This window comes from Rhodococcus sp. 06-235-1A, from assembly GCF_002258785.1.
In the GTDB taxonomy this organism is placed as follows: Bacteria; Actinomycetota; Actinomycetes; order Mycobacteriales; family Mycobacteriaceae; genus Rhodococcoides.
This window is the reverse complement of record NZ_NOYI01000021.1, coordinates 341,440-399,110: the sequence shown is the minus strand read 5'-3', so window position 1 is coordinate 399,110 and position 57,671 is coordinate 341,440. Positions and strand designations below refer to the sequence as shown.

Annotated in this window: 47 protein-coding genes, 2 pseudogenes and 1 riboswitch (2 of these 50 only partly in view); of the genes and pseudogenes, 27 read left to right on the top strand and 22 right to left on the bottom strand. The window is 62.5% G+C overall.

From position 1 onward, the window contains the following. Both CH275_RS20985 and CH275_RS20980 read left to right on the top strand, forming a co-directional pair. Nucleotides 1-820, top strand: the 3' portion of a protein-coding gene (locus tag CH275_RS20985) for a hypothetical protein (protein ID WP_094680146.1). Its footprint begins 185 nt before the window's first position; only the last 820 of its 1,005 coding nucleotides appear in the window; its start codon lies off the left edge, out of view; the stop codon is at nucleotides 818-820. Then, nucleotides 805-4,314 (top strand): DEAD/DEAH box helicase, encoded by a 3,510-nt coding sequence (locus CH275_RS20980; RefSeq protein ID WP_094680145.1) that lies wholly within the window; start codon nucleotides 805-807, stop codon nucleotides 4,312-4,314. Before CH275_RS20985 ends, CH275_RS20980 begins: the two co-directional genes overlap by 16 nt. Nucleotides 4,315-4,894: 580 nt before the next feature. Here the strand turns inward: CH275_RS20980 and CH275_RS20975 are convergent. From CH275_RS20975 to CH275_RS20965, 3 genes are read right to left on the bottom strand one after another with little or no spacing between them, the layout of a single operon-like run. Next, nucleotides 4,895-5,341: an HIT family protein gene (locus tag CH275_RS20975; protein WP_094680330.1), complete on the bottom strand. Its 447-nt coding sequence runs from the start codon at nucleotides 5,339-5,341 to the stop codon at nucleotides 4,895-4,897. Next, nucleotides 5,341-6,192 (bottom strand): macro domain-containing protein, encoded by an 852-nt coding sequence (locus CH275_RS20970; protein ID WP_094680144.1) that lies wholly within the window; start codon nucleotides 6,190-6,192, stop codon nucleotides 5,341-5,343. Before CH275_RS20970 ends, CH275_RS20975 begins: the two co-directional genes overlap by 1 nt. Nucleotides 6,193-6,195: 3 nt before the next feature. Continuing rightward, nucleotides 6,196-6,675: a TIR domain-containing protein gene (locus tag CH275_RS20965; RefSeq protein ID WP_256991141.1), complete on the bottom strand. Its 480-nt coding sequence runs from the start codon at nucleotides 6,673-6,675 to the stop codon at nucleotides 6,196-6,198. 303 nt (nucleotides 6,676-6,978) lie between these two features. Here CH275_RS20965 and CH275_RS20955 point away from each other — a divergent pair, with 303 nt between their 5' ends. Both CH275_RS20955 and CH275_RS20950 read left to right on the top strand, forming a co-directional pair. Then, nucleotides 6,979-7,992, top strand: coding sequence for a hypothetical protein (locus CH275_RS20955; RefSeq protein WP_143546839.1), 1,014 nt, complete (start codon nucleotides 6,979-6,981; stop codon nucleotides 7,990-7,992). 318 nt (nucleotides 7,993-8,310) lie between these two features. Continuing rightward, complete coding sequence (locus CH275_RS20950) at nucleotides 8,311-9,120, top strand: hypothetical protein (protein ID WP_094680141.1); 810 nt, start codon at nucleotides 8,311-8,313, stop codon at nucleotides 9,118-9,120. A gap of 276 nt (nucleotides 9,121-9,396) precedes the next feature. Here CH275_RS20950 and CH275_RS30140 read toward each other — a convergent pair. The 7 genes and pseudogenes from CH275_RS30140 to prpD all read right to left on the bottom strand — a co-directional run bounded on the left by CH275_RS30140 (nucleotide 9,397) and on the right by prpD (nucleotide 18,033). Beyond that, nucleotides 9,397-10,501, bottom strand: a pseudogene (locus tag CH275_RS30140) (integrase). 736 nt (nucleotides 10,502-11,237) lie between these two features. Next, nucleotides 11,238-12,266: a methionine synthase gene (locus tag CH275_RS20935; RefSeq protein ID WP_094680139.1), complete on the bottom strand. Its 1,029-nt coding sequence runs from the start codon at nucleotides 12,264-12,266 to the stop codon at nucleotides 11,238-11,240. Continuing rightward, nucleotides 12,263-13,264: a putative oxygenase MesX gene (locus tag CH275_RS20930; RefSeq protein ID WP_094680138.1), complete on the bottom strand. Its 1,002-nt coding sequence runs from the start codon at nucleotides 13,262-13,264 to the stop codon at nucleotides 12,263-12,265. Before CH275_RS20930 ends, CH275_RS20935 begins: the two co-directional genes overlap by 4 nt. A 230-nt stretch (nucleotides 13,265-13,494) precedes the next feature. After that, nucleotides 13,495-14,448 carry a LysR family transcriptional regulator gene (locus CH275_RS20925; RefSeq protein WP_094680137.1) on the bottom strand — a complete coding sequence of 318 codons (954 nt, stop codon included), beginning with the start codon at nucleotides 14,446-14,448 and terminating at the stop codon, nucleotides 13,495-13,497. Between the two features lie 8 nt (nucleotides 14,449-14,456). Then, nucleotides 14,457-15,620: a bifunctional 2-methylcitrate synthase/citrate synthase gene (locus CH275_RS20920; protein WP_094680328.1), complete on the bottom strand. Its 1,164-nt coding sequence runs from the start codon at nucleotides 15,618-15,620 to the stop codon at nucleotides 14,457-14,459. Continuing rightward, entirely contained in the window at nucleotides 15,620-16,531 is a 912-nt protein-coding gene (prpB, locus tag CH275_RS20915) for a methylisocitrate lyase (protein ID WP_094680136.1), read from the bottom strand. Before prpB ends, CH275_RS20920 begins: the two co-directional genes overlap by 1 nt. Further along, nucleotides 16,531-18,033 (bottom strand): 2-methylcitrate dehydratase PrpD, encoded by a 1,503-nt coding sequence (gene prpD, locus CH275_RS20910; RefSeq protein WP_094680135.1) that lies wholly within the window; start codon nucleotides 18,031-18,033, stop codon nucleotides 16,531-16,533. The genes prpB and prpD overlap by 1 nt, the downstream gene beginning before the upstream one ends. 180 nt (nucleotides 18,034-18,213) lie before the next feature. On the opposite strand from prpD, the gene CH275_RS20905 reads away from it, so the two are divergent. Next, the gene (locus tag CH275_RS20905) at nucleotides 18,214-19,641 is read left to right on the top strand and encodes a short-chain fatty acyl-CoA regulator family protein (protein WP_179276255.1); all 1,428 of its coding nucleotides are present in this window, start codon (nucleotides 18,214-18,216) and stop codon (nucleotides 19,639-19,641) included. Between the two features lie 532 nt (nucleotides 19,642-20,173). On the opposite strand, the gene CH275_RS20895 is transcribed toward CH275_RS20905, so the two are convergent. The 4 genes from CH275_RS20895 to CH275_RS20880 form a co-directional block, all read right to left on the bottom strand. Continuing rightward, nucleotides 20,174-21,181: an ABC transporter substrate-binding protein gene (locus CH275_RS20895; protein ID WP_094680133.1), complete on the bottom strand. Its 1,008-nt coding sequence runs from the start codon at nucleotides 21,179-21,181 to the stop codon at nucleotides 20,174-20,176. Next, nucleotides 21,178-21,951, bottom strand: a complete 774-nt coding sequence (locus CH275_RS20890; protein WP_094680132.1) for an ABC transporter ATP-binding protein — start codon at nucleotides 21,949-21,951, stop codon at nucleotides 21,178-21,180. Before CH275_RS20890 ends, CH275_RS20895 begins: the two co-directional genes overlap by 4 nt. Then, a complete protein-coding gene (locus tag CH275_RS20885; RefSeq protein ID WP_256991159.1) occupies nucleotides 21,951-22,979 on the bottom strand; it encodes a FecCD family ABC transporter permease in 1,029 nt (342 codons plus the stop codon). The genes CH275_RS20890 and CH275_RS20885 overlap by 1 nt, the downstream gene beginning before the upstream one ends. Before the next feature lie 151 nt (nucleotides 22,980-23,130). Then, nucleotides 23,131-23,359, bottom strand: a riboswitch (cobalamin riboswitch). A 78-nt stretch (nucleotides 23,360-23,437) separates the two neighbouring features. Then, nucleotides 23,438-23,734, bottom strand: a complete 297-nt coding sequence (locus tag CH275_RS20880) for an ArsR/SmtB family transcription factor (RefSeq protein ID WP_032403715.1) — start codon at nucleotides 23,732-23,734, stop codon at nucleotides 23,438-23,440. A 106-nt stretch (nucleotides 23,735-23,840) separates the two neighbouring features. Between CH275_RS20880 and CH275_RS20875 the strand changes: the two genes are divergently transcribed. The 14 genes from CH275_RS20875 to CH275_RS20810 all read left to right on the top strand — a co-directional run bounded on the left by CH275_RS20875 (nucleotide 23,841) and on the right by CH275_RS20810 (nucleotide 38,453). Next, on the top strand, nucleotides 23,841-25,433 hold the full coding sequence (locus CH275_RS20875) for an ABC transporter substrate-binding protein (RefSeq protein WP_256991140.1): 1,593 nt from the start codon (nucleotides 23,841-23,843) through the stop codon (nucleotides 25,431-25,433). Continuing rightward, the gene (locus tag CH275_RS20870) at nucleotides 25,423-26,412 is read left to right on the top strand and encodes an ABC transporter permease (RefSeq protein ID WP_256991139.1); all 990 of its coding nucleotides are present in this window, start codon (nucleotides 25,423-25,425) and stop codon (nucleotides 26,410-26,412) included. Before CH275_RS20875 ends, CH275_RS20870 begins: the two co-directional genes overlap by 11 nt. Further along, on the top strand, nucleotides 26,409-27,248 hold the full coding sequence (locus CH275_RS20865) for an ABC transporter permease (protein WP_094680130.1): 840 nt from the start codon (nucleotides 26,409-26,411) through the stop codon (nucleotides 27,246-27,248). The genes CH275_RS20870 and CH275_RS20865 overlap by 4 nt, the downstream gene beginning before the upstream one ends. Next, complete coding sequence (locus tag CH275_RS20860; RefSeq protein WP_373453727.1) at nucleotides 27,245-28,000, top strand: ATP-binding cassette domain-containing protein; 756 nt, start codon at nucleotides 27,245-27,247, stop codon at nucleotides 27,998-28,000. Before CH275_RS20865 ends, CH275_RS20860 begins: the two co-directional genes overlap by 4 nt. Beyond that, a complete protein-coding gene (locus CH275_RS20855; protein ID WP_094680128.1) occupies nucleotides 27,997-28,599 on the top strand; it encodes an ABC transporter ATP-binding protein in 603 nt (200 codons plus the stop codon). The genes CH275_RS20860 and CH275_RS20855 overlap by 4 nt, the downstream gene beginning before the upstream one ends. A gap of 623 nt (nucleotides 28,600-29,222) precedes the next feature. Next, nucleotides 29,223-29,966 (top strand): ATP-binding cassette domain-containing protein, encoded by a 744-nt coding sequence (locus CH275_RS20850; protein WP_094680127.1) that lies wholly within the window; start codon nucleotides 29,223-29,225, stop codon nucleotides 29,964-29,966. Then, complete coding sequence (locus CH275_RS20845; RefSeq protein ID WP_179276254.1) at nucleotides 29,963-30,613, top strand: ABC transporter permease; 651 nt, start codon at nucleotides 29,963-29,965, stop codon at nucleotides 30,611-30,613. Before CH275_RS20850 ends, CH275_RS20845 begins: the two co-directional genes overlap by 4 nt. After that, entirely contained in the window at nucleotides 30,610-31,323 is a 714-nt protein-coding gene (locus tag CH275_RS20840) for an ABC transporter permease (RefSeq protein WP_094680125.1), read from the top strand. Before CH275_RS20845 ends, CH275_RS20840 begins: the two co-directional genes overlap by 4 nt. Before the next feature lie 77 nt (nucleotides 31,324-31,400). Next, entirely contained in the window at nucleotides 31,401-32,318 is a 918-nt protein-coding gene (locus CH275_RS20835) for an ABC transporter substrate-binding protein (RefSeq protein WP_094680124.1), read from the top strand. Between the two features lie 56 nt (nucleotides 32,319-32,374). Continuing rightward, nucleotides 32,375-34,039, top strand: a complete 1,665-nt coding sequence (gene hutU / locus CH275_RS20830; protein WP_094680123.1) for a urocanate hydratase — start codon at nucleotides 32,375-32,377, stop codon at nucleotides 34,037-34,039. Further along, complete coding sequence (locus CH275_RS20825; protein WP_094680122.1) at nucleotides 34,039-35,262, top strand: allantoate amidohydrolase; 1,224 nt, start codon at nucleotides 34,039-34,041, stop codon at nucleotides 35,260-35,262. Before hutU ends, CH275_RS20825 begins: the two co-directional genes overlap by 1 nt. Continuing rightward, nucleotides 35,250-36,656 (top strand): formimidoylglutamate deiminase, encoded by a 1,407-nt coding sequence (locus tag CH275_RS20820; protein ID WP_256991138.1) that lies wholly within the window; start codon nucleotides 35,250-35,252, stop codon nucleotides 36,654-36,656. Before CH275_RS20825 ends, CH275_RS20820 begins: the two co-directional genes overlap by 13 nt. Further along, the gene (gene hutI / locus CH275_RS20815; RefSeq protein ID WP_094680121.1) at nucleotides 36,653-37,789 is read left to right on the top strand and encodes an imidazolonepropionase; all 1,137 of its coding nucleotides are present in this window, start codon (nucleotides 36,653-36,655) and stop codon (nucleotides 37,787-37,789) included. The genes CH275_RS20820 and hutI overlap by 4 nt, the downstream gene beginning before the upstream one ends. A gap of 85 nt (nucleotides 37,790-37,874) precedes the next feature. Beyond that, nucleotides 37,875-38,453: a HutD family protein gene (locus tag CH275_RS20810; protein ID WP_094680120.1), complete on the top strand. Its 579-nt coding sequence runs from the start codon at nucleotides 37,875-37,877 to the stop codon at nucleotides 38,451-38,453. 429 nt (nucleotides 38,454-38,882) lie between these two features. Here the strand turns inward: CH275_RS20810 and CH275_RS20800 are convergent, their stop codons facing one another. Together CH275_RS20800 and CH275_RS20795 are read right to left on the bottom strand one after the other, a co-directional pair. Next, the gene (locus CH275_RS20800; protein ID WP_094680119.1) at nucleotides 38,883-40,187 is read right to left on the bottom strand and encodes a metal-dependent hydrolase family protein; all 1,305 of its coding nucleotides are present in this window, start codon (nucleotides 40,185-40,187) and stop codon (nucleotides 38,883-38,885) included. A 25-nt stretch (nucleotides 40,188-40,212) separates the two neighbouring features. After that, complete coding sequence (locus CH275_RS20795) at nucleotides 40,213-41,874, bottom strand: bifunctional fumarylacetoacetate hydrolase/alpha/beta hydrolase family protein (RefSeq protein ID WP_094680118.1); 1,662 nt, start codon at nucleotides 41,872-41,874, stop codon at nucleotides 40,213-40,215. Nucleotides 41,875-42,044: 170 nt separating this feature from the next. On the opposite strand from CH275_RS20795, the gene CH275_RS20790 reads away from it, so the two are divergent. The 5 genes and pseudogenes from CH275_RS20790 to CH275_RS20765 all read left to right on the top strand — a co-directional run bounded on the left by CH275_RS20790 (nucleotide 42,045) and on the right by CH275_RS20765 (nucleotide 48,424). Continuing rightward, on the top strand, nucleotides 42,045-42,722 hold the full coding sequence (locus CH275_RS20790) for a FadR/GntR family transcriptional regulator (RefSeq protein ID WP_094680117.1): 678 nt from the start codon (nucleotides 42,045-42,047) through the stop codon (nucleotides 42,720-42,722). A 735-nt stretch (nucleotides 42,723-43,457) separates the two neighbouring features. Next, nucleotides 43,458-43,586, top strand: a pseudogene (locus CH275_RS30305) (decaprenyl-phosphate phosphoribosyltransferase); the annotation flags it as partial. Further along, nucleotides 43,564-45,429 (top strand): flagellar motor control protein ZomB, encoded by a 1,866-nt coding sequence (gene zomB / locus CH275_RS20775; RefSeq protein WP_306436960.1) that lies wholly within the window; start codon nucleotides 43,564-43,566, stop codon nucleotides 45,427-45,429. The pseudogene CH275_RS30305 and the gene zomB, both read left to right, overlap by 23 nt. Nucleotides 45,430-46,238: 809 nt before the next feature. Beyond that, complete coding sequence (locus CH275_RS20770) at nucleotides 46,239-46,886, top strand: TetR/AcrR family transcriptional regulator (RefSeq protein WP_094680116.1); 648 nt, start codon at nucleotides 46,239-46,241, stop codon at nucleotides 46,884-46,886. Then, complete coding sequence (locus tag CH275_RS20765) at nucleotides 46,883-48,424, top strand: MDR family MFS transporter (RefSeq protein WP_094680115.1); 1,542 nt, start codon at nucleotides 46,883-46,885, stop codon at nucleotides 48,422-48,424. The genes CH275_RS20770 and CH275_RS20765 overlap by 4 nt, the downstream gene beginning before the upstream one ends. A 115-nt stretch (nucleotides 48,425-48,539) precedes the next feature. Here CH275_RS20765 and CH275_RS20760 read toward each other — a convergent pair whose 3' ends face one another. Genes CH275_RS20760 through mhpA form a run of 4 tightly spaced genes read right to left on the bottom strand, consistent with a single transcriptional unit; the run spans nucleotide 48,540 to nucleotide 53,105 of the window. Continuing rightward, the gene (locus CH275_RS20760) at nucleotides 48,540-49,391 is read right to left on the bottom strand and encodes a dioxygenase family protein (protein ID WP_094680114.1); all 852 of its coding nucleotides are present in this window, start codon (nucleotides 49,389-49,391) and stop codon (nucleotides 48,540-48,542) included. Beyond that, nucleotides 49,388-50,482 carry a maleylacetate reductase gene (locus CH275_RS20755; protein WP_256991136.1) on the bottom strand — a complete coding sequence of 365 codons (1,095 nt, stop codon included), beginning with the start codon at nucleotides 50,480-50,482 and terminating at the stop codon, nucleotides 49,388-49,390. Before CH275_RS20755 ends, CH275_RS20760 begins: the two co-directional genes overlap by 4 nt. Then, entirely contained in the window at nucleotides 50,479-51,468 is a 990-nt protein-coding gene (gene tsdA / locus CH275_RS20750; RefSeq protein ID WP_094680113.1) for a gamma-resorcylate decarboxylase, read from the bottom strand. Before tsdA ends, CH275_RS20755 begins: the two co-directional genes overlap by 4 nt. Before the next feature lie 47 nt (nucleotides 51,469-51,515). After that, on the bottom strand, nucleotides 51,516-53,105 hold the full coding sequence (mhpA, locus tag CH275_RS20745) for a bifunctional 3-(3-hydroxy-phenyl)propionate/3-hydroxycinnamic acid hydroxylase MhpA (protein ID WP_094680112.1): 1,590 nt from the start codon (nucleotides 53,103-53,105) through the stop codon (nucleotides 51,516-51,518). Nucleotides 53,106-53,248: 143 nt separating this feature from the next. On the opposite strand from mhpA, the gene CH275_RS20740 reads away from it, so the two are divergent. Continuing rightward, on the top strand, nucleotides 53,249-54,076 hold the full coding sequence (locus CH275_RS20740) for an IclR family transcriptional regulator (protein WP_094680111.1): 828 nt from the start codon (nucleotides 53,249-53,251) through the stop codon (nucleotides 54,074-54,076). Nucleotides 54,077-54,260: 184 nt separating this feature from the next. Beyond that, on the top strand, nucleotides 54,261-55,619 hold the full coding sequence (locus tag CH275_RS20735) for an MFS transporter (protein ID WP_256991135.1): 1,359 nt from the start codon (nucleotides 54,261-54,263) through the stop codon (nucleotides 55,617-55,619). 123 nt (nucleotides 55,620-55,742) lie between these two features. Here the strand turns inward: CH275_RS20735 and CH275_RS20730 are convergent, their stop codons facing one another. Together CH275_RS20730 and CH275_RS20725 are read right to left on the bottom strand one after the other, a co-directional pair. Then, nucleotides 55,743-56,135: an ester cyclase gene (locus CH275_RS20730; protein ID WP_057477925.1), complete on the bottom strand. Its 393-nt coding sequence runs from the start codon at nucleotides 56,133-56,135 to the stop codon at nucleotides 55,743-55,745. 67 nt (nucleotides 56,136-56,202) lie between these two features. Next, complete coding sequence (locus tag CH275_RS20725; RefSeq protein ID WP_094680110.1) at nucleotides 56,203-57,183, bottom strand: NADPH:quinone reductase; 981 nt, start codon at nucleotides 57,181-57,183, stop codon at nucleotides 56,203-56,205. A gap of 185 nt (nucleotides 57,184-57,368) precedes the next feature. On the opposite strand from CH275_RS20725, the gene CH275_RS20720 reads away from it, so the two are divergent. Then, nucleotides 57,369-57,671: the 5' portion of a PadR family transcriptional regulator gene (locus tag CH275_RS20720; protein ID WP_057477927.1), read on the top strand. It continues 216 nt past the right edge of the window; 303 of the gene's 519 nt are visible here — the first part of the coding sequence; the start codon lies at nucleotides 57,369-57,371; its stop codon lies off the right edge, out of view.

Sequence of the window (57,671 nt, the reverse complement as noted above, 5' to 3'; positions counted from 1 at the left end):
CGTCCACGACTACGTACCCCGAACCTCACATGACGGTGCTCCCGGGGCGGGTAAGTGTGAGTGGAGCTCGCACACCAGCACCAGCCTCACCCCCGAGGAGGGTGGCGCGCTCGCATGGGTGCTCATCGACACGATCATGCGAGTTCGCTTCGGCCTAGCCACTGCTCAGTACTACTCGTGGCGCGCGCACACTCTCAATGGCACCAAGTTGTCACCACCGGACACGGCTGCCATCGCCGCGTTCATCGAACCGGTCTTCGGGTTGCCGACGAAGCCGAAAGATACGCATCATCTGCACGGCCACATCGCCGAGTGGCTCCTACATTTGCTCACGAAGAACAATGCAGCCGTTCGCCTTCAACCCGACCCTAAGGGCGACGTCACGGATGCCGGTGCCGACGCGTTCTCAATCTACGAGAATTCCGCCGGCGCGTTGCGGTTTCGGCTTTGGGAGAGCAAGAAAAACACCGGCAGCGGGCCGCTGTCCGGAAGTTTGAGCACCGCCTATAAGCAGATCGACGAACACGGCCAGCGTTACGTTGGGAAGCTTGTCAGCACTTTTCAGCCGGGCTCGCACAGTGCAGGAATACTCGACTTGATCGCCCAGCTACCCGCCGCGTGGGTGGAAGGAGATGCGCTCGTCGGTGCCGGGGTATCAGTGGCAACCCACCAGACGCTGTCAGCGCAGCCATTCAACAAAATGAGCGAAAAGCTACCGCGGCTGAGCAAGCCCGGTCAGCTACGCGGACTGGCCACCAGCATCAGCTGCTACGCAGAACTCGCTGAAACGGTACGGAGATATGCGTGGACCGCGCTCTAGCCGCCGAACACCTCAACGCCGCGTTCGGCAACGAGCACCTTACCCAGCTCCCCACCGTCGATGAGCTCACCAATCTGATCGCCGAACTCGAAATCGAGCTCGTTCGCGGCCTCACCGACACCGGGTTCCGCGCCGACCTCACGCAACTACGTCGCACCGCCTGGTATCTGCACGGGATTGCATCCACAGCAGACGGTGCCCGGTACCCCCAAGAGCAGCGGCGCCGCGCGTTCGCCGTCAGCGCTCATGTCCACGACCTTCTCCTCGATGACCCAGCCGAAACGGGCCTTGAGCAGATGTCCACCGCGTTCGCAGCCCAAGTCGGCTACCACCGCGCCGACGAGAGCCCCAACGCCGGTGCCATCTACCGAAGGATGCGACCTGTCGTCGATGTGGCGGCCGCATTCACCGACAGCGCAGACGTCGCTCTTCAAGCCGGGATACTGTTCCTCGGCCTCGATATGACCGCTCTCAACCAGAGGTTAAGCACCTGGCGCTCCGCCGCGACCGCGCTGACCCGCAGTGCCGAACTCGAAAGCCTGGACGGCACGATGTTCGGCCCGACACAACGGCTCCTTCGCGGTGTCACCGGCCTTGTCCAGTATCTGCGGGAAGGCAGCACCGAAGCGCTCGAAACCGCCCGCGGACACCTCCGGATCGTCATCGACGACGAAGTCGGCCTCAGCGATCTCGACACCCGTTGGGTCGCCGGGCACCTCATCGCCCTCGCTGACGGGCTCGAGGCCAGCAGCATCTGGGCCGTCCTGCCACCCGACCTCCCTCCAGCGGTCAAGCAGGCGTTCACCCTCGATGCGCAGCCCATCTTGACCCTGTGGCCGCCACAACGCGACCTCATCTCCCATCCGACGATCAGCCCTCTCGACCCGACAACCTCAAGGCTGCTCGTCTCCGTCCCGACCAGCGCCGGCAAGACACTGCTCGCACAGCTCATCATCTGCGCCCACACCGCCCGCGACGACCGCGACGTCTGCTACGTGACCCCATTGCGCAGCCTCGGACGAGAAATGCGTCAAGGGCTCCGCCCTCGACTGCGATACCTTGATCGCCGCCTCGGCGCAGATCTCCCCGACGGATTCGGCGCCCAGGACCTGTTCAGTGACGACACGATTGCGAGCGAGGACAACACCGTCCATCAGCCACAGGTCGAGGTCATGACGCCCGAACGACTCATGAACGCCCTGCGGCAGAACCCCGACGAAGTACTGAGCCGGTTCAGTCTTTTCGTCATCGATGAGGTCCACCTCATCGCCCAGTCCGGTGGCCGCGGACTGCTGCTCGAAGGACTGTTGGCGCTACTCGACGCCAGCGGCGCACGACTAATCCTTCTCTCCGGCGTTATAGGCAACGCCGCATCTCTCGCCGCGTGGGCGTCCAACGGACAGGCAGACGTGCTATTCACCGACGAGTGGAGAGCTCCACGTCGACTGCACGTCCTCCTTGGCACCGAAAAGATTGAAGAAAGCCGCACCGAGATCCCCGCTCGCGGGAGCAGAGGCACGAGTAAGACCCGATACGACCTGCTCGCCCACCTCGCGGTACGCCCAACCAGTACCACCACGCGAGACCTAGCCACCAGCAAAGACACACCCATCGGCCAGCTCGTGCTTGGCCCCGGCAACAAGCGCCTCAGCGGACCGAACAACAGCTCCACCGCATACTCGTTAACCGCTAAGACGGCCACTTTGCTGCTACGCGCCGGCAGTCTGCTCATGATCGTTTCCCACCGAGCCACGGCACGCGATGCCGCGAAAGTGATGGCCGACGAACTCGAAGACGACCCCCGCTCCCAGGGCCTTGCCGACGCCCTCGTCGCGCGCCTCGGCGACGATCATCCCCTGGTCGGAACAATTCGCAAGGGTGTGGCCTACCACCACGCCGGGTTGCCCGTCGAGGTACAAGAAGCGGTTGAAGACGCGATCCGCAGTGAGACCATCAAGGCCGTCGTCGCAACTAGCACCCTCACCGACGGCGTGAACCTGCCCGTCCGCACCGTCATCATTGCGACCACCGAGTACGACGGGCAAGATCCCGACTTCCGAATGTCTGCCGCCCAGCTCCTGAACGCTGTGGGCCGAGCCGGCCGAGCCGGAAAGGAATCCGAAGGATGGATCGTGTTGGCTCTGCAGAAGGCGATGTCCGTCCGAGATTTCGACCGGTTAACGCCCAGCTCCGATGAGCTGGAGGTTCACTCGACCGTAGCTAGGTCGGCCGCTCTCGAAGCCCTCGCCGAGGCCGAGGAATTGGTGGCCGAGACCCAAGATGCAATTCTGCGGTTGACACCCGACCAGGAGACCGGAGGGTTCGTCAACTACGTGTGGTTCATCCTCCACGTCCTGGAGCAGGTACCCACCCTCAAGCACACCCGAACCTGGTGGGAAATCGTCGAGCGCCTGTTCGCGTTCACCCAGCTCTCCGACGAACTCAAGGAGCGGTGGCTGACACTCGCTGATCTCGTCGAGACGGAGTACGAGCGGACACCGCCTGCATCACGTCGGCGCTGGGCAGAGGCTGGAACCAGCCTGGCATCAGCCGCAGTCATCGAGACAATCGCAGAGGCAGTTGCCGATCATGTGCAGGGACTCGGCAGCATCGACGAACAAACATTAGAAGAGACACTCGACGTCCTCACCAGCCTTGCCATCTACACCCAACTCTTGGCACTCCCGGAGGCAAAAAAATACTGGCGATTCCGAACTTCACCCAAGGGCGCGGACATTGACGTCGACACCGACGCCATGATTCGTGACTGGATCGCCGGACGAACACTCAGCGAGCTAGCCAACGACCATCTCGCCGAAGTGCCCAACACAGCGTTCCGGCTGGAGCAAATGGTCGACGGCATCAGCGAGGGGATCCAGCACTATCTGTCCTGGACCGTCGGCCTGGTCATCTCCCAAGCCAACGATATCCTTCGCTCACGCCTGAGTTCAGCGGCCCTCTTCGCTAGCACTGCTGCCCACCTGCGTTACGGCGTGGATTCACCACTCGCAATCAACCTGCTTGTACGAGATGTTAAGTCCCGGACGCTGGCGCAGCGGCTAGGGCGCCGGGCCAGAGAAGCCGGTTTTGATGAAGAAGGCTTACGCGAATACCTGAGCGAGCAACACATTCGACGGTGGCGCGACAAACTCGAAGCAACCCCGACGGATGTTCTCGACCTGCTCCAGTACGTCCAGGGGAGAGACCGGCACAAGCTGGCCGAGATGATGGAGACGGGGGCTGTCACCGCTCAGTCTCGGCTCGTCAACGGCGACGAGCAGGTCTTGCCGCTGCCCGTGAGCGTCGTCGCGTCGGACGACGGTGACGAACTCACGATCCGGGCCGAGGATCGCTCGATTCGCGGCTTCATCGTGGCGCGTGATCACGCCGGCGTCGCAGCGGTGCTCGCGAGCGGCCTAATACTCGACTTCACCCTCCAGGGCACCACGGTGACCATCACGCGCGCCTCGGCGGGGCAGATCGGGTTTCTCTAATTAACTGCCCCTTGCATGTCATAAGCGTAGGCGACAGATGCCGACGCACAACGTTGATGGGCTACGGCCCACTGGGTCCGCGTTATCGATGCGCGCAGACCCTTCATCCGCTAACCGTCACCCCAGCACTTGACGAGGCTCCGCACTCGGCGACAGGGCGACTGGTTCTCGTTTCGACACCGAGTTAGTTGCGAAAATGCGCGCACCGCTCCCAACACCACGCTACGTTGACGAACACGGACAAAGGTTCACCAGGCGTTGCTCTTGCTGTCTGCTGTCTGCTGTACGAGACAACGGGATCGGAAAAGTGCGTCAGCATGCCCGCGCCGCACATCGTCAGCCCGACTCTGTGATCTCGAAGCTGCCGCACGTCGGTACAGCTTGCGCCGGTAAATGGGGAGTAGGTAGAGCAGTTACCGCACCGTTAAGCTGAGTTGATTTCTGGGCATCTACTGGCGAGGACTCAGGTAATACGATGACTTCGCAAATGCCGAATTACCAGCAAACGAACTTCAGCAGTCGACTTATGCGTGTTGTATTTCTTTGTATTTCAACAACACTCGGCGACTCGCCCATGGCGTCACCGAGCGGTCCCTTTGACGTAGGGGCGGAGCCTCGTTGCGATCGCTTCGGTCTGCTCTAGGCTCAGCTCGTGGACTTTGTCCCAGTCGGTCCCTCCGCCGGCGACCGTCCCAGCTACATGAATGTGGAAGTGCGGAATGGCCTGATGGGCATCCACCCCGTTGTTCTGCCACACGCTGATGCCGGGGCGCTGTTCAACCTCGTCGATAGCTCGCGCAGCCATCCGCACGAGGCGCATGACCGCTTCCGATTCGGCATCGTTGATATTGAGCACGGTAGGAGCGTGGCGCGTGGTAACGACCAGTAGGTGGGACAGTCCTCGCTGCTCACGTGTCACGAGGACGGCAGCCTGGTCTTCCCGGTAAAGGATCGTGAACGGGCGCAGACCACTGAGATAATCGCAGAACGCGCAGGGGTACGCGTTAGGAACGTTGAGGTGGCTCATCACGATGTCTTCAGTGAGTCCAGAAACTCCTGAACTTCGAGCAAATCGATGCGCCGCTCGTCACCCGGTCGAACTACGATCCGTAACTCCTCGCAAACGCGCCGCTTACGGGATGCAAATACGAACGACAGAATGAGGAAGCGGATGGCGTCTTGGATTGGCAACAGAGTGGACATTCCGGACTGGCCTAGGCCGATTATCGGCGCAGAAACAGCATCGCCGTTCGATTGAACACGTACCTCGTCCCATAGTTGTTCCATTGCCTCCCAAAGCACACCCATCGAGGACGATGCATTGTTCCGCTCGTTCAGGCTGGTGTACGCGACACAGAAGTACTGCGTGCGCTGGTGACGGATTGTGGCGATGGTACCGAGCGGGTAGCGATCGGTGTTGCCTTGTTTCGTGACCGTACCGATGACCTGCTTGCCTGCCAGTGCGGCCCGTAGGTCTTGCCTCAGGCTACTCGAATCGTTCTGGTACACCTTCGCAAGGAACTGCCCTTGCACGCTGGTCGTAGCGATGATGTGTGGTGTTTCAATGTCGAACGTGTCGGCCATTCCGATGACGAGGCTGGTCTCCTGGTCGAAAAGATCGCCGGTGACGAGCCTAACCTTCGTGTCGGGCGTTGAGTAGTGTTTTTCCACAGGGTACGGCCACGACTTCCGAATGGAATAGGCGAGGGCTATCGCAGGAACGAGCAGGATTTCGGGAAGATCGAGTTTGCCCAGCGTGTCGGGTGAGAAGAGGTCGATAAGGCCAAGTGCGGCTGAGAGCACACCGAGCGCAGAGAGCCCGTGTGCCGCCAGCCCACGCCAAAACCGCTTATTGCGCAAATCTCGAGTGACAATCACACGTCATAGCTTGTCGTAGATGTGCTGCTCGTAATAATGCGGGCCTGCCTTGTCACTGGCCGCGTACTGCGGCGCGTACTTGTCGAGTGCAAACTTGATGATGGCCGGGCTAAACGAAACAGATAGCGTGTAGTAGTCAGCATCCAGAAGAGGTGACGGGATCACAGACCGTTCGATCTTCTTGCTGCCGCCGCTGTTGGCAACAACGACGGGGAGATTGTACTCCATCATCACGCCGATCTCGTGGGCAAGGAAGGATTTGCCGTCGCCGCCCTTCTTCTTAGCATCAGACGTACCGATAATGACAACCTGCTTCGCGTTGCTCATGCGCTGTCGAAGGTTGCGCTTGATCGTCTCGGGCTTACTGGTGTCGCGGGATATGAAAAGGCCGTGGGCGTCAGAGAAGTTGAAGTCAATCTTGGCGTTGTCGCGCCACGCCTCCATCAGCCGATACAGGTGGATGTCTTCACTGGCAAAGGCCACGTAGGTCTTGTTTCGGTAACTCAAAGCAGGTCCCCCTCGTTCGACTGCTTCCCAGTGTATGAGAGACCACCGACAGTTCTCGTGGTCCATGTGTGCGTCCGTATAAGAGGCCATGTTCGCGACGTTGCCGCGCGTGCGAATCGGTCGGAAGATGCATTGCCGGGTTACGAGTTAGCGGCCACCGCTATGACTCCCCAGCTTGAGCGCGACCACAAGAGTTCCGACGCCGCTGGATGGAAGCTGGCCACGCCGAAACCCCACCCTTAGCGCACTATTACCCCTGGGGTGGATTAGTATGACCCAATGACGAAAGTTGATGAGGTGCCGACAGGCCTTGGTGACGTTTCCGGGACGCACATCGAGCTGGTTCTGAGCTACCTGCGTTCGATTCCGGATCCTGTCCAACGTATTCGCGAGTGCGCTGCTGCGGCCGAGCGTGTTCGTGGTGTGCAGAAACATGTGGCAACGATTCGACGACACGCGGTGTATGAAGCGACGTTGCGTCCTGGCGCGAATGGCGAGTCGGTCGCAGCCGAGTTAGGGGTATCCCCGAAGGCAGTCTCGCAGGCCACGGTGACCTACCGCCGACAGGAACTTGCTTACCTCAAATCGGTAGCGCAAGAATACTTTCGCTATCCCGTGGGTGAGGTGATGAAGCGCGAGATTGGCGTCGCAGTCAAGGGCCGCGACGTCGTTCAGTTGGCTCGCGTCATCGTGCGGTCACACGAGGAATGGCACTCCTGGGACAGCTTGGCAGAAAAGACATGGCGGTTCCTCGACGAAGGGGAACAGAGGGCACGACAGATTCTCTCGGTTGCCGGTGTCGAAAGCGTACTGCCGGACCATCGACCATCCAGGTTGTCTGGTCCAAATGCGGTTTCACCGGATAGCGAGCGCCGCGCTGACCGAGTGGATACGTTCTACGACTGGCCGATTCGAGTGCTGAACGCTCTTCCCGGCATCACGGCACTAGGAGGTCGACGAGAGTTCGACGTAGCAGGAGAATGGATGTTGAGCTGGCAGATACTTCCTGCGCTACCGCACACGACGGTGTTCGAGACAGGTCCCCACCGAGACGGGTGGGCGATCACGGAGTGGCTGGTGTGGTTCAACCGCGATCTGGCTCGTGCCGGGAAAGGCATCACTTCTACGGTAACCAGCCCTCCGCCCTATCTCAATCAGCCCGGCGAGTCGCTTAGCTTTCAAACGTTTGGCTCGACCAAGCCGGGCTCGCTTACGCCCACTGAGTGGGCTCGGATGCTCACCGAAACTTGGGACGACGGCACCGGATACATGAAAATTACGTGGCCAGCATGACCGTCGTATAAATCGTGTTAACGATTCACGACGGCGTGTCCACCGGCTGAGATCCCCATCCGATACATCACCCCCGAGGGCAACCCGCTCCGGCAGCGTGCCTGGGTTCTGACCAGCACGCAATTTGGACCCCGCGTGCGACCGACCCGCAACACTCCCAGCGTCCACAGTGACTTCTTCGTAGCTCTCTACGGTGTGCCGGAATTCGGTGGACGGTGCACTGACACGTGAGATCAACCGCTGCGTTTGTTCGTCCAGACGGCAGGACCTCCACGTTGAATGACGCCCTGGTCCGGGCCCGTCTGTTCTAATTTCCCTATGGCGGATGTCAGCGACGCACTTACAACGTGCCACCATCGCATAGACAGGGCGGCCGAGCTGAGAGCGGAGATGTCGCAAGAATGGAACGCGCATCTCGCCACCAAGCCCCGCGGGTTTGAACTCGTGCATGGACCGACTCCCGACACGTGGGAGATGCGGATCAAGACGATGCGCCCCACCCCAAGATCGCTGAGTACGCGTTTCGGCGAATGGCTCTATCAACTTCGAGCCGCACTCGACGGGCTTACGTACGCCCTAGCGATCCGAGACAGCGGAGAGGATCCGCCACCTAAAGCGAGCAGTGTCTATTTCCCGATCTTCGACTCGGCCAAGAAATTCCAGCAGAACCGCCCGCGCTTGACTGCTCTAAATGATGAAACCGTCGCCGAATTGGAACTAGTACAGCCCTATCGTGCCGCTCCCGATCACCTTTCCAACGTTCCCTGGTGGATCAACGAACTCGCGAGGCTGGATCGTCACCGAAGCGGCCACGCAGTCAGGGCGTTCGTCTCAAGCTGTCGTGTCGGCTTTCGCGAACCAATCACCGGCGAACTCAGGTTGGACGGTAACGGTGCTGTCGAAGTCAACGAGGAGCGCGGGACAACCATTGCCGTTATTACAGCACCACCGGGCTTAGGCCGTCGCGACATTCAAGACCTCATCGTTGACATCGATGTGCAAAACATCATTGACGTTCCAGAATGGCGACACAGGTCAACACCACCCATGAGCAGATCGACGCTCGACCTCCGCATGAAGTACTCCGAAGCATGGGTAGCGAATACGCTGGCACACTTCCGGCCGTAGCTCCTCTTGCGCCGACGCTGGCTTCGCCCGTCGCAAAGTCGACCCCGACACCAGTCGAATTGAACGACCGGAGCAACTGGTCTAGATGCGACCTGCTGTCACCGACATCGTGTTGGCGCGGTTGTGCTGCGCTCCCGTTCAGAGTCTGACCAATCGCTATTCGAGCCAGGAGAAGGGCTTGCAACGGCCATGTGAGACCGGCCTAGATGTGCTAGTTCATCACATCCATACTTGTTGTTACACAGTTCATCGAGCGCGATACCGCTCACTCTCCCGCTATAGGCCAATGTTAGTGACGGCGTTGCCGATCAAGGGCGCATGTTCGCGGCGGTACCTCGACGGAGTCGAGGCTGGCGTGCCCGGTCTGCCGAGCGATGGCGGATCCGTCGGCACCGTTGCGCGGGTGCCTTGGGTAACGAAACCTGCGCGGAGCGAGTGTCCGCCGAGCTTGGCGAGAGCGGTGGCGTCGAAGCCGGCGTGTTCAGCGCGGCGGCGAATGGTCTAATGGATCGCCGAGCCGGACAGAGCCGTAGCCCCGAGGTTGCCGTTCTTTGCGACAGCCCCGAGCAGCGGTGCCCGGGCGGCGGTGCGTGGCACTCCCCCACGGCACAAGTGTCCATCGAACGGTTGCCGCTGGCATAGCAGGCGGATCACCGATGGTCGGCCGCCGGAATCGTAGGCGGCCACGACCTGGATCCATCGGACGTACGCGCAGGGTGGACACGTTTCGTGGGTCTCTGTGTACGGCAACGCTTTCACTGCTCCCCGGCCCCTTGGTCGGTCTTCGATTTCCGCAGCCGGATGTGCAGGCCGTCATGCCTGTGCACAGTGACATCTCTGCAGACCATCTCAGACAACTCGCTGCGGCAGTAGGCACCGGCGAACCCGAGCAACAGGATCGCTGAATCCCGACGTTCGAGTACGTCGTCGGCCCCACCCGCGGCACCGATTTCGTGCCGTCTCGACGACGAGCTTGATGTCGTCGACCAGGAGTGGGTCTCGTGGGGTACGGGGCCGGTCCCCCTGCCGCGGCATACTCGCGTCTGATACCGGACAGGGTGGCGGTGACAAGTTCGTGTGCAGATGGCGATAGGTGACCGGTAACCCTGTGATGATGATTGATCGCCGCGATCCAGGTGCCGAAGGTGGCGACCGCGTAGGCCCGTTCCCCTGTTTCGGTCCGGGTGTCCGCGGCGTCGACGAGGTAGGCGGCGAGGGTGATCGGGTGCGCGGGAAGCGTCACGTGACCATTCGACTCGCACCACCCGGTAAAACGTCTCCACGCAGCCGCGTAGGTTTTTCGCGTCCCCTCGGAACGGGACGCCTCCACTGCGGTTGTTCTGATCTGGCGTTTTGCGGAAGACGATGCGGAAAATGCAATTTACGTTAGCAACTTCCGAGAATGCTTCGTCGGGGCGTTGCTGTCGGGTGTTTGGGCCGACATGCATGCGAAACCTGTTCCAGCACAACCATCTCTTTGGCTGACCCAAGATGTCGCGGGTATCGACGAGGTCAGTCAGCTCAGCCAGATCAAGTTGTGACAGCCTCGTGACAGCGAGCCACCCGTAGAGACGACCGTCCAACCCGAAGACCGGCCCTGCGCTGCACGAATGCGAAGATGCGACGACGAAGGACGTACATCCCGCGCGGATCTGAAATCCGCTGCCTCGGTTGTCCACTCAAATCCGTGGTAGACCGCCGAAGTCCACGGTACCACCCGAAAAGCACTGTCCTGGTCCAGAAATCTGGATACATATGGACTCCGGTGCCCCCAGTCGGACTCGAACCGACACTGTGCGAATTTTAAGTCCCTGGAAGTGGATTCACCTGAACCTCGCTGGATTCTAAATTTGTTTACTAACAACGTTTTTCGTGCACGGCCGTCCGAACCAGTCCATGACGATTCGTACCGACTTGTGACACTTACGTGACATCGAGCGTCACTCGCATCAGCACGATCGAACCGTCCTGAGACGAAGGGCCCTGGTAGGTCTGTCCGAGTGCCGCACTTCCGAGGGCGCACGGATCCTTGCGTCCGCCGGCATCGAGCCCAACTGAAGCGGCGCGTACCCGCAGCGCCGATGTCAGCCGACTCGGGTGTCGCCGGGTCACGCGAATCACTCGGACAACTGACGTCGCAGAAGGTCCGCGCCAGCGGTGAGCGCGACCATCTTGTCTCGTGCGACGCGTCGGTCGAGTGGTGCCATACCGCAATTGGTACTCGGGTACAGCTTCTCCGCATCTACGAACGGAAGTGCACGGCGAAGGGTTTCAGCGACTTCTTCGGCAGTCTCGACGGTGTCACTCGCCACATCGATGGCACCCAGCATGACCTTTTTACCGCGAAGCAGTTCGATCAGGTCATCAGGTACGCGCGAATTGTGACTCTCCAGCGACACGATGTCGATCGAAGACTGTTGCAGCAGTGGGAACGACCGTTCGTACTGCCGCCACTCGGCCCCGAGTGTTGCCTTCCAGTCAGTGTTGGCCTTGATGCCGTAGCCGTAGCAGATATGGACGGCAGTTTCGCAATTCAGCCCTTCGACTGCGCGCTCGAGTGTCGCGATTCCCCAGTCTTCGAGCTCGTCGAAGAACACGTTGAATGCGGGCTCGTCGATCTGGATAATGTCGACGCCGGCCGCTTCCAAGTCCTTCGCCTCTTCATTCAGAAGAGTCGCGAACTCCCACGCGAGCTTCTCACGACTCTTGTAATGGTCGTCGTAGAGCGTGTCGATCATTGTCATAGGGCCAGGCAGTGCCCATTTGATCGGCTGGTCGGTCACTGCTCTGAGGCCACTCGCATCGGCGGCAAACACTGATTGTTCCCGGCTCACCGCGCCGACAACCGTCGGGACGCTTGCGTCGTATCGGTCGCGAATTCGCACTGTCTCGCGCCGATCGAAATCGACACCCTTCAGATGCTCGATGAACGTGGTCACGAAGTGCTGACGCGTCTGTTCACCATCGCTGATGATGTGGAGCCCCGCACGACGCTGCTCATCGGCTGCAAGCGACTGAGCGTCCAGCTTCCCTTCGCGCAATTCGTCGTCTCGCAATTTCCACGGCGACCAGAGCTTCTCCGGCTCGGAGAGCCACGAGGGCTTGGGGAGGCTTCCGACGATCGAGGTGGGCAGGAGTGGGTTCATCTTCGATACCTTTCGGTCTCGCACGGTCGGGTGCGTTGCTCGGTGACCCACCGCTTCAGGACTGAGCCGTACGGCTGCATGAGATTCACGTCGGTGAATTCGGCTTGCGTCGTCGCAAGTCGGTTGCGCTCCTCACGGTCGTAGGTCACCTGCGGAAGTGAATAGTTGTCGTTGTCGAGACTCGGCCGGTAGACCTCCGAGGCGGCAGTGTTTGCGTTGTAAATTTCAGGACGATAGATTTTCTGGAAAGTCTCCATTGTCGCGATCGTTCCGGCGAGTGCCAAGCCTGAATAATCGTTGAGCAAGTCACCGCAGTGGTAGACCGCCAAGGGAGCGACGGACCCCTGAGGCATGAAGTAGCGAACCCCGAGACCCATCTTTCCGAAGTACTGATCGGTGATCGACTTGCCCTCTGCCTCGTACTCGAAACCGAGCACCGGATGGTGATTCCTGCGGCGACGGTACGTTCTGGACGTCGACACGCTGATACAGATGACCGGGGGCTGCGGGAACCGATCTCGGTACTCGCGCGAATCGACAAAACGCTGAAAGACCTGACCGTGCACATCGCCGAAGTCGCTGGGAATGCCCACTGTTCGGTGCTTCGGGAGTTGAACGATGAAATCGTAATCGCGAATGTACGAGGAGAAGTTGTTTCCGACGATGCCCCTCGTGCGGGTGCCGGTAGTGGTATCGACTATGCCGACATCGAGAATTTCGATTACCGGAAAGGCTGCGTCGGCTCCATCGGACGCGAGATGCAGATCCACCGAGATGATGTCCAATTCGAGTGCGTAGCGGTCGCCACCTTGGCTGTCGTCCTGAACCAGCTCGTTGAGACGGGTGTTCATCATCGTCATCGCGCCACGTAAGTTCCGTCGACCGTTTTCGCCGCGTGCGAGATTCGCGAAGTTGGTCGTGTGACGCGAGTTCGTCGACGGGGTGTAGTCCTCGTCGAAGCGCGTCGTACTGATGCTGAAAGTACAGTCGTTCGTCATGCTGACCTGTAGCCCCAATCACGTGCGGTGAATGTGGTGACAAACGCGTCACCACACGGGTTCATTAACTGAGCCGTCGCGCCACTTCGACCGAAGTTCTCGGCGGTCGGGCCGGTTTCTCAGGTAGACAGAACCGAAAGGCGGCTGTCCGAAGCAGCCTGCGCACCAGCCTAGTTGGACCACTCGTCATAGGATAATCATTCTCGACAATGGCTGAACATAGGCAAAGGCTATGTCAATAGGTCGACGCCGAAGCCAGACACGACGTCGCGCATCTCCGCTACGAAGCGCTGAGCCTGGACGGTCAACGACACCGAAGCATGACCGATCCAACCGATCTCGATGCGATCGTCGACGTCGAGCGGAACAGCAATGATGGACGGATCGAGATCATCCGAGACGATGCCGGTGGAGATCGTGTATCCGCCCAGACCGATCATGAGGTTGAAGATGGTGGCACGATCGCTCACCCGGATCTCTTGTTTGGAGGAACGGGTGGAGAGTATCTCTTCGGAGAGGTAGAAGGAATTATTCGCGCCCTGGTCGAACGTGAGACGCGGAAATTCTTCGAGATCACTCAGCTCCACACTCTTTCGCCCCGCCAGGGGATTCGTGCGGGCGATGAAAATATGCGGCGACGCCAGAAACAGCGGCGTGAACACCAGACCTGCCTCGCGAATCAGCTTGTCGATGACGCTTGCATTGAACTCGTTGCGATAGAGGACACCGAGTTCACTGCGGAGCGTGCGGACATCCTCGATGATTTCCCACGTGCGGGTCTCTCGAAGGCTGAACGAATACTCCGGAGCCTCAGACGCTTTCACCATGCGAACGAAGGCGTCGACGACGAACGAGTAGTGCTGAGTCGAGACGGCCAAGAGCCGTCGAGCGGGCCCTCGGCCGAGGTACCGCTGTTCCAAGAGCTCTGATTGCTCGACCACCTGACGCGCGTAGCCGAGAAATTCGGCTCCATCCTCGGTGAGTGTCACCCCGCGGGTCGAGCGAACGAAGAGGGTCCGACCCACGCGACGTTCCAGGTCTTTCAATGCGGCCGACATGGTCGGTTGTGCAACGTACAGCAAGTCCGCCGCGGCACTGATGGACCCCTCGGCGGCCACTTCTACGAAGTAGCGCAACTGCTGAAGGGCAATGCCTCGCACCGTGCTCGCGACGTCCCGTGCCATGAATCAAATCATCGCACGCAGTGGGGAATCGGACTCACGGGTAGCCGGCGTGAGGCGACGACAGCGCGTTGCGGCACTCCCGAGTACTGGCTCAGTGGTCGGATCAGCGCGTTCGACGCACCTTGCTCGATGATGTGAGCCGTCCAACCGGTGATGCGACTCATGACAAAAATCGGCGTGAACACGTCGATGTCGAAGCCCATCAGGTAATACGCCGGGCCAGTAGGGAAATCGAGGTTGGGCTTGATGCCGGTGGCGTCGTTCATTGTCTTTTCGAGGATGTCGTACATGCGCACCCATTTGTCTCCGCCGGTCACCGTAGCGACATCTCGGAATGCTGCGTTCATCGTCGGCACCCGTGAGTCGCCGTTCTTGTAGACACGGTGACCGAAGCCCATGACCTTGTCCTTGCGCGCGAGTTTGTTCTGCAGCCACTGTGCGGCCCGTTCGGGATCGTCGATCTCGAGCATGTCTCGCATGACAGCTTCGTTGGCACCTCCGTGCAATGGGCCCTTCAGTGCTCCGATGGCGGCGGTGACGGCGCTGTAGATGTCCGACAGTGTCGAGGTGACCACGCGAGCAGCGAAGGTGGAGGCGTTGAAGCTGTGCTCGGCATACAGGATCAGGGAAACCTCGAAGGCCTTGACGATCTCCGATTCGGGAACGGAGCCGAAGCACATGTTGAGGAAGTTTTCCGCGAATCCCAGATGCGAATGAGGGGCGATGGGATCGAGGCCGTGTCGTCGGCGATGGTCGGCGGCGACGATGGTCGGCAACACTGCCGTCATGCGCAGAGCCTTGGACAGGTTCGCTGATGCCGAATTGTCCTCCTCAGCAGCGTCTTCCGCACCGAGGTAGCTGATCGCGGTGCGCACGACATCCATCGGATGACAATTGTCGGGCATTTTCGTGACGAGCGAGAGCAACGAGCGGTCTGCTCGCCGTTGGGCTCGCTCGCGCTGAACGAACAGTTCGAGTTGCTGCACGGACGGGAGCTCACTGTGCCACAGCAGGTAGGCGACCTGCTCGAAGGTGCAGTGCGCGGCCAGATCCTGCACGGCATATCCCCGGTAGGTCAACGAGTTCGTCTCGGGTACCACCTTGGAAATAGCGGTGGTGTCGACCACGACACCGGCCAGCCCCTTGTAAATCGTGGGAATCGCCTCGGTCATCACTGCTCTCCTAAGCTGAAATTGAAAATTCCGGTGTCGAATTCGTTGAAACGCTCGTAGTCGAGCAACTCGTACAGACGTGAGCGGGTCTGCATCCGGTCGAGGAGTCCTTTCTGCGTTCCGCGGTCGTGGATCTCACGCAGTCCGGTTTCGATGGCGCCCATGGCCAGTCGCAATGTGGTGACCGGATAGATGACAGCGTTGTAGCCGATGTCCTCGAGGGTGTGCGCGGAGATCAGCTCGGACTTGCCGAACTCGGTCATGTTCGCCAGCAGTGGGGTGTCCACTGCGGCACGGAATTTCGCGAAGTCGCCTTCCTCGACGAGTGCCTCGGTGAAGATCAGGTCTGCTCCGGCGTCCGCGTACGCTTTTGCTCGCTCGACCGCGGCGTCGATTCCGTCTATCCCTGCTGCGTCGGTGCGGGCGCAGATGACGAAGTTTCGATCACGTCGCGCGGTGACGGCCGCACGGAGGCGTCGCACCATCTCGTTTGTCGGGACGATCGCTTTGCCGTCGAGGTGCCCGCAGCGTTTGGGGTTGATCTGGTCTTCGAGGTGCAGCCCGGCGATCCCCGCATCCTCGGCCGCCAGCACCGTGCGTGCCGCGGACATCGGCTCACCGAATCCGGTGTCGGCGTCGATCAGTACCGGCAAGTCGGTGACCGCCGCGATCTGCGCACTGTGGGTGATGACCTCGGTCAACGTGGTGAGTCCGATGTCGGGCAGACCAAGTCCGGCAGAGAATGCGCCACCAGAGATATACACCCCTTCGAAGCCGATCTCCTGAATCAACTTCGCGGTCAGCGGGTTGATGGCGCCGGGAAGCCGTGTGATCGACGTCGACGACAGCGCGGCGCGGAGTGCAATTCGCTTGTCCGGCGCCGAGGTCGAGGCCGCGATGAGGCCCGGCATCAGAAGATGCCCTTCGGGGTCTTCGGAGCCCTAGCGAGAACATCGTCGGCGACGGTGAAGGTCAGCTGATCGAGTTCGCCTGCGGCGAGCTCGGGAGCCCGCTCGGCTGCGTCGAGGTAGCGGTCCTGTTCCGCGGGTGCGATCACGCCGTCCGCCAACGAGCGGAATTTCGCGATGTATTGCTCACGGGCGAACGGGCGGGCACCGAGAGGGTGCGCGTCGGCGACCGCGAGTTCGTCGACGATGACCGTGCCGTCTTTCAGTGTGATCTCCGCGCGTGCACCGAACGCTTTCTCGTCCGGATCGACCGAGTGGTATCGGCGCGTCCACTCGGGGTCTTCTGCGGTCGAGATCTTGTTCCACAACGCGACTGTGTTCGGCCTCTGCGCGCGTTCCGGGGCGTAGGAGTGCTCGTGATGCCAGATTCCGTCCTCGAGTGCGACCGCGAAGATGTACATCACCGAGTGATCGAGGGTTTCCCGGGAGGCGGTGGGATCGAACTTCTGTGGGTCGTTCGATCCGGTGCCGATGACGTAATGCGTGTGGTGACTGGTGTGCAACACGATCGTCTCGATCTGTTCGAGATCGGAGATCTTTTCTCGCATCCGTCGGGCGAGGTCGATCGGGGCCTGGCTCTGGTACTCGGCGGAGTGTTCCTTGGTGTAGCTGTCGAGGATTGCGTGCTTGGCTTCGCCCGGGCCGGGAAGGGGCACATGGTATTCGGCGTCCGGCCCACTGAGAAGCCACGCGATGACCCCGTCCTCACCCTCCCAGATCGGCGACGGGGCACCTTCGCCGCGGAGTGCTCGATCGACGGCTTCGACGGCAACCTTCCCGGCGAGTGCGGGGGCGTAGGCCTTCCAACTCGAGATCGACCCCTTGCGGGACTGACGGGTGGCCGTCGTGGTGTGCAGCGCTTGCCCGACGGCCTGATAGATGGTCTCGGTGTCGAGGCCGAGCAGGGTTCCGATTCCGGCGGCAGCAGAGGGCCCGAGATGGGCGACGTGGTCGATCTCGTGCTCGTGCAACGAGATTGCGCGAACGAGGTCGATCTGAATCTCGTACCCGGTGGCCAGACCACGGATCAGATCACGGCCCGAGCGCCCAGCGTGTTGGGCGACGGCGAGGATCGGCGGAATATTGTCCCCCGGATGGGAGTACTCGGCGGCGAGGAACGTGTCGTGAAAGTCCAGTTCTCGCACCGCTACCCCGTTGGCCCACGCGGCCCACTCGGGTGAGTACTTCCCACCGATTCCGAACACAGTGGCACCGGGGCTGTACGGGTGCGCCTGCGCCTGTGCGCGGGCGCTCGTCACCGGTCGCCGAACCAGCGAGGCAGCAGCCACCGAGGCATTGTCGATGATCCGGTTGACGATCATCTCCGCCGTCGCTTCGGGGACCTCCACCTCGTCAGCGGCGACCTCGGCGACCTTCCAAGCCAGGTGCTCGGACTGAGGGAAGTTTTCGGCGGATGTGCGAGTGCGTACGAGATGGGTCTTCACAGAAAATCCTCCGTGCCGATGAATGGGATTACTACGCTTCATTCACAAGTTACGCAGGAGTCCGGAACTGCGGAAGACATCGCAAATGCCTATTTTTGCGGGGCAATTCCTGCAAATCGGCAAATGTTGCGAAGTCCAGTTCGGTTACAGTGTCGACACCCGAAGGAGGAAGGGGCAGAGATGCAGAAGATCTACGCAGGCGGGCGGCTGCGTCGCCTACGCGAGGAACGACAGCTGACGCAGTCCGCTCTGGCGAAGACACTCGAACTCTCGCCGAGTTACCTCAACCAACTCGAGAACGACCAACGACCTCTGACCGTCCAGGTACTGCTCAAGCTCAACACGATGTTCGAGCTCGACCCCTCGTTCTTCGCCACCGACACCGACGCTCGCCTCGTCGCCGACCTGCACGATGTACTCACCGAAGCCTCCGACCGAGGCGAGGTGTCGATGTCCGACGTCCAGGAATTGGTCTCGCGCATGCCGGAGATCGGGCGCACCCTCGTCTCGCTGCACCGCAAGCTCCATGCAGCGACCGATCAGGTGGACCGGCTCACGGTCGGACTGCACGGGCCCAAATCGGATGTGTCGACGGGCGGCCATTCTCCGATGCCCTACGAAGAAGTCCGAGACTTCTTCTACGACCGCCGCAACCACATCCCCGAATTGGATACTGCGGCTGAGGAACTCTTCGAGCGAAGTGGGCTCAGTATCGGGGCGCTCGATCTACAACTTGCGCGGGTCATCGAAGCGGACCACGGCATCACGGTGACCATCGGAGACGACAATCCCGGCTCACTCGGCCCCAAACGCATCTTCGACGACACCGGCGGGACACTCCTTCTCGCACGCCGACTGACTGCCGGGCAACGCGCGTACCAGATCGCAACCCAGCTGGCTTTTCTCTCGCAGTCGACGACCATAGACACGATCGTCGATGCCGATACGCACCTGAGCACTCAGGCCCGAGAGCTGGCCCGCGTCGGGCTGGCCAACTATTTCGCCGGAGCCCTGCTGTTGCCCTACGAACGGTTCCTCGCCGCTGCGGAGTCACTGCGATACGACATCGATCTGCTGTCGCTGACCTTCGAGGTCGGCTTCGAAACCGTATGCCACCGATTGTCCACGCTGCAGCGACCGGGGACGAAGGGTGTTCCGTTCTTCTTCGTCCGCACCGACCGGGCCGGCAACATCTCGAAACGTCAGTCCGCAAGCGCATTTCACTTCTCACGTGTCGGTGGAAGCTGCCCGCTGTGGGTTGTGCACGACGCATTCGCGGCATCGGGACGAATTCTCACACAGATCTCCACCATGCCCGACGACCGCACCTATCTGTGGATTGCGCGCACCACCGACAGCGGCGGACTCGGATACCGATCACCACAGAAGAGTTTCGCGATCGGCCTCGGATGCGACATCGACTATGCGAACAAACTGGTCTACGCCGACAACCTACCGGTCCACTCCCCCGGCGCATCGATTCCCATTGGACCCGGATGCAAAGTGTGCGAACGCACCTCGTGTTCCCAGCGCGCATTCCCACAACTCGGACGCCAGCTACTCGTCGACGAAAACGTCGACACCGACCTGCCCTACCCGTACACGTAGCAGGCAAGGACTCATTCCTGTCTGGGCGGCAGCGTCTTCGCAGCGACGGACAGGACACCGGTAGGAAAGTCCGCACCCTGAGCTTATTTTCGACGCTGCTCGAAGCAGTGCGAAATGAGAGGCGTCGGCATCTCGGCAAGCCCAGGTCCTCCGTTGCAGAGCCAACCTGCAATCTCTTCCTTCATTCCTGCCCCCAGAACGAAACCGAGCCACGTTGGTCGGCCACCGGTTCGATGCCCGCATCTCGATGGGGCGACCACGACAACGTTCGATCGTTCGCATGGTCCGAGACACTCGGTGACGCGAAAGTTGCCGACACCACCGACCAAGTTACGCAAACTCTCGAGTTCGGCGTCGTGGTCGATGTCCGGATGCTTGTCGGCAGTGCCGCAGCAGCATCCGCGGCATACGATGACTGTCGGTCTCGATCGATCCAATGCCACTGTATCCATCTCCTATCCACATGCAGCGTTTCGAGTCGCTCCGATGTACCGGTCACCGAGGTAAAAAGCGTCGCGTGCCGCGATCGCTGTTACAGACCCTTCGACCTCAAAAAATCCGCGACGAAAGTCACCGCCTGCGGGTTGCGTGGGCCTTCGACGAGCGCCGCGTAGGGAAGGGCCGTGATGTTGTTCTCGCGGACCGCGGTCGTACCCGACATCAGCGGATGTTGCCGTAGCTGTTCGATTTTCGCCTCGACGGTCTCCCCCGCGCCCGAGTTGTAATCGACGATGACGATCGCCTGCGGGTCGCGCTGAGCCGCGGCCTCCCAGGATGCGGTGGTCCACGAGTTGTCGATGTCGTCGAAGATGTTGCTGCCACCTGCTTCTCGGAAGATCTGCGATGGGGCCGCTGTACGGCCGGCGGTGAACGGTTCCGGGGTCGCACTGTCGAACAGGAACATTCGCGCCGGATCCTGCCCGGCCGGCCCTGTCGCGTTCGCTTCCGCAACTTGTTCGCGGTACCCGGCGACGAGACCGTCGGCGCGGTCACGGACGTCGAAGATATCGCCGAGATTCTCGATATCGGCATACAGCGCGTCGAGCGGATCCATGATTCCACGCTGCGTGGTGCCGGGTTGCCGACATGCCTCGGTGAGCTGATAAGGGGTGGCACCGATGCTGCGCACCCAGTCCGGTGTCAGACCCGTCGATTCCTTGTATCCGTAGTTCCAGCCGGCGAAGACGAAGTCCGGATTCGCGGCCTGGACCGCTTCACGGGTGAAGGTGTCCCCGATATCGGGTGTGGCCTCGAAATCGGCTTTCCAGGGCGAGGATTCGATGTCCCCGTCCTTCGATGCCTGCGCGGAGAAGCCGACGACTCGATCGGCCAAGCCGAGCGCGAACATCATCTCGGTGATTCCGGTGTCGTTGGTGACCACGCGCGTCGGAACACCATCGACGGTCAACGGCTCATCGCAGTTGGTGACGGTGACGGCCGCGCCGCCTGGTTCTGCTGCGGTCTCCACCTCTGCGCCGCAGGCGCTCAGCGCCAGGGTGGTGACGGCGATCAGCACCCAGGTCCGTCTCGGATGTGTCATCGATACTCCTTCTCGTCGAAAATGATCTGGGGGACGCCCAGTCGGGGGTGAGTGATGATGTGGCCACCGATCTCGAACCAGCGGCGCAGAACGTCGGCAGTGATGACCTCGGCGGGGGTGCCCGAGCACACCAGCCGCCCGGCACCGAGCACGAACAACTGGTCGCAGTACTGGGCTGCGAGGTTGAGATCATGCAGGGCAGCGACGACGGTGACGCCGAGCTTTTTCGCGGCGGAGAGCACGGCATATTGATGGTGGACGTCGAGATGGTTGGTCGGCTCGTCCAGTACCAGCACCTTCGGTTCCTGCGCGAACGCACGTGCGATGAGGACTCGTTGCCGCTCCCCGCCGGACAGTGAGAGAAAGCTCCGCTCCGACAGATGTTGCGCGTCGGCGAGCAGCATCGCCTCCCGGCAGACGAGGTGATCGAGTGCCCGATCACGCGAGAATGCGCGTCCGTGGGGAAGTCGGCCGGTCGCGACCACTTCGGCAGCGGAGAAGTCGAATTGCAGGGGCGAATCCTGGGTGAGCGCAGCCACCTGCAGAGCGTTCACGCGCATGCTGACAGCAAGGTTGTCGACGCCATCGACCCGCACCGCCCCTGCCGACGGGGTCAACGCCCGGTAGAGGCACCTCAGAAGTGTCGATTTTCCGCTGCCATTGGGTCCTACGATCCCGACGAAGTGTCCCGACGGGATCGACACGGTGACGTCGTGCACGATCGTGGCACCATCGATGGTGACGTCGACGGCGTCGTACTCGACGCGCATCAGTCAGACCCCATCAGGGCACCGCGACGGCGCATCAGCAGCACGAACACCGGGACTCCGACCGCCGCGGTGATCGCGCCGAGCGGAAGTTCCTGCGGAGGCACCAACGTTCGAGCAAGAAGGTCGGCGCTGACCAGAAAAACCGATCCAAGGACCGGGGTCACCACGATCAACCGAGTATGGTCTGCACCGACAAGCATCCGGGCGACATGCGGGACAACCAGACCGACGAATCCGACTGCGCCGCAGATGGATACGAAACATCCGGTCATCGCCGCCGCGACGACGAACAACAGCAGCCGAAACCTCGAGGCGTCGAGGCCGAGAGCGGCGCTGACTTCATCGCCCATCGACAATGCGTTGAGTCGTCGCGCGCAGACGGCGATGATCACCAAACCCACTACGGTGACGACAGCCGCGAGCGGGACCATCTGCCAGGTTGCCGCCGACAGGCTTCCGAGGAGCCAGAACATGACACTTCGTGCGCCATCGCCGTGGGGTGCGAGGAAAACCAGAACAGTGGTGATGGCCGAGAAGCCGTACCCGAGAGCAGTTCCGGTGAGAACCAGCCGCAGAGGAACGAGCCCCGCCGCAGATCTGGCCATGAGGTACACCAGCAACGTCGCAGCCAACGCACCGACGAACGCGGCGGTGGAGAGGGCGTAGATTCCGAGGGCACCGAACGTTCCGAACAACACCACCGAGGTCGCGCCGACGGACGCACCGGAGGATATCCCCAGCACGTACGGGTCCGCGAGGGCATTGCGCACCATCGCCTGAACCACCAGCCCTACGGCGCTGAGGCCGCCGCCGATGAGAATGGCCAGCAGCACCCGAGGCAGGCGTGAATCGACGATGATGCGGTAGTTGGGTACATCGTCCGTAGCGATGGTGCCACCGGTTATCTCTGCCCACGCGATGTGGCCGACCTCGCGCCACGGGATATGTGCGGTGCCGAGCATCAACGCGATCACCGACACCGCTACCAACACCAGGAGGGCGGTCGCGGTCAGAGCAGTCACCGACATTCGGCGCATCTCGCTGGCACGTTCCTTGCAGGTCGTCGACGTCAGGCGTGGCGGCTCTCATGACACGAGCGCAGACGACGACGACAGACCTGTCCCAACACGGTCTGCATCTCGTCGACCATGTCCCACGGAGTCGACAAGCGACCGCACCGGTGGTGCGGCCGCGTTGGCAGGTCTTCGGACTCGTGAACACGTCACCGGATGCTCCCGATGACAACCTAATAGCGGTCGCTTCCCGAGCCCGGTGGGCTCAGTGCTGTTGACCGCGGTCGTTTCCACATACCGCTGCGGGGCAGTTCCGGATTCACACCGGATTCCCTCTTGCGATCCGACGAACCTCACCGAGAGGGCCGCCGGAAACCAACGCAGCGCGACTGTAACACCACCACTGTCGTCGATGATTCGACCTACGACAGTGGACCGATGCACCTCTCGAACAATGCCGATCGTCGAGGGTGTCAGTCGTGGCGGTGTTCCGCGCCCATGATGTCGTGCAGGATCCGGTGCACGATCGCGTCGGCGACTACCCGGTAGTGCACCGTCCGGCCCGACTTCGTGGTCTCGACCCACCCTCGGGCCCTGAGGGCGCGGAGCGATTGCGACGCCGCGTTCTCGGTGATGCCCACGGCGGCAGCGAGTTCGGCGACACTGGCACCGGATTTCTCGTGCATGTAGCTGACCAGGCGCAGCCGTGTCGGATCGGACAGGACGGCAAAGCGGGTCGACCATTCCTCGATGTCGTCGCTATCGGTCATCGATTCTCCCGCGCTGCTGGTTCCCAATGCTGCTGCTACGCTACGGCACGCAATATGTGTCTTCCTGGACACATATCTCGATCGAGCATGAACCCGGGAGCAGTCCGTGACACCGTCCATCCACCGCATTCTGGGTTCAGCCGTTGCCCTCGCCCTCGCCGCCGCGGGATGCGCGTCACCATCCGACGAGGGCTCCGGCGGGGCGATCGTGCTGGCCGACAGCCAGGAACTCGGCGGGTTCAGTCCGATATCCGGCTACGGCGCACTCGGCGTCTCCCCGGTCTACGAGGGGTTGCTTCGACCCGACGCCGATTCCGACTCCGCACTTCCCGATCTCGTTCCGTCCCTGGCCGACTCGGTCCCGACGAATAGTGCACCGCGGCAGTGGCGAGTGGCGTTGCGTGCGGACGTCGCATTCTCGGACGGCACCGACTTCGACTCCGCGGACGTAGTGTCCACCTACGAGGCAGTGAAGGATCCCAGCGTCGCATCCGAGATCTCGACCGATTTCGATCCGATCGTCGATGTCGTCGCTGATGGATCCCATGCCGTGGTGATAACGATGACCACCGACGCGGATCCGTCGCCGTACCTCCTGCTCGGCATCGCTCCGTCGGAGCAGGTCGAGCAGGCACCCGCGGCCGACTGGGTACTGAACACCGAGCCGGTCGGAACCGGGCCGTACATATTGGACAGCCTGCGCGCAGATCAGGCCGTGTTCACCGCACGTGAGGACTACTGGGGCGAGGCTCCGCAGGTAACGCGACTGGTGATCACCTACACCCCGGACGACAACACCCGAGTGCAACGCGTCGCCACGGGCGAGGTTTCCGGCACGTCACTGCCTCCGACCGCCGTTGCCGCGCTCGACGGAAACGACGACGTGAAGACAATCGGCGTGAAATCTGCTGATTGGCGCGGGGTCTCGCTTCCGGCGGGCAACGCGTTCACATCCGACCTCCAAGCCCGGATCGCGATGAATCTCGCCGTCGACCGCAGGGGCATGGTCGACGACGTTCTCGGTGGATACGGTCGCCCCGCGAGCACACCGGTGGCCGATGTCTACGGCGACGCCTACGAGCCGACAGCCGTGTTCCCGTTCGACCTTTCCACCGCCGAGTCCACCCTCGACGCCGCCGGGTGGCGCGTCGGTGCAGGCGGTGTACGCCAGAAAAACGGTGCCACAGCGTCGTTCGAGCTTCTCTACAACGCCCAGGATTCCGTGCGGAGAGATCTTGCGGTGGCCTTCGCCGCCGCCATGCAACCCGTCGGCATCGACGTCCGGCCCCGAGGAACCGGGTGGGACGAAATCGAGACCCGCCTCGGCGACTCGGCAGTGCTGCTCGGCGGCGGCGACACCCCGTACAGCATCGACTCGCAGGTGTTCGACACCCTGCACACCCGCGTCGACGACTCCTCGCCCTATGCCAACCCCGGCAACTTCACCGCGCCAGGTCTCGACGATGCACTGCAGCAGGCACGCGATTCCGCGTCCGGACCGGAGAACGACGCTCGATACCGGCTGATCCAGCAGCTCTACGTGGAGCAGCCGTCCTCGGTGTTCCTCACGTTCCTCGACCACGCTTACGCGTATCGCGATCTCGGCTGGAACCAGAGCCCTCCCATTCTCGAACCGCACTCGCACGGCGTCTCGTGGGGTCCATGGTGGCACCTGGCGGCGTGGACACGTGCGCAGTAGAACTCGAGCCCGGACAGTGGGCCGAATCCTCGCCGTCCGTACCGGTATCGCGATCCCGACCGTCGTCCTGGTCTCGGCGGCCATGTTCGCACTGGCATCGCTATCGCCTCTTGATCCGCTCGCCGCGTACCTCGGTGACAGTTACCAGAGTGCGACTCTGTCGCAGCGGCAGCAACTTCGAGACGCCTACGGAACGGAGACACCCTGGTACGCCGCATGGTGGACCTGGCTGACCGACCTACTGCACGGCGACCTCGGATGGTCCTCGACCCAGTCCCTCCCGGTATCGACGGTTCTTACCGAACGTATGCCCTTCACTCTCGGACTGTCCACTCTCGCCCTGCTTCTGGCCACCGTGACCGCCGTCGTGCTGGGTTCGTCGGCCGGGATGCGCCGCGGCGGAATTCTCGATCGGGCGTGCTCGGTCCTGTCCACGACCTTCGCGGCCGTGCCGCCGTTCGTCGTATCGCTGGTTCTGGTCTCGGTGTTCGCAGTGACCTTCCGGTGGTTTCCCACCTCCGGCGCACGGGCACCGGGCACCACGTACTCGGCCGCGGGGATCGCCGCGCATGCCGTGCTCCCGCTCGTCGCGCTGACCGTCTCGCAGATCCCATGGCTTCTTCTGTCCATGCGGGCTGCGGTAGTCGACTCGGCCGACTCCGATGCGGTGCGCGCGGCACGGGCGCGCGGGATCTACGGGTGGGCTCTGCTGCGTGGGCACGTGCTGCCGACGTCGGTGGCTCCGACACTGGCTCTGCTCGGCACCCGACTAGCCGAGCTGATCGCGGGTGCTGCGATTGTCGAGACCGTGTTCGGGTGGCCAGGGATGGCCGAGGCGCTGGTGCAATCAGCTGCGGCACTGGACTTCCCATTGATGGCGGCGACCACGACCGCCGCGGCCCTCGCCGTTCTGCTGGGATCGGCATTGTCCGACGCAACGACCGCCGCGATCGACCCCCGAGTGCGGATCGCTGCATGACCGCCCCAGACGATGAACTCGACTATCGGCGTCGCTACATCCCGGACTCGCCGTGGTTCGTGGTTCTCGCCATCACACTCGTCGCACTGCTGATCCCGATGATCGCCGGTCGGCAGACTGCGGACTTCGCATCCGCACTACTGCCGCCGAGCGCCTCGAGCCTGCTGGGCACCGATCACTCCGGATACGACATACTCACCAGAACAGCAGAGGGACTGCGAATCTCGCTGTTGATCGCAGCACTTTGTGCGGTGATCGCGTGCGCTCTCGGAGTGGCCATCGGGGTGACCTCGGCGGCTGCCGGCGGATGGTTCGATGCCGTTGTCATGCGCGTAGTCGATACGGTCAACGCCCTCCCCCACCTGGTGCTGGGTATCGTCATCGCGGCGCTGTGGCGAGGTGAGCCACTTGCCGTGGTGGCGTCGATCTCGTTGACGCACTGGCCCTCCGTCGCCCGGATAGTGCGGGCAGAGGTCTTGGCGACGGCAGATTCCGGGTGGGTTCGCACCTCCCGCCTGGCCGGCGCGTCCCGATGGTTCGTGGCACACAGACACCTGGCACCGACGGTAGGTGGGCAGATTCTGGTGGCGCTGGCGATGCTGATCCCGCACGCCATTTGGCACGAATCGACGCTGTCGTTCCTCGGTGTCGGCCTGTCACCCGATCGTGCGAGCCTTGGCACGCTGCTCGGGCAGGCCCGCGGCGATGTGATGCTCGGCGCATGGTGGACACTCGCCGTTCCGGCCACGGCGCTCGTGGTGACGGCACTCGCGTTCACGCTGGGACTGTCGATGCTGCGACGCCGACTCACTCCACCCGGGGGTTCGGTGTGGTGACCGCAGCGAGACTTCGCGAATACACCGTGGACGTCGACTCACGCGGTCGTGGAGGCCCTCTCGTTCGCACACTGGATACGGTCGATCTCGACGTCGACTCCGGCCGAGTCACCGCCCTCGTCGGCGAATCGGGTTGCGGCAAATCTCTGGTTGCGGCCGCACTGTGCGGGCTGCTGCCGCCGGGGTCACACACGACCGGGACTCTCGACATAGCCGGACGCGCGGTGCCTACCGAGGCCGACTGGCGACTACTCCGCGGGCACCGCATCGGGCTGATTCCGCAGTCGCCCGCTACCTCGTTCACACCCGTGCGCACTGTCGGCTCCCAGCTCGCCGAGGTCGTGCGAACCCTGGGAAGCCGAAACACCCTGTCGGAGTTGTTGGATCGTGTGGCACTCCCACTATCGACCGCGCGGCTGTACCCGCACGAATTGTCCGGCGGGATGGCGCAGCGTGCCGCGATCGCGGCGGCGCTCGCCGGGTCACCGGATCTGGTGATTGCGGACGAGCCGACATCGGCACTCGATCCAGCTCTGGCAGAACAGGTCTGGGCACTGTTGAGCGACATCGCGGCAGACGGTCGAGCCGTGCTGATCGTCACGCACGATCTGACCTCGATGATGCGCTCCGGTACCTGTGGAACCATCGCCGTGATGAGAGCGGGGACGACGGTCCTCCAGGCCACACCGGCGACAGTCCTGTCGCATGACGACGACTACGTCCGCGCTCTCTTCGAGGGCGTGACGATATGATCGAAGCTCGGAACGTGACCGTGACGTTCGACGGAACTTTTGCCCTGCAACAGGTCTCGGTGACAGTCGCCCCCGGCGCGATCACGGGTATCACCGGCCCGTCCGGCGTCGGCAAGACGACACTGCTCGGGGTGCTCGCCGGGTTGGTGCAGCCACATACAGGCACCGTGACGTGGGATGCGCAGGCCCGGCCCTCGCGCGGATCGATCGCTCTCCTTGCTCAGCATCCGAGACTGGTGTGCAATCCGCGGTGGACCCTCGGCACGATCGTGGCCGAGCCCGCAGCGATTCACCGGGAGGCGATCGATGTCGAGGCCGTGTGCGACCGCGTCGGCCTCGATACTGCTCTGCTGCGGCGATTCCCGGCCCAGGTGAGCGATGGGCAACTCCAACGCGCATGCCTCGCGCGCATCCTCGTGCAACGTCCGATCTACATCTTGTGCGACGAGCCGACGTCCATGCTCGATCCGATCGCCACCCGCGACGTGATGCAACTGCTCACTGCACTCGCCGCAGACGGAGCCGGACTCGCTGTGGTCAGCCACGACCGAGCCGTCATCGACACCCTCGCGCCCGAACACCGCACGCAGCTCATCTGAGCCACATCGAGCCCGCCTGGCAAAGATGGCTGAACTTATCTGTCGATTTCCGACAGTGACCCGCGGCAGACGTGTTCGAACTGTCCTCCCCGCCGCTCAGGGTCAACCACGAGACGCAACGAGGTCAGCAGAGAGAGGCAAATTGAAGGAAGTACCTCGCGGACGCTGATGTGATCCGACGGTGCTGCCGGACTCAGTTGTGACAACCTCGTGACACCGAGACACCCCGCGAAGGCGACCACGCAGCACGACACCGGCCCTGAGCTGCAAGAATGCGAAGATCCGGCAACGAAGAACGTTCATCCCGCGCGGATCTGAAATCCGCTGTCTCGGTTGTCCACTCAAATCCGTGGTAGGTCACCGAAGTCCACGCTACCACCCGAAAAGCACTGTCCTGGTCCGAAAATCTGGATCCATATGGACTCTGGTGCCCCCAGTCGGACTCGAACCGACACTGTGCGAATTTTAAGTCCCTAGAACTGGATTCACCTGAACTACGCTGGACTCGATAATTGTTTATTTGCAATAGTTTTCGTTCATCGGCGTCCGGGGCAGTCCATGCCCGAACGTACCGACTTGTGACACTCTCGTGACACCGAGCTACCGCCGATGGCGGCCAGCGAATTGATACGAAGTTCGCTCGTCGATACCCCTGGCAGCTCTCCGGCGGGCAGCAACAACGCGTGGGAGTGGCCAGGGCTCTGGCCACCGATCCTCCGTTTCTGCTGATGGACGAGCCGTTCAGCGCAGTCGATCCCGTTGTACGAGAACAGCTCCAGGACGAATTCCTGCGTCTGCAGGCCGACATCTCCAAGACGATCGTCATGGTCACTCATGACATCGAAGAAGCCCTCAAACTCGGTGACCGTGTCGCAGTACTACGCCAGGGCGGAACGCTCGCCCAATTCGCCTCACCTGCAGACCTTCTCGAATCCCCTTCCGATACGTTCACCGCCAACTTCATCGGATCCGGGCGCGGATATCACGCTCTCGAATTCCACCGCCCGCCCACCGATCTGACATTCTCACCGGCACCGACCGTCACAGTCGGAGAACACATCGATCCCCTCGACGCCGCCGGTCGATGGATTCTCGTCGTCGACCAAAGTCAGCGACCAATGGGGTGGGTCGACGCACACGCAGTCGGGTCCGCAGTGGTCACACAAGACAATGTCAATCTCAGCGGCACCTTCGCCCGCAGGGACGGATCTCTGCGCGACTTGCTCAATTCTGCGCTGTCGAGCCCCAGCGGCCGGGGCGTGGTCGTCGGCGGTGACGGTGCGCTCGTAGGCACCGTCACCGATCACGATGTCATCGATGCGATCAGCCATGCCAGGAATGAGCAGCAGAGCGGTGCGACCGCATGAGCATGGACTGGGTTCTCGACAATCGCGATCGCATCATCGAGCTCGCCGTCAGCCATGTCTGGTTGACGCTCGTTCCCACAGTCCTGGGCTTACTGCTCGCACTACCGTTGGGCTGGTGGGCACACCGGTCGAAGCGTGGATATTCGATGATCGTCGGTACCGCCGGGCTGCTCTACACGATTCCGTCGTTGGCGCTGTTCATCTTGTTGCCGTCGTTCATCGGCACCAAGATCCTCGATCCGATCAATATCGTCATCGCCCTCACGATCTACACCATCGCATTGCTGGTACGAGTAGTGGCCGACGGGTTGGCCTCGGTTCCGTACGAGACCGTGTCGGCCGCCGAAGCCATGGGGTATCGGAAGTGGCAATCACTACTGATGGTCGAACTTCCCGTCGCTGTCCCGGTCATCGCCGCGGGCCTGCGGGTGGCGGTGGTATCGAACGTCTCCATCGTGACAATGGCTGCACTGCTGGGCATTTCGCAACTGGGAACCTTGTTCACCCAGGGCTTTCAGCTCCGTCTGTACGCACCGATGATCACCGGCATCGTGCTGTGCGTGATCCTGGCCTTGATCTTCGATGCGCTGATCATCTGGCTCGACACACTGGCCACTCCGTGGCGAGAAAAGACGGTGACGACATGAACCTTGCGAACTGGTTCACCGATTCCGCCAACTGGAGCGGATCGCGCGCGATACCCACCCAGATCGGCTACCACGTGCTGTATTCGGCGTTGGCCTTGTTGGCAGCCTGTGCGGTGGCCGTGCCCGCCGGCATCTACATCGGTTACACCGGCCGCGGCGAGACGGTCGTCGCGGGGCTGGCGAACGCGTTGCGCGCCCTGCCCACCCTCGGACTGCTGACACTGCTGTTCCTGATCATCGCGCCCATCGTCAGCGGCAACGCCGTGTATGTCCTTCCCACCATCGTCGTTCTCGTTCTGCTCGCCGTGCCGCCCATCCTCACCGGCACCTACGCCGGCATCCAGAACGCTGACCCCGGTGCCGTGGGAGCAGCACGCGCCATGGGATACACCCGGGTCCAAATCCTGCTCCACGTTCAACTGCCCTGCGCCTTACCGCTTCTGCTGTCCGGGATCCGAAGCGCGAGCCTGCAGATCGTCTCCACCGCTACAGTCGCCGCCTACCTGGGTTTGCAGGGGCTGGGCCGATTCGTACTCGACGGCCGCGCCCAAGGCGACTTCTCACAGATGGCCGGAGGGGCGCTGCTTGTCGCGATCCTCGCGCTGATCATCGAGCTGTCGTTCTCGGCGCTCAGCCGCGCGGCGGTCTCCCCCGGCCTACGGCGTGCGGTCGACTCCCGCACTGCCACGAAGGTTTCTACCGCCGGCTGACTTCATCTTCATCGACCGTCATATCCATTCACTGCTCGCCCCTCACAACCCGATCCCATTCGAAAGCAGAGTTCATCATGAAAAAGTACAAGATCGGCCTCGCATCGGCCGTGGCCCTCACCGCGGTACTGACCCTCTCCGCCTGCAGCAGTGGGGATCCACTCGCGGGAGAAACCGACACCGCCGGCTCGGCAGGGTCCACGGTCGTCATCGGATCGGCTGACTTCACCGAGAATCAACTCGTCGCCACCATCTACTCTCAGGCTCTCTCCGCGGCCGGAGTAGAGGTACGAGAGCAGTTCAACATCGGCAGCCGCGAAGTCTATATCGCCGCCCTGCAGGACTCTTCGATCGATCTGGTCCCGGAATACAACGGTGCCTTGCTCAAATACCTCGACCAGACCTCGACTGCCAGCACCACCGAAGCCGTCGATGCCGAACTCAACGGTAAGCTGCCCGAGGGCATTTCGATGCTCGACGCCTCCCCGGCGGAGAACAAGGACGTACTCGCCGTCACTCGCGCGACCGCCGAACAGTACAATCTGCGCACGATCTCCGATCTCGAAGCTGTTGCCGGTCAACTGAAGTTGGGTGGGCCGCCGGAGTGGGTCAACCGAGTCAACGGAGTCGTCGGTCTCCGTGACATATACGGTCTGAATTTCCAGGACTTCGTGACCCTCGACGCGGGTGGCACTCTGACGATGACCGCGTTGAACAGCGGCCAGATTCAGGTCGCAGACCTGTTCAGTACCGATCCAGGGCTCGTCGACAACGATCTGGTGGCACTCGAGGACGACAAGTCCTTGTTCGCCTCCGAGAACATCGTCCCGATCATCAAGACCGCCAAGTCCAGCGATGTCATCGCCGACACCCTGAACGCGGTCTCCGCAAAGCTGACCACCGACGATCTGATCTCCATGAATGCCGACGCCGCCACCGGCACCGCGCTCACCGATATTGCGCAGAAGTGGTTGGCCGACAACGGAGTGTCGTGAATCCTCCATCACTCGGCTCTGCTCTTCCTCGCTCCGATCTTCTAAGGACCCCCACGATGTCGATCACCTCAGGCCCCCGCCCCGTACGTGCTGCGCGCGGAACCGAACTCACGTGCAAAGGCTGGCAGCAAGAAGCCGTCCTTCGAATGCTGATGAACAACCTCGACCCCGAAGTCGCCGAACACCCCGACGACCTGGTGGTCTACGGCGGAACGGGCCGCGCGGCCCGCAGCTGGCCGGCCTTCGACGCCCTCGTGCGCACCTTGCGCTCCCTCGAGGACGACGAAACGATGCTCGTTCAGTCCGGCAAACCGGTCGGTGTGTTCCGCACCAACGTCTGGGCCCCACGGGTGCTGATCGCCAACTCGAATCTGGTGGGCGACTGGGCAAATTGGGAGCAGTTCCGCGCCCTGGAGGCCGATGGTTTGACCATGTACGGCCAGATGACTGCCGGATCGTGGATCTACATCGGCACCCAAGGCATCCTTCAGGGAACCTACGAGACCTTCGGTGCCATCGCGAAGAAGCGCTTCGGCGGCACCCTCGTAGGAACCATCACGCTCACCGGTGGTGTCGGAGGGATGGGTGGCGCGCAGCCGCTTGCTGTGACGATGAACGACGGCGTCGCCATCTGCGTCGACGTCGACGCCACTCGCATAGACCGGCGCATCGCCAAGCGCTACCTCGACGTCAGGGCTCGCGACCTCGACCATGCCCTCGAACTCGCGATCGACGCACGCGATAGCAAGAAGGCGTTGTCTATCGGCCTCGTAGGCAATGCCGCGGAGGTCTTCCCGGCCCTGCTCGAACGGAATGCACCGATCGACATCGTGACCGATCAGACGTCCGCGCACGATCCACTGTCCTATCTGCCGATCGGCATCGACCTCGAGGACATGAAGAAGATGGCGGACAAGGACCCTGCCTACTTCACCGAACAGGCGCAGGATTCGATGGCGAAACATGTCGCAGCGATGGTCGGATTCCTCGACAAGGGTGCCGAGGTCTTCGACTACGGCAACTCGATTCGCGACGAGGCCCGCAAGGCCGGCTACGACCGCGCTTTCGACTTCCCCGGGTTCGTCCCGGCCTATATCCGTCCCCAGTTCGAGGAAAGCCTCGGACCGTTCCGCTGGGCGGCGTTGTCCGGCGACCCGAAAGACATCGCCGCCACCGACAAAGCCATCCTCGAGCTCTTCCCCGACAACGAGCACCTCGCTCGGTGGATCACCATGGCCGGTGAGCGCGTCGAATTCGAGGGGCTGCCCGCCCGCATCTGTTGGCTCGGTTACGGCGAACGCCATCGCGCCGGACTGCGATTCAACGAGATGGTCGCCAACGGTGAAGTCTCCGCTCCGATCGTCATCGGGCGTGATCACCTCGATTCCGGATCCGTCGCATCGCCGTACCGCGAAACCGAAGCCATGATCGACGGTTCCGATGCCATCGCCGACTGGCCGCTGCTCAATGCCCTGCTCAACACCGCATCCGGTGCGTCCTGGGTGTCGATCCATCACGGCGGCGGCGTCGGAATGGGCCGCTCGATCCACGCCGGTCAGGTCAGCGTCGCAGACGGAACCGAGCTGGCCGCACAGAAACTGGAACGAGTCCTGACCAACGACCCCGGAATGGGCGTCATCCGCCACGCCGACGCCGGATACGAACACGCCACCGCGATCGCCGCCGAACGCGGAGTGCGAATTCCGATGCAGGAGAACTGATGACGTCATTCGACTCACTGTGGGCAAGCATCCTCGATGTGGGACAGAACCAGAACACCCGCGGGTACCGCCGATATGCATGGTCCGATGCGGACCTGACTCTCCGTGAGTGGTTCCGAGGCTGCGCTAGGACGCGATCCATGGACGTCGAGGAAGACCGCAACGGCAACCTGTGGGCCTGGTGGATGCCACCAGGATGGACCGGCGACCCCGTCGGAGCATTCGTCACCGGATCCCATCTCGATTCGGTTCCCGACGGCGGTGCCTACGATGGCCCACTCGGGGTGGTCTCTGCCTTCGCTGCCGTCGACATACTGCGCGCACGCGGCATCGTCCCGAAGGTGCCGATCGCGGTAGCAGCGTTTTCCGACGAAGAAGGCGCTCGGTTCGGTGTCGCTTGTGTCGGTTCGCAATTGAGCACCGGTGCACTCGCCGCCGAACGCGCGTTAGCACTGCGCGACCTCGACGGCATCACCCTTGCCGAGGCGATGGTCAAGGCCGGGCGCAGCACCGAGCACATGGGTGTCGACCGGTCGTTGACCGACAGGGTGGGTGTCTACGTCGAATTACACGTCGAGCAGGGCCGAGCACTCGACCTTGTGGACCGCCCGCTTGCGGTGGCCTCCACCATCTGGCCGCACGGCCGATGGGAGTTCGTTTTCGACGGCGAAGCCAACCACGCCGGAGCGACACGACTCGTCGACCGCCGTGACCCGATGCTTGCTTTTGCCTCCTCGGTTCACTCGGCTCGGAACTCGGCGCAGCTGCACAACGCGGTCGCCACGTTCGGCAAAGTCATCGTCTCCCCCAACGGAGCAAATGCCATCCCGTCTCGAATCCGCGCGTGGCTCGACGCACGAGCTGCGGACGAGGGGACACTGACGGAGCTGGTCGCCGACATCACCTCACACGCACGAGCCCACGCGGCCGGCGACCGGATCGACCTCGATGTCACTGCCGAGTCGATCACCCCCATCGTCGAATTCCCCGATGAGCCGAGGCATCGACTGCAGAAAGCGCTGGCCCATCTCGGCGAGATTCCGGTGCTGCCCACTCAGGCAGGCCACGATGCAGGGATCCTGGCGGCGCAGGTACCTACGGCGATGCTGTTCGTACGCAACCCGACCGGGGTGTCGCACTCCCCCGAGGAGTTCGCCGAGGCCGACGATTGCAACATCGGTGCGCAGGCACTCGCGGAGGCGATGATCGAATGGGTGCACTGATGCCCGACCCCACGCACACCGGTTCGACGTGGTGGTGCGAACATGCCTGGCTCGGCGATGACACCATCTCGAGCAGCGTCATGATCAGCGTAGCCGGCGGCCGAATCACCTCCATCGCACCGAACACACACCCGCCGCGATCCGCACGCGTGCTGAAGGGACTGGTTGTACCCGGGATGGCCAACGCGCATTCCCATGCTTTCCACCGGGCCCTGCGCGGCCGCACGCAACGCGATCGCGGCACGTTCTGGACATGGCGCGACCTGATGTATCGCACCGCAGACCGCCTCGATCCCGACAGCTACCGGCTCCTCGCCCGCGGGGTCTACGCCGAGATGGCACTTGCCGGAATCACCGCGGTCGGTGAATTCCACTATCTGCACCACGGCCCGAACGGTAGGCCCTACGCAGATCCCAATGCCATGGGCAAAGCTCTCGTGGACGGTGCCGCCGACGCGGGGGTTCGTCTGACCCTGCTCGACACCTGCTATTTGAGTTCCGGTGTCGATGGCGCACCCCTCGCGCCCGGCCCGCAACAGCGTTTCGGTGACGGTTCCGGGGACGCCTGGGCGGGAAGAACCGAATCCTTGCGACAAGATCTGTCGGAGCGCACCGATGTGATCGTCGGTGCGGCAGTTCATTCGGTACGTGGTGTTCCACGGGAGCACATTCCAGCTGTGGTCGAATGGTCCAATTCCCACGCAGCTCCGCTGCATGTGCATTCCTCGGAGCAGACTGCGGAAGTCGATCAGTGCATCGCGGTGCACGGTTGCACCCCGACCGCTCTACTGCGCGACGTCGGAGCCCTGGGCCCACGGACAACGGCGGTGCACGCTACCCATCTCACCGACGCCGACCTCGCCGACCTCGATCGCACCGCAACCGGAGTATGTTTCTGCCCCACCACCGAACGCGATCTCGGGGACGGAATCGGTCCGGCACCGCAGCTGCTCGACTCCGCTGGCCTGTTCAGTCTCGGATCCGACTCACACGCAGTGATCGACCTGTTCGAGGAGGCCAGAGCGGTCGAGCTCGACGAACGCCTCGCCCGCCGCGAACGAGGTGTCTTCACAGCATCACGGCTGCTCGGTGCAGCGACCACCGACGGACAACACGCGCTGGGATGGACCGATGCCGGCCGAATCAGCGTCGGTGAGCGGGCCGATTTCGTTGCCGTGGATCTCGGCTCGATCCGGACCGCAGGCTGCGGACCGACCCTCGAAACCGCCGTGTTCGCAGCCACGGCCACCGATGTCACCGACGTCGTCATCGACGGCCGCCACATCGTCGCCGACAGACGACATCACTCGATCGACGATCCGGCCGGAGAACTGGGACAGTGCATCTCGGCATTGATGGACACCGGCGCACCACAGAAGGAGCCGGCACGATGACAGTTCTCTACACCGGTATCGGCGAATTGATCACCAACGACGCGGGCCGAGGAGATGGCACCGCACTGGGCACCATCGATGACGCCGCCATCGTCGTCGACGGGGACACCATCGCCTGGATCGGACCCAGCTCGCAGGCACCCGCCGCCGACTCACGCATCGACTTCGGTGGCTCGGCGGTGATCCCGGGGTTCGTGGACAGTCACGCCCACCTGGTGTTCGCCGGTGAACGATCCGCTGAGTTCGCTGCACGGATGAGCGGCGAGCCCTACGGAGCCGGAGGTATTGCCACGACCGTTTCCGCCACCCGTTCCGCGTCCGACAGCGACCTCCTGAGCCGAGTCCGAAAATTGGCGCGTGAACTCGCTGGCGGCGGAGTGACCACATTCGAAACCAAGAGTGGATACGGCTTGACCGTCGCCGACGAAGTGCGCTCACTCGAGGTCGCCGGGCACGTGACCAGAGAGCGAACCTTCCTCGGCGCGCACGTGGTACCGAACGAGTATCGACACGACCGCGATGCCTACGTCGACCTCGTGCGCGGACCTATGCTCGACGCTTGCGCTGCACACGCGAAATGGATCGACGTCTTCTGCGACCGCGGTGCATTCTCCGTCGATGAGGCCCGCACCATCCTCGACGCCGGAACTGCGGCCGGGCTCATTCCCCGACTTCACGCAGGACAGCTCGAACTCGGCGGCGGAATACAACTGGCTGTCGAGCTGGAAGCAGCCTCGGTCGATCACTGCACGTACACTTCCGACGCCGATGTCGAGGCGCTGGCGGCAGCATCGAGCACCACTGTCGCCACTCTGCTACCCGGTGCCGAGTTCTCCACCCGCGCGACGTGGCCCGATGCGCGAACCCTGCTCGATGCGGGTGCAACCGTGGCGCTGGCCACGGACTGCAACCCCCGGAGCTCCTACACCTCCAGCATGGCGTTCTGCATTGCCGTCGCTGTTCGCGACATGCACTTCACACCTGCGCAGGCACTGTGGTCGGCGACTGCAGGCGGTGCGGCAGCACTGCGGCGAGACGATATCGGAGTGCTGTCGGTGGGACGCAGAGCGGACTTTCTGCGGCTCGATGCCCCGTCCTACATTCACCTCGCATACAGACCAGGGGTTCCCTGATCGAGGACGTTGTCGCCGGCGGGGTTCACCACCGGCAGCAACCGAGCAGGTCCAGCCAGAACACGGTGACTTCGGGTCGACCGTCATGATCGGCTATGCAGATCTGCGGGCCGGGGCTCCACTGATTCGGACCACGCGTAGCCAGCGCGTTCCGCAGCTGTGGGCCAACGAGCGAGGTACGACGACAGTCGTTGTCGAAACTGAGAATTGGCGAATCAGCATTGCGGACGAACCCACCACATCGTCCTTCTCGATGATCGCCGACTTCGACCGCATCTTCATCCCGATCGGCAATCAGCCGATCGAACTGCGCGACGACCCCGCCCATCCCGACCGACACGAGGTCGGCTTCGACGCGGGACGGACGCAGATTGTGCATCCACTTCAGTGCTTCGCGTTCCCCGGTGAATGGGCACCACGATGCCGCGTCGGCGCACCGACCCGTGCGCTCAACATCATGACCCGCCGACACCACGCCGAAGTACAAGTTCATGTCGGTACCGGTCTCGCCGAGTTCGATGCCGGTACGACGCGGATATTCGTACACGCAGATTCCGAGGACACCCTGATTGCACCACCCCACACTCACCTTCCGAACCAGCCGCAACACGCGCAAACAATCTCGATATCCATCACATCAGCCCCCGAACACTCCACTTCTTAAACGCGGGAGAGTCTTTTCGATCGACAGATCATCTCCTATTCGATCGGTCGGTCCCCGACGACGGAGTTCACCAACCGTTTCCTCCGGGTTGCGTTGGGCACGCTCGGCGAACAGGAGAAATCGATCGCCTGCAGCTTCATATTTTCCTCGGTCGGCGCGTCGGACGGCGGTGCGGTGATACCGCGAGGCATCACGTCTTGGATCGAAAGGCCCTTGCCCCCTTCGTCGTACGCGAGGGAGGCCTCGGGGCCATAGAAGACCGATGGGCCGTAGAAGCCGCAGTCACCCTCGATGTCACCTTTGCCAAGGCATTGTCATGGTCGGCGAGGACGCACGAATGGTCCTGGCAGCTTCCTCCATGCCGAGAACAGGGGTGGGCGCACGTAGGCGCTCGCCCCCTGTTCTCTGCTCTGGTGTTGCTGCCGAGTATCAGGCGGGAATTGGAGTCCCGCGGTGGATCTCGTCGAGCTCGCGCGGTCGTGCTTCGGTGCCGGTGCTCGGATCCTTGTGGAAACGGCCACCTTTCATAATGCCGACGATTTTGGACTGATCCTGCAGAACTGTGATGTCCTCGAGCGGATCACCGTCGATGAGGATCAGGTCGGCATAGAAACCGGGCGCAACCTGACCGAGATCATCGGCCATACGCATGATCTGCCCACCCAGCGCTGTTGCCGCGAGCAACGTCTCCTTGGTGGTGTAGCCGAGAAGGTTGACGAAGTGCGCGAGATCGCGGGCGTACGTGCCGTGCGGTGTCCACGCAAATCCGTAGTCACCACCGGGTAGAACACGGATACCGCGCTCCTTCATCTTCTTCAACCCCTCGATAGCGCATTCGAGTTCGTGCTTGTACCCCGCTGCTTCGGCGGCCTCCGGTGGGTAGCCGAACGCGGCTGCATCCTCCAACGTAGCTACGAGCCAATTTAATCCGGGTGCGACGAATACTCGGTCCTTCTGCTCTTCGAGCATATCGAGACCTTCCTCGTCGATGAACGAGGCGTGGTAGATGATGTCGACACCGTTGCGCAATGACATCTTCACCGATTCACCCGAACGCGCATGGGAGCAGACACGGAGCCCGCGGCGATGAGCTTCGGTGACAGCAGCGAGGGTCTCTTCGTCGGAGAAGTAGTTGTCCTCCGCGTGCTGATTGCCGGTGATCTCCTCACCGGACATCGACAACTTGACCAGATCCGCGCCCATTTCCACGTTGCGACGTACCTGTTTGCGCATTTCCTCGGGTCCGTCGGCGAAGGCGGTGATGCCATCGACCAACGCACCACCGGTAACGGCGATCTCCTGACAGTTCGCCAGGTAACGCGGACCGGGGATCTGACCGTCGTTGATGGCGTTGCGTATCACCACGTCCAGGCGCGGCTTTGCTGCAGCGGCACCGACGCACATGGTGTAGCCGGAATCGATGTACGTCTGGGCAGAGCGAGCGCACAGCAACGTGTGTTCCTCGACGCCCATGGTGCCGAGCCCGGGCAGATCAGCGGAGTTGACCCAGGAGAAGTGGGTGTGTGCATCGCAGAGTCCGGACATCAGGAACTTGCCCTGCCCGTCGACGACCCGCGCGCCCTCGTGCGGTAGATCGCCGGTACCCTTGCGGACCTCGACGATACGTTCGCCGTGAACGAGGACCTCGCCCTCGAACGGGTCGGAACCGGAAGAATCGAAAATTCGTACGTTGGTGAAGAGAACTGCCTGATCCGTGGACGGTGACGACGTCATTGTCGGATCTCCTTTCTGAGGAAAATCAGGGCTTGACCAGGAAGTCCTGGAGCCGGTGGGTGACCGAAGCGGGGTCTTCGAGCGAGTGCCAATGTCCGACGCCCTCGAGAACGTTCAGTTGGGCACTGGGGTAGATTCCGAGCAATTCTTCGTTGACCGCGACCGGGCTGACCTTGTCGCCATCTCCGGTCAACAGCAGGACCGGGACGGAGATGGACGCGAAGTCCGGGTTCTCGGCCGCAGCGAGTGCTTCACAGGCAGAGGCATAGCCTGCGGGGTCCTGGCCGAGGAGCAATTCCCGAACTGCTGCAACGGTGACCGGCTTGCTCTCGTGCGTGGTCGACGACAGCGCCGCACCGAGAATTGTGTCGGCGACAGCAGACATTCCCCCTTCACGCACGGTGCGCGCGCGTGCCCGGGTCGCGGTCTTGGCGGCGTCGGGTTGCGCTTTGACCGGGCCGAGCAGAGCGAGCTTGCTGACGCGGTCCGGGTAGGTCGCAGCGAAGGTTGTCGCTACGAGAGTTCCCATCGAATGCGCAACCAGTGCTGTCTGCTCGATGCCCTCGGCGTCGAGCAAGGCTTTCAGTTCCTCGACCCACCCGGTGATCGAGTTGGGGCCGGCGACGGGTGAACGACCGTGTCCGGACAAGTCGTACCGCAGCACGGTGTGCGTCTCGGCGAGAGCGGCAACCTGCGGTTCGTAGACAGTGGTGGATCCGCCGAGACCATGGATGAGCACAACGGCGGGGCCGGTGCCGGTCTTCTCGACGAACAACCGGCTGGTGCCGGCCGCGACGAGATGATCGGGGTCGCTGGGTTCGCCGATGACGTTGCGTAGTTCACCGAGTCCAGGAGCCGAGATCACGACCTCGTCCCCGGGGACGAGGTATTTCGGTGGGTCGAAGCCGATTCCGACGCCGACCGGAGTTCCGGTTGCGATGACATCACCGGCTTCGAGAGTGATTCCCGCGGAGAGGGTTTCGATGATCGTGGCGACGTCGAAGATCAGTTGCGAGGTGTTGGTGTCCTGGCGGAGCTCGCCGTTGACGCGGGTCTGCAGTTGCAGGTCGTCGATGTCGATTTCATCGGCGGTCACTGCCCACGGACCGAGGGGGCAGAACGTGTCGAGTGACTTTCCGATGAACCACTGCTTGTGATCACGCTGTAGGTCGCGGGCAGTCATGTCGTTGATCAGGGTGTAACCCCACACGTAGTCCAGGGCGTCCTCTTTGCTCACCTTCGATGCGCGTTTGCCGATGATGACACCGATCTCGCCCTCGTAATCGAGCGCGGAGGTGATATCGGTGTGGGGATCGATCGCATCGCCCGAAGCGATCACAGTCGCGGCCGGCTTGGTGAACACCACTGGATACTGGGGAACATGCTGTCCATCAGCGGATCCGGTTGCATCGAAGCCGCTCTTGGCGAACTCGGCGGCGTGCTCGCTGTAGTTGCGGCCGACGCAGAACACGTTGCGGTGCGGGACGATCGGGGCCAGGAGCTTGCCGCCCTCGGCTGCCGTGGCGGCTGTCAGTCGGTCCGTGGCGGCCGATCCTGCGTCGATGACCTGCTGCAGCGTAGTGATGGATTCGCCGGTATCAGCGAATCGGACTGCGCGGGCAGCCCCGTTCTCGTCGACGGCGCAGATCTGTGCGCCGGTTTCTGTCTGAATTCGTGCGAATCGCACTGAGCCTCCCAAACCAATGTGAACCAAACCGCTATTCGGTCCGTATTGGTTACGATAGGTTGAATAGCTGTGACCGTCAACACTCGCTAGCGATTCCAAGTGCCGCCCTCACAGTAGGTTCATCGACTAACATTGGTCCACATTGGTATGGCGACAGGTGGGAGGTTGTTGTGACGCTGGCAGTCGGACCCCATGCGGCCACTCTTCGGTTCATCGATGGACTGGTCGCAGACGGCGGCCTCGGTCCCGGAGACAAGCTGCCGACAGAGCGGGAACTCTCGGCCTCCGCAGGAGTGAGCCGCGCAGTGGTCCGCGCAGCTCTGGATACGCTCGAAGAGCGGGGCGCGGTGGTTCGTCACGTGGGCCGCGGAACGTTCCTGACACCGCGCGCTTCGACCGAGCTCGAACCTGAACTCGCCGATCATCCGAGTCCGGCCGAGATCATGGCGTCCCGTTTCGTGCTCGAACCCGAACTCCTCCCGCTCGCGGTCAATGCTGCGACCCGTGCCGACATCGACGAGATGCATCGCTGTCTACGCGGAGGCCACGAAGCAACCACGTCGGAGGAGTTCGAGCGCTGGGATACGTTGCTGCATCACAGCTTTGCGCTCGCCACTCACAACATGGTGCTGATCGGGGTCAGCAAACTGCTCATCGACAGCCGTAGCCAGCCGATCTGGGGATCGCTCAAACGGCGGAGCTTCAATCCAGAACTGAAGAAGTGTTACTGCACCGAACACGAAGCCATCGTCGCTGCACTCGAAGACAGGGACCCCAGTGCGGCCAGCGAGGCGATGCGCGAGCATCTTCGCCATGTGCGCACAACACTGCTCGGCGTCGATGCCTGAGTAGGTTTCCCAGATCGATAGTGCAACATAATGGCCGAAACGGGACCTGAGTCAGGAGATCACACCGGGTGGCGGTGAGAGCGGCTGGTCCGAATCGACCGCCTCGACGGCTCCCGAATCGAGTGCACGTCCCAATCTGTCATCTCGAGGTCGAAGATCTCGATGTTTGCGGCCATGCGCTGAGGAGTTGCCGACTTCGGCGCGGCTATCAAGCCCAGCTCGATATGCCAGCGCCGGGTAGGCCGCCCAAGTCCTCGCTACCACCCGAAAAGCGCTGTTGGGTTCGAAGCTCGAATAGATCAACACCCGGCCTGACCCGGTCGTGTCGATTGACTCCGTCGAACCGAAACCAACTCGAGCTGTCGATATTCGAGCATCTGCAAACGCCCCCAATCGAACACGAAGCGCCCTACTGATCTGGCCTCGAACTGAGGTTCTGCGCCCATAGTGGGGGCGCGGAACCTGGGATCCTTTGCCGAGCTATCGTTACCGGCGGTCCTCGTCCATGTTGCGCGTTTGATGCTTAGCGTCCGCTACCCCGGCCGATGTGCTGGCCGGATCCGCACTCAACGCGTTGACGGCTGCTGCCGTCGTGTAGTTCGAAGGAGACAGATGAGTCAGGATGCCGCAGTCTTCGGCGCACCGCCGAAGAGTCTGGCGGACGACATCGGCATAGGGCTTCGCCCGCGTCGGTGGGTGAAAGAGGTGCTGGTGTTGGCCGCACCGGTGGCCGCGAAGTATGCAATGGATGTCGACGGCCGTGAGGCCGGAGGGCTCGATAAGATCGCCTCGGGAGTCATGGTTCTCCAGCTGCTCGCCATAGCGTGGATCGGAGTGGTTGGTGTCGCTGTCTACCTCGCCTGACCAGCGAGACACGCGAGAAGACACCCCGGCACCGGCGGTCTCGACCAGGGCGGTCTTCTGGGTCGGGACCGTCGTCACCGGTGCCCTGTTTCTGTGGGGTGCCTGGGAACGTCGCTGGATCGCCGACGACGGCCTGATCGTCCTGCGCACCGTCCGCAACCTGTTGGCCGGCAACGGCCCGGTGTTCAACGCGGGCGAGCGGGTCGAGACCAACACGAGCACCATCTGGACGTACCTCGTCTACGCGGGTAGCTGGCTCAGCGACGGCCGGCTCGAGTACGTGGTCCTGACGATCGCGCTCGTGCTGTCCACAGCGGCCGTCGTCATCGCGATGATCGGCACGTTCTCCCTGCGTGGGCGCACTGCGTCACGCACTCTCTTCCTCCCCGCCGGTGTACTGGTGTACATCGCGGTACCGCCGGCCCGTGACTTCGCGACGTCCGGGCTGGAGACCTGCCTGGTCATCTTCTGGCTGGCGGTTTTGTGGCTGCTGATGGTGCGCTGGGGGCAGCGCCGCGAAGGTGGCGTCGAGCTGCTGCTGCTGGCCTTCTTCGCGGGCCTGGGCCCACTCGTCCGTCCGGAGCTGTCCATCGTGTCGGTTCTGGCACTGGCGATGATCTTCCTCGCCCCACAGACGTGGTTGTCGAGGCTGCGCGTGTTCGCATTCGCGGGCGCGGTTCCCGTGCTGTACCAAATTTGGCGCATGGGCTACTACGGCCTTCCGTACCCCAACACCGCAGTGTCCAAGGACGCCGGCGGTGCCAAGTGGTCGCAAGGGTGGGCGTATCTGACCAACCTGATGGGACCGTACCTACTGTGGCTCCCGCTGGTACTGCTTCTGCTCGGTGCGGCCCTGTCGGTGACACGAGTGCGCCCGACGCTGCCCAGAACAGTGGGCGGCCTGCTCGCCGCGTTGCGCACGCCGACTGCTGTCGTCGTATTCGTGCTCGTCAGTGGGTTGTTGCTCGCGGTCTACGCAATTCGAGTCGGTGGCGATTTCATGCACGGGCGAACATTGTTGCCCGCCCTGTTCACGCTGCTGTTGCCCGTGTCGGTGATGCCCGTCGCTTACCCGTCGCGATGGTCCGGTGATCGTGCGACTGCTGTGTTCGTCGCGGATGTATTCGTCTGGGGTGGGATCGTCGTCTGGGCTGTGATTGCGGCGAATACGACGGGAATGCCTCAGGGCACGGTCGTCGGTAGAAGCGGCATCGTCGACGAGCGTGCGTTCTATTCGCTCAACAGCGGGCACGCGCATCCGATCCGGGCGTCGGACTATCTCGACTATCCGTGGATGCGGGCGATGGTTCAGGCGATCGACGACACCCCGGACGGCGGTTTGCTGCTGGCACCTGCGCAATTCACCTACTGGGATGTCGTCCCGCCGCCCCTCCCGATCCCCGAGGGTGGATTCGGTCACACCGTCTACTTCCTCAACCTGGGGATGACGAGCATGAACGTCGGCCTCGACGTGCGGGTCATCGACCAGATGGGACTTGCGTATCCGCTGGCATCGCACACCGAACGCCTCGAGAACGGCCGCATCGGCCACGACAAGAACCTCTACCCGGATTGGGTCGTCGCCGATCTGGGGCTGGTCACCGTCCACCCGTACCTGCCCTGGTACATGGACGAGGACTGGGTGACCGAAGCTCAGGTGGCGTTGACCTGCCCCGACACCGAGGAATTGAATGCCTCGTATCGAGCGCCGCTGACGAAGGAGCTGTTCGTCCGGAATCTCAAACGCTCGTTCTTCTATGCCGGGTATCGATTCGACCGAGTGCCGGAATACGAAATACAGCGATGTGGCCTTCCGGCACCTGCACTGAAGGCAGACAATTAACCGACAGAACCCGGGCGCTTACTTCAGGAGAGCAAGAATGTCTGGAGGGATTCGATCGGTTGCCGTCGGATCGATGACAGTTCTCGGACCAGGAGCTGGCCGTGCTGTCGAGGCGAATCATTCGATTTGGGCCGAGTAGCCACAGTTGATCTGCCGTCGACCAGTGGACGCCGCAGTCGTAGTCGTCACTGAAGTAGCGGGAGCGCTGTATCGAACCGCTGCGGCATCGACGATCTGCACTGTCGGAGCGCCGTCGACGTCGACGCCCCGGGCAGTCGACACACTCGACGGCGAGACCAACGGGGCCAACAGAGCCGCGGGAGCAGACGCGGCGGTCGGGGTGGTCGGCGCCGGTGGTGGCGGTGCGAAAACTGTGGTTGTCGTCGTGGTCGGCGGAACAGTGGTTGTCGTTGTCGGCGCAACCGGTGGCGACCATTCTGATGTGGTAACCGCTGCTGCGGGTGCGTTTCGAGCCGCGACGCCGGCCAACCCACATCGGGCGGTGGGGAGCACGTTCGGTAGTGAACCCAGTGTTGCCGGCGCCAGGAGGAAGGCGGGACTTGCAGCCGAAAGCCGAGAACTTGGACGGCTAGCACGGAACATGTCCATGTCCCGGATCGAGTGCCGAACGCCCCCTATCACTTCAGGTGGTCCCTCACCCCGGCAAGCGATAGCGAGGCGCATGAACTCTGGAGCGACGTATCGACAATGGAGCGCGAGCGTCGCAGGTGGTCGCACGAAAGAACGGTGTTGAACCAGACCTCAAAAGCCAAACGTGCAGTCGTGCATAATTGCAGTACTGTAAATAGGTGCCCACTACCGAAAAGCCAGGCCGGCGAGACCGCAAGCGCGCCGATACGCGCGCCCGGATAGAGGAAGCCGCGTTGACTCTCGTGCTCAGGGACGGACTCGGTGAGACGACCGTGGACGCGATCAGCGATCTGGCCGACATCTCCACCCGGACGTTCTTCAACTACTTCGAAAGCAAAGATAATGCTGTTCTGGGTGTTCACCCCGCCGAAGTCATAGACGAACTGATCGCCGACTACATACACGAGCACCCGGGCTCGGACTTGATCCCTGGCATCGTCGGCTTGATGCTCACGGTCATGGGATCCCCTCAATCGAGCCGGGCCCGAATGAAAGCCGACCGCCTCGAAGTCGTCAAACGGCATCCAGAGATTCTCGGTGGCCAAATGGCGCAATTCACCGCCCGGGCAAGCAAACTCACACAGACCATCGAGACGATGCTCACTGGAACGCCGTTTGAGAAAACGAGTGATACAACTGCGCACGCCGAACTGCTGTTCGTGTTGTGCGGCGGTGCAGTGCGCATCGCCCTTCGCGAGTGGGCGACATCTCTCGACGACTCCGTCGTCGGAGCCGACTCGAGAGTGACCGACATCGAACGCCGAGCAATCTCGCTCGTGCACGAGCTACGAGAAGGACTGTCGTGACAACCGCTGACAACACCGTCGAACAGGCCCTCGTCACCGACGACAGGCGCAGCATCCTGCTCGTCTTCGCCGGTCTCATGGTGACGATGTTGCTCGCCTCACTCGACCAAACCATCTTCAGCACTGCTCTGCCCACCATCGTCGGCGAACTCAACGGTGTCGACCAGATGCTATGGGTGACAACGGCGTACGTTCTCGCCTCGACGATCATGCTGCCGATCTACGGCAAGGTAGGTGACCTCATCGGCCGAAAGTCGCTGTTCATCTTCGCAATTGCATTGTTCATGGCGGGATCGATAGTCGGCGGACTCGCTCGAGACATGCCCTGGCTCATCACGGGGCGCGCGATCCAGGGGCTCGGCGGCGGCGGCCTGATGATCCTGGCTCAGGCAATCATCGCCGACGTCGTTCCCGCACGCCAGCGCGGCAAGTACATGGGCATCATGGGCGGCGTCTTCGCGCTCTCTTCGATCGCAGGCCCCTTACTCGGCGGATTCTTCACCGAAGGAATTGGATGGCGCTGGGCTTTCTGGATGAACGTCCCACTGGGCGTGCTCGCGATCGCCTCAGCAGTATTTTTCCTGAGACTCCCCAAGATCGACCACGACAAACCCCGACTGGACGTCACAGGAATGACGCTTCTCGCACTGGCCTCGACGGGCGTGGTGCTCATAACGACATGGGGCGGAACAACTTACGCCTGGAATTCCCCCGCAATAATCGCCCTGATCATTGCAACGGCCGTTGCAGCTGTCAGCTTCGTCGGTGTCGAGAAGGCAGCCGCGGAACCCATCATGCCGCTACACCTTTTCAAAGACCGAAACTTCAATCTGACCACCGTCGCCGGACTCATCATCGGCGTCTCCATGTTCGGTGCACTCGCCTACCTGCCCACATATCTCCAGATGGTCACCGGCGCGGGAGCAACGAAAGCCGGCTTGCTGATGATCCCCATGATGGCTGGTCTACTGGTGACATCGATCGTCTCCGGCCAACTCGTCAGCAAGACCGGACGCTACAAATACCTACCCATCATGGGCTCGGGAATCGTAGTCCTATCACTGATCTTGCTATCGACGATGACCGCCGGCATGGAAGTGTGGATCATCTGTGCATACCTGGCCGTCATGGGAATCGGACTGGGTATGAGCATGCAGATCCTCGTACTCATCGTGCAGAACTCCTTCCCGATCACCGAAGTCGGCACCGCCACCGCATCGAACAACTACTTCCGACAGATCGGCGCATCCCTCGGCTCCGCGGTGGTCGGCACGCTGTTCGTCTCCCGACTGACCTCACTCTCGGGAGGAGCCTCGACCGACGGATCATCACCGGAGAGTTCGTTGACACCCGAGTCCGTGCGAGCACTACCCGACGCCGCACGAGAGGTCATCGTCAACGCCTACAACGACGCCCTCACACCGGTCTTTCTCTACATGGTGCCCCTGATGATCATCGCGCTGCTGCTTCTGGTCTTCATCGACGAAAAACCCCTGGCGACAACGAGAGAGCGCACTCTGAGCACTCGCAGTAGCTGAGATCGCGAAGGACACGGTGGCGTGTGCGGTACCGACGCGCACTGGCGGAACGTGCTCGGCAGTATGGCAAGACGGCGATGCGGTGGGCAACGTGTGGCCCGAAGCGACTGTAGGTCTATACCTCGCCGGGTTCCTGCACAAGTGCGAAGTCGTACTCGGATATCCACATGGTGTCTGCATCCGGTCCGCGCTTTTCGTACGTTGCGACGAGTGATTCCTTGACACCGAATACTGCGTCGGATTCCAGGTACTCGTCGCCGTCGACGAAGGTGTGTGTCACCAGCCGCTCGTAACCGTCGGCCGAGACGAGGAAGTGCATGTGTGCCGGTCGGTAGGGGTGTCGCCCGAGGCGGGTGAGCATCTGCCCGACGGGCCCGTCGTCGGGAATCGGATACGACGTGGGTTTGATGCCGCGAAAGCTGTACCTACCGTCGGCTTCGGTGAGGAAACGGCCGCGGTTGTTCCAGCGCGGTTGAATGTCGGGTTGCTGGACGTCGTAGTAGCCGTCCGCATTGTCCGACCATACGTCGACACATGCGCCCTCGATCGGCGTACCGTCGGTGCCGGTAACGCGCCCCACGAACAGGCATGCTTCGCCTTTCCCGTCGAGGCTGATGTTCTCGCCCATCTCGCGGATCGGCGCGTTCTCGACGTGGAACGGTCCGAATACCGTGCTCTCGGTGGCGCCTTCGGGTCTGCGGTGGTTGACGGCGTCGACGAGCATGGACACGCCGAGCGCGTCCGAGAGCAGTATGAATTCCTGTCGTTCGGGGCCGCTGATCTGCCCAGTTCGGGTGAGGAAGTCGATGGCGAGGTCCCATTCGGCCTCGGTGAGGTTCACGTCCTTGACGAACTCGTGCACGTGACGAACGAGGCTGCTCATGATGACGGCGACACGGTCGTCGGCGGGCACGGTCATTCGTTCGTTGACGATGTCGACAGATGTATGTTCGGTGAAGTACTTCATGAGGATGATTCGCTCCTCGGGTTCGGGCGGGTGCCGCCGTGGGCGTCTCGCAGGACGCTGCGGATGGAATCGCGGTCCAGTGGGCGCGGCGACCAGTACGGCGAGGCGGTGGCCTGGTCCGCTATCAGATCCAGCTGTTCGATGGTGACGCCCAGGTCCGCAAGCCGGAGCGGCGCACCGATGTCGACGGCAAAGTCGTGCAGTCCTGCGCCCGCCGACCCGCCGAACAGTGCCGCGACGTCGGTGAGTGCGTGCGGCACAGATTCTTCGATGAAGCCGATGGTGTGGGGCAGCATGATTGCGTGGGTCTGTGCGTGCGGGAGGTCCAATGCACCGCCCAGGGTGTGACACAGCTTGTGGTGCACAGACATTCCCACGCCGCCGAGGACCGTGCCGCACAGCCATGCGCCGTACAGGGCGCGGTCGCGTGCGTCCTGGTTGTCGGGTTCACGAACCAGTACCGGTAGCGCATCGCGAAGTGCTTCGAGACCTTCCAGCGCCGTCAAGGTGTAGATGGGGCTGCCGTCGCGAGCGTAGGTGCCTTCGACGGCGTGCGCCATGGCGTTGAGGCCGCTGGCGACGGTGAGTTCGATCGGCATCGAATCGGTGAGATCAGGGTCGTAGACCACGGTTTCGGGGAGGATCTCCGGTCCGCGCCGCGTGGTCTTGACTCCGTTCTCGGTTTCTCCGAGAACCGGGGTCACCTCCGACCCCGCGTAGGTGGTGGGCACGACGACCTGCGGCAGTCCGGTTCGTGCCGCAATTGCCTTGCCCAGCCCGGTGGTCGAGCCTCCGCCGATGGCGACGATGCAGTCCGCGCCGAAGTTCTCCACCTCGATCAACGCCCGAGCTGTCACCGCGGTCGGTGTGTGCATTTCGGCGAGGGCGACGACGCCGACCCCGAGTGCACCCAGAGTCCCCAGCAGGCGCGTCGCCTCGTCGTGCTGGTGCGGGGTGGACAGCACGACCGCCCGACTGCATCCGAGCCTCTCGACCTCAGCGGACACCGTCTGCACGCTGCCGCGTCCGAAGACGATGCGGGCGGGTGATCCGCTGTGAACGAAGGAAGACAGAGTCGTGTCCCGGATCATCGGTCGAGCTTGAACAGCGCGGCGGCGTTGCTGCGACCGATCTTGACTCGGTCGGCTTCGGAAATGCTGGCCGAGTCGAACCAGTTCGCCGCGTGGTCGACGTTCTCGAAAGGCCAATCGGTGGAGAACATCACGCGCTCGGATCCGAGTTCGAGAAGCGCATCGATCAGAGTTTGGGTGCGAAAGTTCCCCGAGGTGGTGATGAAAAAATTCTCGGTGAAGTAGTCGACCATCCGACGTTTCGCGGGATAGGTGGGCGGCACGTCCACCCACGCGTTGCGGTTGTCGATTCGCCACAGCATGGCCGGAATGCCCTCCCCCATGTGGCCGACCACGATGTTCAGACCGGGATGCTCGTCGAACAGTCCGGACGTCATCAGTCGCAGTGCGTGCACGGCGGTCTCCTGGGCGAAAGCCCACGTCGGCCCCAGAAGCCACGGGTGGCCCTGGTAGATGCGCGCGTCCTGCTCGAGCGGATTGCGCGGGTGAAGATAGAACGGCACGTCCAGTCGTTCCACCTCGGCCCAGAAGGAACGGTACTGCGGAAGGTCGTAGTACAGCGGGGTGTTTCCGTCGTCCACGGACTCGCTCTGTGAGAACCCGTTGACCAGTGCACCGACGAATCCGAGTTCGGTGACGCATCGCCGCAGTTCCTCGGTGGCTGCGTCGGGATCCTGCAGGGGAAGGGCGGCGAAGCCGCGGAACCGGTCTGGGCGTTTGGCGATTTCCTCCGCGAGCACGTCGTTGGCGCGGCGAGCGATGTCGACGGCGCGCTTGTGGTCCGGGATAGCCTGCACGGCAGGGGCATTGAGGGAGAGAATCATGGTCTCGATGCCGTTGTCGTCCATCAACTTCAGTCGGACATCCTGGATGTCGAGCAACCGCCGCTGCAGCTCGTCCCAGTAAGTGCCGGGCACGAATCCCGCAGAGTCGTTCAGTGTCTCGGGGATGGCGAAGTGTTCTTCCAGTGCGATCTTGCCCTGCATTATCTCTCCTCGGGTGTTGTCGTTCGGTCCGAAAATTGGGGGGGGTGTCAGGAGGTCGTGGCGAGCAGCGCCGGCCGGGCCGGTGTTACCGCCTCGATCAGGCTTGTCATCAACTCGGCCAGTTCGTCGTCGGTGCGGGCCAGTCCGTAGATATAGCCGTCGGGCCGCACGATTACTGCGACGCACTTCTGCGCGGCGAACCAACGGGTGTACACGCCGGCGGTGTCGGAGGTCGGCGCACCGTCGAACATCGAGGACAGCCCGAAGACGATCTCTTTGCCACTCATGCTCGCGAACCTGTCGCGGTCGTCGACCGAAATGGTTCGTAACGCAGCCTTTCCGTCCGCCACGACAAGCCATCCGGTTCCGGCGATGTCGTCGAACAGAGCAGTGCGGGACGATGTGGAGACCAGTCCCTGGGGAAAGATGTCGCCGCTGTTGGCGATCAATCCACCGGACAGCGCCGGGTACTGCAGCTTGTCGGGCTTCTGGTTGGCCTTGCGAGCGGCGATCATTCGCGCATCACGTTCGGCTGCGAGGACGGGGTCTCGCATGGTTTGGACCCGGCCCAGTTCGATCGCCTTCTCGGTGATGAATCGGACATGCGGCTCGCGTTCGGCCTGATAGGAGTCGAGGAGCGCGTCGGGATGCCCGGAGAGAACCATGTCGAGCTTCCACGCCAGGTTTCGGGCGTCGCGGATACCGGACACCATGCCCTGCGCCAAGAACGGCGGCATCTGATGTGCGGCGTCGCCGGCCAGAAAGACGTTGCCTGCGCGCCACTTCGAGGCGATGCACGATCGGAAGGTGTAGTTCGCGACGCGGACGAGCTCGGCGTCGTCGGGGGTCAAGTATGCAGACACACGAGACCACACCCTGTCCTGCTGCACCACTTCGTCTCGTTGCGCGCCACTGTCGAGACGGAACGAGAACCGGTGGTGGCGCGGTCCGATGTTGACGATCGCGATCGGCTCGGCGGGGTCGCACACCTGGCGGAACGTGGGCAGCGTCGGGACGTCGCGAGAGAGCTCGAAGTCGCACACCAGCCAGTTCTCGAAGAAGCCGTAATCGTCGAGCGCCCCGCCGACGACCTCCCGGACGATTCCGTTGCCGCCGTCGCAGCCGACGACGAACTCGGTGTCGACTCGGACGGTGCGGCCCTCTGCGTCGGTGGCGAGAACGGTTGTCCCGGAATCGAACTGCTGGATTCCGGTCACGGTATGTCCGCGCCGCACATCGACCGTCGGAAGCGAGGTCAGCAGCTCGTCGAGCACGGTCTCGACGTGCGGTTGATGCATCATGTACTGCGATGGCCACCCACTGCGGCCCGGGTTGTCGTACTCGATGTCGAGCAGAACGTCGTCCTGGGCGTTGACCCAGATGTATCCGCGCTGCACGTTGACACCCGGCAGCATCTTCTCCGCGATACCGAGTTTCTGAAACGTACGCATCGTTTCGTCGTCGAATGCTGCAGCTCGCGGCAGGTTGTAGAGGCCGCTGTACCGCTCGAGAACCACGACGCTGCGCCCCTGGCTTCCGAGAAGGGCGGCCAGCACCATGCCGGTGGGACCGCAGCCGACGACAACGACGTCAGGGGTCGTCTCGTGGCCGGCCTGCGTTGGTTCGAAAGCAGACATGTGGCTGCTCCTCTCGCTGTGACGTTCTGTCGTCGAATGTGATGGCAACCACAACGCTAGAGTTCATTATTAGTGAAGTCAATGCACAGTAGTGAATCTCTTTGAAGGCCGTCGAATTCTCCCCGAGTGCCTAGGGTGGATCCGTGACCGATAATCCAGACTCCAATTCCATCGACGCCTCCGAACGCACGGGTGCTCGCCAGGGCATTCAGTCGGTCGAACTTGCGATGGGTGTCATCGAAGCGCTCGAGCGAGGCCTCGGGCCGATGAGCCTGACCCAGATTGCGAACGCCTCGGGAATGGCGGCAAGCAAAGTCCACCGTTACCTGGTCAGCCTCGGCCGTGCCGGTCTGATCGTGCAATCCGGCCGGTCGGGCTTGTACGACTTCGGCCCTGCCATGCGCCGGCTCGGCATCGAATCACTGCGCCGTATGGATGACGTCAGCGTCGCGTCCGAGCACCTCCCGACCCTGCGAGACCGCACCGGCCATTCGGTCAACCTGGCAGCCTGGGGAGATCACGGCCCGGTTCTGGTGCGGTGGGATTACGGCGCACACGCGCTGCCGATCACCATTCGCGTGGGATCGACGATGCCGCTGTTGACGTCTGCCATCGGCCACGTCTACCTCGCGCATCTCCCCGAAACGATGGTCGCACCCTTTCTGCACGACGAGCTCGAGTCGATGGGTGCAACCGCACCCGACGAGGACGAGGTGGCAGCACTTCGCTCGCACGTCCGGCAAAACGGTGTCGCGACAATCTCCGGCGAGGTGATCCCCGGCGTGATGTCGATAGCAGCCCCGGTATTCCCTGCGGGCCAGTCCATTCCCCTGGTGGTAGCAGTGGCGATCCCGGCAAAGATCGGCAGCGCCGAAGTGGTCGCTGCCGCTACCGAGGAATTGCTGCGCGCGACACAGGCAATCTCCGAGGATTTCGGCAGCTCGGGCACCGTGGTCGAGCGTCCCGCCTGACCCGAAAACCACCATCACGTCGAAGTAATTGCGATTTCACTATTGCGCAACTCGTTTCTTTATGTTGAACTGTGATCTGCGCCATACGGGCGTCGAGCCGACCGCACATCACATGCCGTGCCGATCGACGTCGCACGTCGGCATTCGCTGCGCACCAACGACTTTGCCTCGACAGGAGATTCACGTGAGTCGCTCGACAACACCAAGCACACAGGGGCGCAGCCTGCCCCGCGCCACCAAAAGAATGCTGTATGTGACGTGGCTGGTCGCCACCCTGGAAGGTTTCGATCTCGCCATTTACGGGGCCACGGTCCCCGTCCTACTGCAGACGCCCTCGCTGGGCATGGACAGGGCGTCGGCGGGAACCATCGGCTCATTGGTCGGCGTCGGCATGCTGGTCGGAGCAGCCTTCGCCGGAGCCGTGATGCATCGCTTCGGACCGCGCAGACTGCTGCTCGGATCGATTGCCATCTTCACCGTCGGCATGCTGCTGTCCACTGTCGCGACGAGCGCGGAGATCTTCGGGCTCGGCCGTTTGGTCGTCGGCCTCGGTCTGGGCGTCGTGCTTCCCACGCTGAACGCCTATGTTGCAGACCTCAGCGAACCAGGACGCCGCGCCCGGCATATCGGACTGATGATGAGCGGCTACGCAATCGGTGCACTGGCCGCGCCGCTTCTCGGAGCTGCACTGCTACCCGAGATCTCCTACCACTGGCTGTACCTCATCGGCGTCATCCTGCCGCTCGTCGCTCTGCCGTTGATGTTCCGGTTGCCGGAAAGCCCGTTCCACCTGCGCCTCACCGGCCGAGATGGCGATGCGAAGCAGATCGAGAATCTTTACGGACTCGCCCATGAACCGATGGCAACCAGCACCTCCGCCGGGCGGTTCCTCGGTCTCGGCCCGCTACTGACCAGACGCCTCGCCCCCACCACCATCCTCGCCTGGGTGATGTCCTTCTGCGGGCTGCTGCTCGTCTTCGGTATCAGCGCTTGGCTGCCGTCGATCATGCAAGCCGCCGGATACTCGCTCGGCTCCGCACTGATGCAAACTGCCGCCATGTGGCTGGGCGTGTTCGTCGGAGTCATCGCAGCCGGGCCCGTGGCCGACAGATTCGGCCCCCGCATCGTGGTGGTCGCAGCCTTCCTGACCGGCACGGTGAGCCTGATTCTGATGAGCCTCTCACCGCCCACCCCCGTGCTGTTCGTATTGATGTTCGTCAGTGGTTTCGGGTTCATCGGCTCTCAGATCCTGGCCAACGCCTTTATACTTTCCGTCTACGATCCCGAGAACCGCAGCAGCGCACTGGCCTGGGCCCTGTCGGTCGGACGCCTCGGGGCCATCGTCGGCCCAACCCTCGGTGCATTCGTTCTCGACCGCGCAAGCGGCGTCGACTGGAACTTCTACAGCTTCGCCATCGTCGGACTCGCCGGTGCCATCACCGCCGTAGCCGTTCCGCGGCCTCGAACCCGGCACTCCACGACCGATCCGATTACCGACACATCACTTGCGGATGCGGCGTCGAATTCCACTCGTCGGCCCTGAGCGGCCGGCTGCATGAATCCGTGGGCCGCGCAGCCCGAAAAGGTTGTGCTGAAACATGATTGATCCTGTGTCCGGTTCGAGGATGTAGTCCCTCGAACCGGACACAGGCTTTCGGCTACGACATCACGGAGCAGGTACGGCGCCGATCTGTTGCAAGATTCCCAGCAGGTCCGGCTGCCCGTGCTCGCCGACGATCTGTCCGTGGGCGAGGTAGTAAAAGTTGAAGGCTTGGGCCGAGATCGTCACGCCGGTGGGCGGGACGCCGAAGAATTCGCCCGAGTGTGTGCCACGCATGGTGAATCGCGCCGCGACCCTGTCGCCTTCGATGATCGTCTCCTCCATGGTCCACTGGATATTGGAAAAGCCGTTGCGCAACAGGGCGAGCAATTCCAGGTAGCCCGACGGTCCCCGCAGCGGTTCGGGATGTGTCGGGGCATGGAACACGGCTTCTGCCGCAATCACCTCGTGAGAGAGCTGCTCGTCTGCTGTGTTGATGAACTCGACGAATCGTGTCATCACCTCTTCGGGAGATTTCGTTTTGATGTTGTTCCATTCATTCTGTGATGCAAGGTTCATTGGTTGATCACTCTGGGATCTGTAGGAGGACTCGCGTCCGAGTTCCCGCGTCGACGCGGTCGTGAGCGTCGGTGATTCGATCCAGCGGCAGTGGATCGCTGACCGCGATGGACAGCGCACCGGTAGAAGCAGCCGCGGTCAGGTCCGCCGCGGCAGCCAACTTAGCCTCTCGAGAGAAATCGTCGCTGCCCAGTAGACGAATGGTGATGTTGTCGAACAGCATCGGCCAGAACGGCAGACTCGGTCGATCCTCGCGGGTGCCGTAGGCGGCAATGACTGTGTTGTTCTTGCCAATTGCCGCGTCGAATTCGACGTTTTCCGAGAACGACACTTCGATGATGCGGTCGACGCCACCAACCGCAAGATCCCGTGCCTGCGTCACTGCTTCGTCGTCGCTCAGCACCACGACGTGGTCGGTGCCGTGGGCACGCGCGAGATCCGCGTCCCCTTCTGTGCGAACAGTTCCGATTACCGTCGCCCCGTTCCATCGAGCCAACTGCGCAGCGAGAGACCCTACGCCGCCCAACACGCCGTGGACCAGGACCGTCTGCCCGACAACCGCTCCGTCACCGAACACTGCGCGGTGTGCCGTGATACCTGGAATTCCCAGGCAGGCAGCGAGGTTCGGATCCACGGAATCCGGCAAGGCGACTGCCTGCCAGCCGGGTACGACCGTGCATTGCGCCGCGGTGCCGGACGCTCGATAGGACTGCGCACCGAAAACCCACACACGCTCGCCAACTCGTCTTCGCTCGACGCCCTCCCCCACAGCGTCGAGGTACCCGGCTCCGTCGCTGTGGGGCACCACCCGCGGATACGGCATCGTCGAGCCGAGCCACCCACGCCGTTTCTTGGTGTCACCCGGATTGACCGAGGACAACAACAGGCGCACTCGAACCTCGCCTGGTCCAGGGTCGGGTGCCGGAATCTCTCCGACTCGGAGAACGTCCTGGGCTTCCCCCTGCGAGTCGTACCACGCGGCGATCAATGTGCCACGACCGAAGCGTCGGTGATGCCCCTCGGTCCGTTCACGGGAGCCAGCGTGATGCGTTCGAGCTCGAGAATTGTCATGTAGTCCCTTTGGAGGAGGTGAGTCCTGGTCATCGGTCACCCACCCTACTACCTCGATTCGAGGTACACATCGAATCGAGGTACACCTGTCACACTGGACACATGTTGGAATTGGCAATTCTCGGGTTTCTTTCGGAGGGCCCCCTGCATGGATACGAACTCAAACGACGAGTGGCTCAGCTGACCGGCTACGCGAGGCCAGTGAGCGATGGAACTTTGTATCCCGCAATCAAACGCCTGGACCGAAGCGGTCTTCTGGAGCGACGCTCCGAGCCCGGTGCAGGGCCGGCGCGCTACGTACTCACGATCACCGACGAAGGACGCCACGAGTTGACGTCCCGCCTGCGGGATCCGCAGGACAACGACTTGTCGGAGTTCTCGCGTTTCGTTGTGGTGCTGACATTC

Bases quoted from the DNA above. Each gene is read 5' to 3' on its own strand.
- CH275_RS20975 (WP_094680330.1), bottom strand. From the start codon at position 5,341: ATGAGCCACCTCAACGTTCCTAACGCGTACCCCTGCGCGTTCTGCGAT.
- CH275_RS20955 (WP_143546839.1), top strand. From the start codon at position 6,979: ATGACGAAAGTTGATGAGGTGCCGACAGGCCTTGGTGACGTTTCCGGG.
- CH275_RS20950 (WP_094680141.1), top strand. From the start codon at position 8,311: ATGGCGGATGTCAGCGACGCACTTACAACGTGCCACCATCGCATAGAC.
- CH275_RS20935 (WP_094680139.1), bottom strand. From the start codon at position 12,266: ATGAACCCACTCCTGCCCACCTCGATCGTCGGAAGCCTCCCCAAGCCC.
- CH275_RS20930 (WP_094680138.1), bottom strand. From the start codon at position 13,264: ATGACGAACGACTGTACTTTCAGCATCAGTACGACGCGCTTCGACGAG.
- CH275_RS20925 (WP_094680137.1), bottom strand. From the start codon at position 14,448: ATGGCACGGGACGTCGCGAGCACGGTGCGAGGCATTGCCCTTCAGCAG.
- CH275_RS20920 (WP_094680328.1), bottom strand. From the start codon at position 15,620: ATGACCGAGGCGATTCCCACGATTTACAAGGGGCTGGCCGGTGTCGTG.
- prpB (WP_094680136.1), bottom strand. From the start codon at position 16,531: ATGCCGGGCCTCATCGCGGCCTCGACCTCGGCGCCGGACAAGCGAATT.
- CH275_RS20905 (WP_179276255.1), top strand. From the start codon at position 18,214: ATGCAGAAGATCTACGCAGGCGGGCGGCTGCGTCGCCTACGCGAGGAA.
- CH275_RS20895 (WP_094680133.1), bottom strand. From the start codon at position 21,181: ATGACACATCCGAGACGGACCTGGGTGCTGATCGCCGTCACCACCCTG.
- CH275_RS20890 (WP_094680132.1), bottom strand. From the start codon at position 21,951: ATGCGCGTCGAGTACGACGCCGTCGACGTCACCATCGATGGTGCCACG.
- CH275_RS20885 (WP_256991159.1), bottom strand. From the start codon at position 22,979: ATGTCGGTGACTGCTCTGACCGCGACCGCCCTCCTGGTGTTGGTAGCG.
- CH275_RS20880 (WP_032403715.1), bottom strand. From the start codon at position 23,734: ATGACCGATAGCGACGACATCGAGGAATGGTCGACCCGCTTTGCCGTC.
- CH275_RS20865 (WP_094680130.1), top strand. From the start codon at position 26,409: ATGACCGCCCCAGACGATGAACTCGACTATCGGCGTCGCTACATCCCG.
- CH275_RS20855 (WP_094680128.1), top strand. From the start codon at position 27,997: ATGATCGAAGCTCGGAACGTGACCGTGACGTTCGACGGAACTTTTGCC.
- CH275_RS20845 (WP_179276254.1), top strand. From the start codon at position 29,963: ATGAGCATGGACTGGGTTCTCGACAATCGCGATCGCATCATCGAGCTC.
- CH275_RS20840 (WP_094680125.1), top strand. From the start codon at position 30,610: ATGAACCTTGCGAACTGGTTCACCGATTCCGCCAACTGGAGCGGATCG.
- CH275_RS20835 (WP_094680124.1), top strand. From the start codon at position 31,401: ATGAAAAAGTACAAGATCGGCCTCGCATCGGCCGTGGCCCTCACCGCG.
- hutU (WP_094680123.1), top strand. From the start codon at position 32,375: ATGTCGATCACCTCAGGCCCCCGCCCCGTACGTGCTGCGCGCGGAACC.
- CH275_RS20825 (WP_094680122.1), top strand. From the start codon at position 34,039: ATGACGTCATTCGACTCACTGTGGGCAAGCATCCTCGATGTGGGACAG.
- CH275_RS20820 (WP_256991138.1), top strand. From the start codon at position 35,250: ATGGGTGCACTGATGCCCGACCCCACGCACACCGGTTCGACGTGGTGG.
- hutI (WP_094680121.1), top strand. From the start codon at position 36,653: ATGACAGTTCTCTACACCGGTATCGGCGAATTGATCACCAACGACGCG.
- CH275_RS20810 (WP_094680120.1), top strand. From the start codon at position 37,875: ATGATCGGCTATGCAGATCTGCGGGCCGGGGCTCCACTGATTCGGACC.
- CH275_RS20800 (WP_094680119.1), bottom strand. From the start codon at position 40,187: ATGACGTCGTCACCGTCCACGGATCAGGCAGTTCTCTTCACCAACGTA.
- CH275_RS20760 (WP_094680114.1), bottom strand. From the start codon at position 49,391: ATGAAGTACTTCACCGAACATACATCTGTCGACATCGTCAACGAACGA.
- CH275_RS20755 (WP_256991136.1), bottom strand. From the start codon at position 50,482: ATGATCCGGGACACGACTCTGTCTTCCTTCGTTCACAGCGGATCACCC.
- tsdA (WP_094680113.1), bottom strand. From the start codon at position 51,468: ATGCAGGGCAAGATCGCACTGGAAGAACACTTCGCCATCCCCGAGACA.
- mhpA (WP_094680112.1), bottom strand. From the start codon at position 53,105: ATGTCTGCTTTCGAACCAACGCAGGCCGGCCACGAGACGACCCCTGAC.
- CH275_RS20730 (WP_057477925.1), bottom strand. From the start codon at position 56,135: ATGACACGATTCGTCGAGTTCATCAACACAGCAGACGAGCAGCTCTCT.